The organism is Pseudomonas sp. HAR-UPW-AIA-41 (assembly GCF_002304225.1).
Taxonomy (GTDB): domain Bacteria; phylum Pseudomonadota; class Gammaproteobacteria; order Pseudomonadales; family Pseudomonadaceae; genus Aquipseudomonas.
Genome location: NZ_NSLB01000012.1, coordinates 1 through 55,558 on the forward strand (window position 1 = coordinate 1; position 55,558 = coordinate 55,558).

Sequence of the window (55,558 nt, forward strand, 5' to 3'; positions counted from 1 at the left end):
CCGGCGACCAGTCAGCCGCGGTGCAGATCAAGCCGGTGCGCGCAGAGCCGCCAGTGGCGCCAGTCAGTGAGGCGCAGGAGGTGGCTGAGCCTGCTCCGGTAAAACCGCCCGTGCCGCGTTTCGCCCTGCAGCTGTACCGCGCCGGTAATTGCCTGCTGCTGGTCGAGTTGCCGACCGGCGAACCTTTCCAGAGCCGCGACCCGGCCTACCTGCTGCTCAAGGATCTGCTGCGCGCCGCCGGCTTGCCGGATGCGCCGCAGCTGCTCGGTGAGCCGGTGCGCTGGCCGTTGCTGGCGCGTGGCAATCTCGATCAGGGACCGCAGGCCGCCCGCGAGTTCGTTCAGGGCTATGTCATGGCCCGTGTTGAGGAGCAGGAGCAAGCTCCGGCCAGCATCTGGCTGATCGGTTTGCCGGCGTTGCGTTTTGCCGGCGAAGCCGAAGCCGACAGCTATGAGCATGAGCTGTCCATCGACGGCATCGGTTCGGCCTGGGCCCTGCCGGGTCTGGAGCTGCTGATGGATGAACCCGAGCGCAAGGCCCCGCTGTGGCGCGCCATGTGTCGGGTACGCCGTCGTTGGGAGACGTCATGAGCCAGGTTACTTTCCGTCCCATGGTCGAGGCGGACCTCGATGCCGTGGTGGCCATCGAGCAGGCCGCCTTCAGCCATCCGTGGACGCGCAAGCTGTTTCAGGAAGGGCTCTCCAGCTACCAGTGCTGGGTGATGTGCGCCGATGGCGTGCAGATCGGCCATGGCGTGATCCAGCTGATCCTCGACGAGGCGCACCTGCTCAATATCACCGTCCGCCCACAGAGTCAGGGGCAGGGCTATGGCCTGCAATTGCTCGAACACCTGATGGCCGAGGCTGGCCGACAGGGTGGCCGCGAGTGTTTCCTCGAAGTGCGCGCCAGCAACCAGTCGGCCTACCGCCTGTACGAGCGCTTCGGCTTCAACGAGATCGGCCGGCGCCGTGATTACTACCCGGCGGCCAACGGCCGTGAAGATGCGCTGGTCATGGCCTGCACGCTTTTGGACTGAGCCGTGACTGCCTGTCGGGCTGTCCTGTTTAGTCGGTGAATTTGACCATTCCGGCCTTTGTTGTGTTTGTGGTACTTCCGTACGATGTGCCCCATAACAACAAACAGGAGTGGGCATGGAAACGCTTGATGTCGTGGTGGTCGGCGCCGGCATTTCTGGGCTGACAGCGGCCTGGCGCCTGCAGCAGGCCGGGTGCAGTGTGCGGGTACTGGAAGCCAATGCTCGGGTCGGCGGGCGTACGCTCAATCATCAGTTCGCCGCCGGTGATGTGGTGGAGGTCGGCGGCCAGTGGGTCGGCTCGACCCAGGACCGCGTGCTGGCGCTGCTCCGTGAGTTGGCTCTGCCGACCTTTCCGCTGTGGAACCGGGGCAACAACCTCACCCTGTTCGGCGGCAAGCTCAAACCCTATCGCGGTACCATTCCACGCTTTGCTCCCCATGTGCTGCTGGACGTGCTGCAGGCGCAATTGCGCTTTGAACGGCTGTCCCGGCAGATTCCCCTGGAAGACCCGGCGCGGCATCCGCGAGCCAGCGACTGGGACCGCATGACGTTCGCCGAATGGATTCGGCGCACGCTGAAAACCGCCCATGGGCGCAAGGTCTTCGAGCTGATGGCCGGGGCCGTGTTTGCTGCCAGTCCCCATGAGTTTTCCCTGCTGCATGCGCTGTTCTACGTGAAGAGCGGGACCGACTTCGACACCATCCTCGCGGTCGAGGGCGGAGCCCAGCAGGACCGCATCGTCGGTGGTTCACAGCTGATCAGCCTGCGTCTGGCCGAGCGTCTGGGCGATGCCGTGCGCTGCGGGCAGGCGGTCCGTCGTGTGCTGCAGGACGATCAAGGCGTGCAGCTGTTCACCGATACCGACAGCTTCCGTGCGCGCCGGGTGATCTTCGCCATCCCGCCGACGATGCTGCTGCGCCTGCAGATCGAACCGCTGCTGCCAGGCTGGCGCGATCAGCTCTTGCAGCGCCAGCCACAGGGCTGCGTGATCAAGTGCATGGCGCTCTACGAGCGGCCGTTCTGGCGCGAGCAGGGGCTTTCCGGGCAGGCTACCAGCGAGCACGGCCCGGTGCGCCTGACCTTCGACAACAGCTTGCCGGATTCGCCCCACGGCATCCTGATGGGCTTTATCGAAGGCGAGGAAGCCCGCCATTGGGCGGCCTGCACCGAGGCCGAGCGACGCGCCGTGGTGCTGGACTGCTTTGCCCGCTACTTCGGCGAACAGGCGCTGGCGCCGCGCGAGTACGTTGACAAGTGCTGGGCCGATGAGCCCTATGCCCGCGGTTGTTACGCCGCACTCTTTGCGCCGGGAGTGTGGACTGGCGGTGCGGCGCGTTTGCGCGAGCCGGTTGGGCGTCTGCATTTTGCCGGCACAGAGACCGCCACACGCTGGATGGGCTACTTCGATGGGGCCATCGAAGCGGCCGAGCGGGCGGTGGCTGAGGTACTCAGGGGCTGAGAAGCTGAGGGAGTAACGCGAATGTGCGACACCCTGGTGCTGCGTCAGGATGGCGTGAGCTGGCTGGCCAAGAACAGTGACAGAGAGCCGGCCGAGCCGCAGTTGTGGCGCTATTACCCGGCGGTTTCCGGCGATAGGGCGCGGAGGGTGCGGACGACCTATCTGGATATCCCGCAGCGTGCGGCGCGCCATGCCGTACTGCTCAGTCAGCCCAGCTGGATGTGGGGCGGCGAGATGGGCGTCAACCAGCATGGGGTAGCCATCGGCAACGAAGCGGTTTTTACCAAACTCACCCGCCGGCACGGCGAGGCACTGCTGGGCATGGATCTGCTGCGCCTGGGGCTCGAGCGCGGCGCCAGTGCCCGTGAGGCGCTGGCGGTGATCACCGAGCATCTGGAACGCTTTGGTCAGGCAGGCGCAGCGGGTTACCGCAACAAGCAGTTTCGCTACGACTCCAGTTTTCTCATTGCCGATCCACAGGAGTGCTGGGTACTGGAGACCGCCGGGCAGCTGTGGGCCGCCAAGCGTGTGGAGCGCTGGGCGATTTCCAATGCACTGACTCTGGGGCATGAGTACGATCTGTTTAGCACCGATCTGCCGCAGCAGGCCAGGGCCGCCGGTTGCTGGGATGGTCGGGGCGACTTTCATTTCGCCCGTGCCTTCGATACCCGTCTGCTGCCGTGGGTCGGCGGTGCCCACCGGCGCCGGGCGTGCAATCAGGCCTGGCTCGGGCGTGCCGACGGCGTGGGCTGGCGCGATCTGTTCGCAGTCTTGCGTGAGCACGGTGCGGCGGGCGATCACTGGTCACGGCACAACAACCGTCAGGTGTGCATGCATGCCGGCAGTTTCTGGCGGCCCTCGCAGACCACGGGCAGCCTGGTGGCACGCCTGGGGGAGGCGCCGCAGCTGGCGGTGACGGCAACCTCGGCGCCCTGTCTTGGTCTTTTCCAGCCACTGGATTTTGCATCGGCGGCGGGCAGCGCTCTGATCGCGCGGGAGAATGCGCCGGTCGAGGATGGCCTGTGGTGGCGCTTCGAGGCGGTACACCGGCGGGCGCTGGCTGATTCCGGGTTTCGTCAGGCATTGCGCCGATCACGCGATGAGGTGGAGGCGGCGTTGTGGTCCGGTGCTTTTGCCGCGCTGGATCCGCAGTATGCGCACGCCTGGCATGCCCGTTGGGGCGGCGAAGCGCAGGCCGTGGGGCTTAAGCAGTCACGCTGGTGGCGGCGCAACGCCGGGTTGTGACCTCTGCTCGGTCACGGCCTGTCCAACAGGGCGGGCTACTGCGGCCATGTCCGGCCGCAGATCAGGCTCGGCAGGCCTTGTATGCCCCTGTAAACTGCCGGTCCGGTCTGGCAGGACGAGGCCGGGGCACGGCTAGGGCCATCCGACGGAGGAAGCATGAGCGATCTGCAGCAACTGTTTGACAACAACGCCCGCTGGGCGGAGGCGATCAAGGAAGAGGATCCGTCGTTCTTTGAAAAACTGGCCAAGCAACAGCTGCCCGAGTACCTGTGGATCGGCTGCTCAGATGCACGGGTGCCGGCCAACGAGATTGTCGGCCTGTTGCCGGGCGATCTGTTCGTGCACCGCAATGTGGCTAACGTGGTGCTGCACACCGACCTCAATTGCCTCTCGGTGATCCAGTACGCGGTGGATGTGCTCAAGGTCAAACACATTCTTGTGACCGGTCACTATGGCTGTGGTGGCGTGCGGGCGGCCATGCAGGACACCCAGTTCGGCCTGATCGATGGCTGGCTGCGCACCATCCGTGATCTCTATTACGAGCAGCGCGAACACATCTCCCAGTTCGAGACCGAGGAAGAACGCGTTGATCGCCTGTGCGAGCTCAACGTGATCCATCAGGTGGCCAACGTCAGCCATACCACCATCGTGCAGAACGCCTGGCACCGCGGGCAGGACCTGTCGGTGCATGGCTGTATCTACGGCATCAAGGACGGCCGTTGGAAGAACCTCAATGTCACCGTCAGCAGTCTTGATCAGTTGCCGCCGCAGTATCGTCTGCGCCCCCTCGGACAATCCTGATGCTGTCCCGGGCCACGCTGGCCTGGCTCGGGCTGGCGTTGGCCAGCCTGATCTGGGCGGGTAATGCGCTGGTGGCGCGGGCCTTCTCCGGCACCATTCCGCCGCTGAGCCTGGCCTTCTGGCGCTGGGCCATCGCCCTGATGATCATTCTGCCGCTGGTCGCGCGCCCTCTGTGGCAGGCACGCCACATCCTGCAGCGTGCGGGCTGGCGACTGTGGGTCGCCGCCTTGCTGGCCATCAGCCTGTACAACTGTTTTCTCTATACGGCGGCGCTCAGTACGCCGGCGATCAATATCACCCTGGTCAGTACCTGCCTGCCGCTGGCGACCTTTATCGGCGCGGGTGTGCTGCTCGGGGAGTGGCCTTCCCGGCGCGCCTGGCTTGGCCTGATTGTCGCCATGCTGGGGCTGCTTTATCTGATCGCCAAGGGACAGCTCGGGCTGTTGCTGGGGCTGGATTTTGCCCAGGGCGACCTGCTGATGCTGCTGGCCACGCTCGACTGGGCGCTGTACTCACTGCTGTTACGGCGCTGGCAGGGCTATTTCCAGCTGCCGCCACTGGTGCTGCTGGGGGCGCTGGTGCTGCTGGGTACCCTGATGCTGACGCCGCTGTATGCCTGGGATCTTTACCGGGGGGCGACCTTCGAGCTCAATCTGCCCAATGCACTGGCCATTCTCTACACCGCCGCTCTGGCCTCTGTGCTTGCTTATCACCTGTGGAATCTGGGTGTGGTTGAGCTGGGGGCGGCGCGTACGGCCATGAGCAATTACCTGATGCCGGTATTTACCGCGCTGCTCGGCTGGTGGCTGCTGGATGAATCGCTGCAGCTTTATCACTGGGTCGGCGGTGGCCTGATTCTGGCCGGGCTGCTGCTGGCGGGGCGGGTGCAGGAGCAAACGACATGAGTTACTCGTTGTGCGTCATGGCGGGTGATGGCATCGGCCGCGAAGTGGTGCCGCCAGCCGTCGAGGTGCTGGAGAAACTGCTGCCCGGCTTGCGGGTGGTGGAGGCCGAGGCCGGCTGGGAGTGCTTTCAGAAACGCGGCGTTTCGGTGCCTGAAGCCAGCCTCGACTGCATGCGTGACTGCGGTGCCGGGCTCTTTGGCGCCGTCTCGTCGCCCAGTCGCAAGGTGGAAGGATATCGCAGCGCCATTCTCACCCTGCGTCAGCAATTGGGGCTGCACGTCAATCTGCGCCCGGTGCGCAGCTGGCCGCTGGTGTCTCCAAAAAGTGGGGTTGATCTGCTGATCCTGCGCGAGAACAGCGAGGGGTTGTACAGCGGTCGCGAGCATTGGGAATCCGAAGGTGTGGCCATCGCCGAGCGGGTCATCAGCCGCGCCGCCAGCTCGCGTCTGGCCGAGTGTGCGGCCGCAGTGGCTCAGCAGCGTCAGGCGCGACGAATCACTCTGGTCCACAAGGCCAACGTGCTGCCGCTGACCTGCGGGCTGTTCCGTGACAGCTGCCGTGAGGTGCTGCAGGCCGCAGGCCTTGGTGAGCGGGTGGATGAGCGCCTGGTCGATGTGGCAGCGCTGCAGCTGGTGCAGCAGCCGGAGGCGTTCGACCTGATCGTCACCAGCAACCTGTTCGGCGACATCCTCTCCGATCTGGCCTGCCACTGGGGCGGCGGCCTTGGTCTGGCGCCTTCGCTCAACTGGGGCAGTGGTCTAGCATTGGCCGAACCCGTACACGGCAGCGCACCGGACATTGCCGGAAGCGGCCGCGCCAACCCCCTGGCCGCGATACTGAGCGTGGGGCTACTGCTGCGCCATCACTGGCAGCAGCCTGAGCTGGCGGCTCGCCTGGAGAGTGCTGTCGAGGGTTTTCTGCAGGAGGAGGGCGGTATCGACTATGGCCGGGAGACTACCCGGCAGATCGCCCAAGGCGTGTTGCAGCGCCTGTAAATGCGAGGCAAAGAAAAAGGGGTTCAGCTTGCGCTGAACCCCTTTTCAATATGGTAGCAACGAGTGGACTTGAACCACCGACCCCAGCATTATGAATGCCGTGCTCTAACCAACTGAGCTACGTTGCCATCGATGGCGCGCATTTTCCTCGCATCGGTTTTTAGTGTCAACCCCGTCTGCGAAAAAATATGCGCGCTTTCAAACGCTTAGACGTTGAAGCGGAAGTGCATCACGTCGCCATCCTTGACGATGTATTCCTTGCCTTCCAGGCGCCATTTGCCGGCTTCCTTGGCGCCGGCTTCGCCCTTGTACTGGATGAAGTCGTCGTAGGCGATGACTTCGGCGCGGATAAAGCCTTTCTCGAAGTCGGTGTGGATGACTGCTGCAGCCTGAGGGGCGGTGGCGCCGACGCGCACGGTCCAGGCGCGGACTTCCTTGACCCCGGCGGTGAAGTAGGTCTGCAGATTGAGCAGCTGGTAGCCGGCGCGGATCACGCGGTTCAGGCCCGGCTCTTCAAGGCCGAGGGCTTCGAGGAACATGTCCTTTTCCTCGCCGTCGTCGAGTTCGGCGATTTCCGCTTCGATCTTGTTGCACACCGGCACGACAATGGCGCCTTCTTCCTCGGCGATGGCCTTGACCACGTCGAGGTGCGGGTTGTTCTCGAAGCCGTCTTCGGCCACGTTGGCGATGTACATCACCGGCTTGCTGGTGAGCAGGTGGAAGCCGCGGATGATCAGCTTCTCTTCGTTGCTCATGTTCTTCATCAGGCTGCGCGCCGGCTTGCCTTCGGTGAAGTGGGGGATCAGTTTTTCGAGGATGGCTTTCTGCGCGAGAGCTTCCTTGTCGCCGCCCTTGGCGTTGCGGCTGACCTTCTGCAGTTGCTTCTCGCAGCTGTCGAGGTCGGCGAAGATCAGTTCCAGGTCGATGATCTCGATGTCGCGCTTGGGGTCGACGCTGTTGGACACGTGAATCACGTTTTCGTCTTCGAAGCAGCGCACGACATGCGCAATCGCGTCCGTCTCGCGGATGTTGGCGAGGAATTTGTTACCCAGGCCTTCACCTTTGGAGGCGCCTGCTACCAGGCCGGCGATGTCGACGAACTCCATGGTGGTGGGGATCACGCGCTCGGGCTTGACGATGGCGGCCAGGGTATCCAGGCGCGAGTCGGGCATCGGCACAATGCCGCTGTTCGGCTCGATGGTGCAGAACGGGAAGTTCTCGGCGGCAATGCCGGACTTGGTCAGGGCGTTGAACAGGGTGGACTTGCCGACGTTAGGCAGGCCGACGATGCCGCAGTTGAATCCCATGGTGTGTCCCTCGCGCGCGCTGGCGGTAAAGAATCAGGAGGTGGCCTTCTGGCTGTGCAGGGTCTGCATCGCTTTGGTCATGTTGCCTGCGAGCACATCCGGCAGTACGCCGAGGGCGAAATCGATGCTGGTATCCAGCAGGTCCTGTTCGCTGCGCGGAGCGCGGCCGAGGACGTAGCCGGAAACCTGGCTGCTGTGCCCGGGGTGGCCGATGCCAAGCCGCAGGCGATGGAAATTGTTCTGGTTGCCGAGCTGGGCAATGATGTCGCGCAGCCCGTTGTGCCCGCCGTGTCCGCCGCCCTGTTTGAGCTTGGCGACGCCCGGAGGCATGTCGAGTTCGTCGTGGGCCACCAGAATGGCGTCCGGAGCGATCCGGAAGAAGTTCGCCAGTGCCGCCACGGCCTGGCCGCTGCGGTTCATGTAGGTGGTGGGGATCAGCAGACGAACATCGCGGCCCTGATGGCTGAACTTGCCGGTCAGGCCGAAATACTTTTTGTCGGCGCTCAGTGCGGCGCCCATCTGGGCAGCTACGCGCTCAACAAAAAGGGCTCCTGCGTTATGCCGGGTCTGGTCGTATTCCGGGCCCGGATTACCCAGGCCGACGATCAGTTGAATGGCAGTCACGACAGGAGCCCTCTTCTAGAAAGCAGGGGCCGGAGTGATTACTCGGCGCCTTCTTCCTTCACGCGGGAAGCGTGGATGTTGGCAACTGCCAGGTCGTTGCCGTGGGCCAGGGCCACCAGCTCAACACCCTTCGGCAGGGTCAGGTCGGACAGGTGAACGATCTGGCCGACTTCAACCTTGGCCATGTCGACGTTGATGAATTCCGGCAGGTCTTGCGGCTGGCAGGAAACTTCAACTTCAACGATGGTGTGGGACACTTCGCCGCCTTGCTGCTTCACGCCAACCGAGGAGTCCTGGTTGATGAAGTGCAGCGGAACGTGGGCGGTCAGCTTCTGGCCGGCAACCACGCGGATGAAGTCAGCGTGCATTACATAGCCTTTGGCCGGGTGACGCTGCAGAGCCTTGATCAGAACGGTTTCGGTAGCACCGGCAACGTTCAGGGCGATCACGTGGCTGAAGGCAGCCTCGTTTTCCAGCAGCTTGGCTACTTCTTTGGCCAGCAGGCTGATGGAAGCCGGCTCTTTGTCGCCGCCGTAAACTACGGCCGGGACCATTGCAGCGTTACGACGCAGGCGGCGGCTCGCACCTTTCCCCAGGTCGGAACGCACTTCAGCATTCAGGGCAAACTCAGTCATTTCACTTCTCCAAATATCCAGCCACTTGCGGTGCTTGCGACCAGCGCTCGCAGTGGTCAGGCAAAAAAGCCCCGCAGCTGCGGGGCCATGTTCGTCAGGCCTGTTCCTTAGCGGAACATGGCACTGATCGATTCTTCGTTGCTGATGCGGCGGACCGCTTCAGCCACAACCGCCGACATATCCAGTTGGCGGATGCGCGGGCAGGCTTGTGCCGCGGCGGACAGCGGGATGGTGTTGGTCACCACCAGTGCGTCCAGCACGGAGTTTTCAATGTTCTCGATGGCGCGGCCGGACAGAACCGGGTGGGTCGCGTAGGCATACACCTGTGCGGCACCATGCTCCTTCAGAGCCTTGGCGGCGTGGCACAGGGTACCGGCGGTGTCGACCATGTCGTCGACCAGCACGCAGGTACGGCCCTGAACGTCACCGATGATGTGCATCACTTCGGAGTGGTTGGCCTTCTCGCGGCGCTTGTCGATGATCGCCAGGTCAACACCGAGGGACTTGGCCACGGCGCGGGCGCGCACAACGCCACCGATGTCCGGGGAGACAATCATCAGGTTCTCAAAGCGCTGGCTTTCGATATCGTCGATCAGTACCGGCGAGCCGTAGATGTTGTCCACGGGAATATCGAAGAAGCCCTGAATCTGGTCGGCGTGCAGGTCGACGGTCAGTACGCGGTCGATGCCGACCACGGTCAGCATGTCGGCTACGACCTTGGCGCTGATGGCTACCCGAGCCGAGCGCGGACGGCGATCCTGACGGGCATAGCCGAAGTAGGGGATGACCGCGGTGATACGCGTCGCCGAGGAGCGGCGGAAGGCGTCGGCCATTACCACCAGTTCCATCAGGTTGTCGTTGGTCGGCGCACAGGTCGGCTGGATGATGAAGACGTCCTTGCCGCGCACGTTCTCGTTGATTTCAGCGCTGACTTCGCCATCGGAGAACTTGCCTACGGAGCAGTCGCCCAGGGGAATGTGCAGCTGACGCACGATGCGGCGCGCGAGATCGGGGTTAGCATTCCCCGTGAAGACCATCATCTTGGACACGGACGGTACCTGCCGGCTAAGGGTGGGCCTAATAAACAAAAGCTGTTCAAAAAGGCCGCTAATGCAGATTTTTGAACAGCTTCCTGGAATATGGCAGGGGCGGCTGGATTCGAACCAACGCATGGCAGGATCAAAACCTGCTGCCTTACCGCTTGGCGACGCCCCTGTGTCGTACAACCTGAACACAGCAAACAACTTCTTTATGCCAGTTCCTTGAGCCTGTGGTGCAGCATCGAAATGTTGCGACCCTGAGCGACAAAGCTTGGCAGAGTGGCTGGAAGTTGGCGGGCGACTTTATCAGCATCGTCCCGGTTTGGGAAGCTCCCAAACACACAAGCTCCAGTTCCGGTGAGCCTTGCTGGAACAAATTTGTTCAACAAGATCAGCGCGTTACGGACTTCCGGGTAGCGCGCTTCAACCACCGGTTGGCAGTCGTTATGACCACCCCCCTCAAGAAGGCTGCGAACTTTAATGGGCGGCGTATTGCGTGTCAACTCGGGCGCGGAGAAAACTTCTGCTGTGCTGACAAAGACTTGCGGAACGGCCACGAGGAACCAGGGTTCGCTCAACTCGACCGCTTGCAGCTGTTCACCGACACCTTCGGCGAAGGCCGCGCGCCCGCGTACGAACACCGGCACGTCGGCGCCCAGACGCAGGCCGAGGGCCGCGAGGTGGTCTTCATCCAGCCTCGTCTGCCACAGGTGGTTGAGGCCGAGCAGGGTGGTCGCAGCGTCCGAGCTGCCGCCGCCGATGCCGCCGCCCATGGGCAGGCGCTTGTCCAGCCAGATATCGGCGCCCAGTGCGGTGCCGCTTTCCTGTTGCAGGAGGCGGGCGGCGCGGACGATCAGGTTGCTGTCGTGTGGCACGCCGTCGATCGGCGTGCGCAGGTGGATTTCACCGTCTTCACGCAGGGCAAAGCCCAGCTCGTCACCGTGGTCGAGAAACTGAAACAGGGTCTGCAGCTCGTGATAGCCGTCGGCGCGGCGTCCGGTGATGTGCAGGAACAGGTTGAGCTTGGCCGGGGCCGGCAGGGTAAGAGTGGCGTGCTGCATGGAACTCATTGACCGAGGTGGCGTGGTTGCCAGTCCTTGATGACCAGTGTGACCTGCAGGTTGTGCCCCTGCAGTTTCAGACGCTGCGGCAGTGCGTAACCGTTCTGCTCGGTGTAGGCGAGGTAGTCGATCTGCCAGCCGTCCTGCTGCAGCTGCCCAAGCTGGCTGTTGCCGTTGAGGCTGAGTTGGCTCTTGCTGTCCGGGGCGGGCAGGCCGCGCACCCACCAGAGCAGGTGGGAAACCGGCAGGCGCCAGCCCAGCTGGGCTTCCAGCAGCGCTTCGGGGGAGTCGGAGTGATAGCGGCCCTGGTTGGCCACTTCCAGTACGGTATCGCCCGGGTGGCCGGTCAGGCGGGCGGCGCCTCGGCCCAGCGGGCCGGACAGGCGGATATCGAAGTAGTCCTGGCGTTGCAGCCAGAACAGCGTGCCGCTACCGGAATCCTGCGGGGCGCGGATGCCGACCTTGCCGCTGATCTGCCAGCCGTCGATCTGTGCGACCTGCTGGCGGTGTTGCTGCCAGAGCGCCGGGTTGCCCTGACCCTGGGTGAGGCTTTCCTTTGGCAGCAGTCCGGCGCAGCCGGCGAGCAGGGTTGTGAGGGCGAGGGCGGCGAGTCGAAGGCAGCGCATCAGGGTTGCTCGCTGCCGGTGAGGCGTTTGAGGGTGCTGCGCAGAATCGGGCTGTCCGGCTCTTCTTCGTAGGCTTTCTGCCAGACCTCGCGGGCTTCATCCTGTTTGCCCTGAGTCCAGAGAACCTCGCCGAAGTGCGCCGCCACTTCATGGTCGGGATAGCGCTCGAAGGCCTGGCGCAGGAGTGTCTCGGCTTCGTCCAGGCGGCCCTGGCGGAAGTTGATCCAGCCCAGGCTGTCGAGGATAGCCGGGTCTTCCGGGTTGAGCTGGTAGGCCTGCTCGATCAGGCTGCGGGCTTCATCCAGGCGGCTGGTGCGGTCGGCCAGGGTGTAGCCGAGGGCGTTGAGGGCCATGGCGTTGGACGGCTCGCGCTCGATGATGAAGCGCAGGTCGCGCTCCAGCTGGTCGAGGTCGCCGCGCTTCTCGGCCACCATGGCACGGGTATACAGAAGATTCAGGTCGTCGGGGTATTCCGCCAGTGCCTGCTCCATGAGTTGCCAGGCCGGCTCGATCTGCTGAGCCTTGCTCAGGGCTTCGGCTTCGATCAGGTACAGCTGGATCGCGTAGTCCGGCTGCTTTTCACGTGCCTTGGCCAGCGCCTTGCGCGCTTCGGGCAGGCGCTCGGCCTCGATCAGGAGTTCGCTGTGGCGCAACTGGGCGGGCAGGTAGTCCTTGCCCGGGCCGACCAGGTGGTATTCGATCAGTGCGCTTTCCGGTTGCTCCAGTGCCTCGTACACGCGGCCAAGGTTGAAATGCGCGGCATCGACGTGGGCTTCGCGCTCGATCAGCTCCTGCAGATAGGCCTGGGCTTCGTTCCATGCCTCGGCTTCCATGCAGATCAGCGCGAGAGAAAAGCGCAGGTCATCGTCATCGGGGAACTGCTGGACCAGGGTGGAGAACTCGGCCTTGGCCTCCTCCAGCTGACCCAGCTCCACCAGAAGGCGGGCATAGGCCAGGCGCAGGCGCTTGTCGTCGGGTGCCTGCTCAAGGCCCTGGCGCAGCGGCTTGAGGGCTTCGTCGCCGCGCTCGAGGCTCTGCAGAATGCGTGTGCGCAGCAGCAGCGGGGCGACCTTCTGTTCGCTGTCCGGCAGCTCGTCGAGCAGCTCCAGAGCCTGCTCCGACTTGCCGTCCTGCTGCAGCAGCACGGCTTCGCCGAAAATCAGCTGGGCATTGTCCGGGTGTTTCTTCAGCAGGCGTTCGAAGCTTTGCTGCAGGCCGGCGCGGGTGTCGGCGTCGGTTTCCGCAGCGGAGAGGGCGAGGAAGTCGAAATGAGTATCGCCGTCGGCCAGCAGCGTCTTCTCCATATAGCGGATCGAGTCGTCGTAGCGGCCGGCGCGGGCCAGCTGGATGGCGGCGGCGCGTTGGGCGTCGAGGTTGTCCGGGGCGTTGCTGGCCCAGATCATGGCGCTGTCGAGGGCGGCCTGTTCGGCGCCGAGGTATTCGGCGATGCGGTAGGCCCGCTCGGCCACGCCCGGGTCCTGGGTGGCATTGGCCTGCTGCACATAGTTGCCCAGGGCGATATCGAAGCGGTTGCGCTGGCCGGCGAGTTCCGCCGTGAGCAGCGAATACAGGGCTTCCTCGCTGAACGAGCGATAGACCTTGGGCTTGGCCGGCGCGGCCTGGACGGGTTCGGCGATCTCAGGCGCTGGGCTGGGCTGCTTGGCCAGCATCTGGCAGCCGCTCAGCAATACCGAGGCGGCCAGCAACACTAGGGGTCTGTTCATAGTGGAAAAGAGTGCTCTCCTGCAGATGCGGCATGATGACACAAGCCACAGGGCAAGCCCACGGCCCGATGCCTATCGGCAGATGGGTGAGGCAGGAGGGGGAGGGGTGGTTGTCCGGCAGGCGGTGAAGTAGGACAATGCCCGGCTTAATTTGTCTGCAGCGACTTTGCATGGCCTTTCTCGCCCTCGGTATCAACCACAAGACTGCCTCGGTGGCGGTGCGCGAACGCGTGGCTTTCACCCCGGAGCAGATGGTGGAGGCACTGCAGCAGCTGTGCCGGCTGACACCCAGCAGCGAAGCCGCGATTCTTTCGACCTGCAACCGTAGCGAGCTGTATCTGCAGCTCGACGAGATGGATGTGCAGTCGGTGCTGGCCTGGCTGGCCGGCTACCACGGGCTGCCCCTGAGCGACCTGCAGGCCTGTGCTTACGTTCACGAGAACGAGCAGGCGGTGCGCCACATGATGCGCGTGGCCTGCGGGCTGGACTCGATGATCCTCGGTGAGCCGCAGATCCTCGGTCAGCTCAAGTCTGCCTATGCCGTGGCGCGCGAAGCCGGCACCGTCGGGCCGCTGCTGGGGCGTCTGTTTCAGGCCACCTTCAGCACCGCCAAGAGCGTGCGTACCGACACCGCCATCGGCGAGAACCCGGTTTCCGTGGCCTTCGCGGCGGTCAGCCTGGCCAAGCAGATCTTCGCCGATCTGCACCGCAGTCAGGCGCTGCTGATTGGCGCCGGCGAGACCATCACCCTGGTTGCCCGTCACCTGCACGAGCAGGGCATCAAACGCATCGTCGTCGCCAACCGCACGCTGGAGCGCGCCAGTTCGCTGGCCGAGCAGTTCGGTGCGCACGCCATTCTGCTGGCCGATATCCCCGATGAGCTGATCAACAGCGACATCGTCATCAGTTCCACCGCCAGCCAGTTACCGATTCTCGGCAAGGGCGCGGTGGAGCGGGCGCTGAAGAAGCGCCGGCACAAGCCGATTTTCATGGTCGATATCGCCGTGCCGCGGGACATCGAGCCCGAGGTCGGCGAGCTGGATGACGTCTACCTGTATTCGGTTGATGACCTGCACGAAGTCATCGAGGAAAACCTCAAGAGCCGTCAGGGTGCGGCGCGGGCGGCCGAGGAAATGGTCGCCGTGGGTGCGGAAGAGTTCATGGCACGCCTGCGCGAGCTGGCGGCCGTGGACGTACTCAGGGCCTACCGCCAGCAGGCCGAAAGCCTGCGCGACGACGAGCTGCAGAAGGCGCAGCGGCAACTGGCCAATGGCGCCCCGGCCGACGAGGTGCTGGCACAGCTGGCCCGTGGCCTGACCAATAAGCTGCTGCATGCGCCCAGCGTGCAACTGAAGAAACTTTCCGCCGAGGGCCGCCTGGATGCGCTGGCCCTGGCCCAGGAACTTTTTGCCCTCGACGAGGGTGAGCGCAAATCATGAAAGCTTCACTGCTGAACAAACTGGCCACCCTGCAGGATCGTTTCGAGGAGCTCACCGCGCTGCTCGGTGATGCCGAAGTGATCAGCAACCAGCCGCAGTTCCGCGCCTATTCCAAGGAGTACGCCGAGGTCGAGCCGGTGGTGCAGGCCTATCGCCAGTTGTGCAAGGTGCAGGAAGACCTGGACGGCGCCCAGGCGCTGCTCAAGGACAGCGACCCTGACCTGCGCGAAATGGCCGAAGAGGAAGTGGCTTCGGCCAGAAACAGCCTGGCCGAGCTGGAAGACAGCCTGCAGCGCATGCTGTTGCCCAGGGACCCCAACGACGGCCGCAACGTCTATCTGGAAATCCGCGCCGGCACCGGCGGCGACGAGGCGGCGATCTTCTCCGGCGACCTGTTCCGCATGTATTCGCGCTATGCCGAGCGTCAGGGCTGGCGGGTCGAGATCCTCTCGGCCAGCGAGGGCGAACACGGTGGCTATAAGGAAGTGATCAGCCGGGTGGAAGGCGACAACGTTTACGCCAAGCTGAAATTCGAGTCCGGTGCCCACCGGGTGCAGCGTGTGCCGGAGACCGAATCCCAGGGCCGCATCCATACCTCGGCCTGCACCGTGGCAGTATTGCCCGAGCCGGACGAGCAGGCGGCCATCGATATCAATCCGGCCGATCTGCGCGTGGATACCTACCGCAGCTCCGGCGCCGGTGGTCAGCACGTCAACACCACCGACTCGGCCATCCGCATCACCCACATTCCCACCGGCACGGTGGTGGAATGTCAGGAAGAGCGCTCGCAGCACAAGAACCGCGCCAAGGCCATGGCCTGGCTGGCGGCCAAGCTCAAGGACCAGCAGGAAGCCGCCGCGCACAAGGAAATCTCCGACACGCGCAAGCTGCTGGTGGGCTCGGGCGACCGCTCCGAACGCATCCGTACCTACAACTTCCCTCAGGGCCGGGTCACCGATCACCGTATCAACCTGACCCTGTACTCGCTCAATGAAGTGATTGCTGGCGGCGTCGAGCAGGTCATCGAACCCTTGCTGCAGGAATACCAGGCCGACCAGCTGGCGGCACTGGGAGACTGACATGGCCCGAGTGGATGCGTTGCTGGCGGCGGCTGACTTGCCCGATTCGCCGAGTGCGCGTCTGGATGCCGAGCTGTTGCTGGCCCATGTGCTGGGCAAGCCGCGCAGCTACCTGCGAACCTGGCCCGAACATGAGCCGAGCGCCGAACAGGTCGCAGCCTTCCAGGCGCTGCTGGCGCGTCGTCGCCAGGGCGAACCGGTGGCCTACCTGTTGGGGCGGCAGGGTTTCTGGAGTCTGCAACTGATCGTTGCGCCGCACACCCTGATTCCCCGCCCCGATACCGAACTGCTGGTGGAGACTGCTCTGCAGCTATTGCCGGCCGCGCCTCTGACGGCGCTGGATCTGGGCACTGGCACCGGTGCGATTGCCCTGGCGCTTGCCAGCGAGCGCCCGGCCTGGCGTCTGACCGGCGTCGATCGTATTGATGAGGCGGTGGCGCTGGCCGAGCGCAACCGCGCGGCGCTGCAACTGGACAATGCCAGCTTCCAGCCCAGCCACTGGTTCAGCGCCCTCGGTGGGCAGCGCTTTGCCCTGATCGTCAGCAACCCGCCCTATATCCGCAGCGATGACCAGCACCTGAGCCAGGGCGATGTGCGCTTCGAACCAGCCAGCGCGCTGGTGGCAGGCCGCGACGGCCTGACAGACTTGCGCGAGATCATCGCGCAGGCGCCGGATCATCTGGAACATGGCGGCTGGCTGCTGCTGGAACATGGCTATGACCAGGCCGCAGCCGTGCGCGAGCTGTTGCTGGCGCGGGGCTTTGCTCAGGTGGAAAGCCGCCGTGATCTGGGTGGGCACGAGCGAATTTCACTGGGGAGCTGGCAGGCATGAGCATGGACCTGACGGATGACGATCTGCTGCGCTACAGCCGGCAGATTCTCCTGGCGCAGATCGATATCGCCGGGCAGCTGCGCCTCACGCAGAGCCGTGTGCTGATCGTCGGCCTCGGCGGGCTGGGCTCGCCGGTGGCCCTGTATCTGGCCGCGGCCGGTGTGGGCGAACTGCACCTGGCCGATTTCGATCAGGTCGATCTGAGCAACCTGCAGCGCCAGATTGCTCACGACAGCCACAGCATCGGGCAGCCCAAGGTCGAATCGGCGGCGGCGCGTCTGCGTGCGATCAATCCAACTATCTGCCTGCAGTTGTATGCCCAGGGGCTGGATGCCGACTCCTTGCCCGCCGCGGTGGCAACGGTCGATCTGGTGCTGGACTGCTCGGATAATTTCTCCACCCGCGAGGCGGTCAATGCCGCGTGCGTGGCGGCCGGCAAGCCGCTTGTCTCGGGCGCCGCGATTCGCCTGGAAGGGCAGCTGGCGGTATTCGATCCGCGTCGCGCAGAGAGCCCCTGCTACCACTGCCTGTACGGGCATGGCAGTGAGGCCGAACTGACCTGCAGCGAGGCCGGTGTGGTCGGGCCGCTGGTGGGGGTGGTGGGCAGCCTGCAGGCGCTTGAGGCGCTCAAGCTGCTGGCCGGTTTTGGTGAGCCGCTGGTGGGCCGTCTGCTGCTGATTGATGCCTTTACCAGCCAGTTCCGCGAGCTGCGGGTCAAGCGTGACCCAGGCTGCACGGTGTGCGGAGTCGGGCATGGCCAATAGCGCACCGATCGGCGTATTCGACTCCGGTGTCGGCGGGCTTTCAGTGCTGCGCGAGATTCACGCGCAACTGCCCCACGAGGCACTGCTCTACGTCGCCGACAGCGGCCATGTGCCCTATGGCGAGAAGAGCGCTGAATTCATTCGCGAGCGCAGCCAGCGCATCGCCGAGTTTCTCCTCGGTCAGGGCGCCAAGGCGCTGGTGCTGGCCTGCAACACCGCGACGGTGGCGGCGGTGGCGGATTTGCGCGAGCGTTATCCGGACTTGCCCATTGTCGGCATGGAGCCGGCGGTCAAGCCGGCGGCGGCGGCCACCCGTTCCGGTGTGGTCGGTGTGCTGGCCACCACCGGCACCCTGAAAAGCGCCAGGTTCGCAGCTCTGCTCGATCGTTTTGCCAGTGATGTTCGGGTGGTGACCCAGCCCTGTCCGGGGCTGGTGGAGTGCGTCGAGGCGGGCGATCTCGACAGTCCGTCTGTGCGCCAGTTGCTGCAGGGCTATGTGGCGCCGCTGCTGGCCGCCGGATGCGACACCCTGATTCTTGGCTGCACCCATTACCCCTTTCTGCGGCCGCTGCTGCGAGAACTGGTGCCTGCCGATGTGGCCCTGATCGATACCGGCGCGGCGGTGGCCCGCCAGCTGCAGCGCCTGCTTGAACAAGACGATGCGCTGGCCGCTCAGCCGACCAGTCACCCGGCTCAGTTCTGGAGCAGCGGCGCTCCGGCCCAGCTGGAGCAGATCCTGCCCCTGTTGTGGGGCAGTTCAGCCGTGGTGCGAGCCCTGCCGGAGTAGGCAGGTATTGCAAGGCGGCAATAGTTTCTATAATTATTTCAGATTGTTGCGAATAACCTTCAGGCAATAAGGAAAGTTGAATGAAAGCACTGACTTCGCTGGCCGCCGTGGCGGTTCTGGTTCTGGGCAACGCGCTGAGTGCGCAGGCCGCCGATGTGACAGCGGCCATTGGCCAGAGTGGCGACTCCACCATGGTCTATCGCCTGGGCAGCCAGTGGGACTGGGACAGCGCCTGGATGCAGAGCGACAGCGGGCGTCTGACCGGCTACTGGGATCTGGGCTACACCTACTGGGATGGTGATGAAACCGCCAGCAACCACAGCGTTTCCTTCTCGCCGGTGTTCGTCTACGAATTCGCCGGAGAGACGGTAAAACCCTACGTCGAAGCCGGTATCGGCGTGGCCCTGTTCTCCAGCACCGAGCTGGAAGATAACGATCTGAGCTCTTCCTTCCAGTTCGAAGACCGTCTGGGGGCAGGCGTGCGCTTCTCCGGTCAGGAAATTGGCGTGCGCGCCATCCACTACTCCAATGCCGGTCTCAAGCAGCCCAACGATGGCGCTGAGGCGTACACCCTGCATTACCGCAGCCGCTTCTGATTGAAACGTGGCAAAAGAAACCGGGCCAAGGCCCGGTTTTTTATTGCCTGCGGTCAGCGGTAGATGCTGTCCATGCCACGACGTTCGTCCTGGCATTCCGGCGAGCCGGTGGCGAATTCGCGACAGACCAGCGGGCGCACTTCGTAGATGGTGCAGCGCATGGTGTCGCGGTCCAGTGCCGCACACCAGCCGTCATCCAGACGCAGCATGGTTTCGCCGCCCCAGTCGTCGGTGCTGATGAAGCGCTCGGGCACGCCGGTGTCGGTCAGCAGCATGACTTCCAGCTGGCAGCAACAGGCCGCGCAGGTGCTACAGCTGATGCTGGGATCGATGGGCAGGTTGGTCAGGGGGATCTGGTTCATGCCGCCAGTGTACGGGAGAAGGGCAGCGTCGGCGCGACGACTTGCCGGACGGCCTGACGAATCAGGCTTTCTTCACCCACGTGCTGGCTAGTCAACCTTTACCGGGGTGGCTGAACGGATGCCGGCAGGTGGCGTTGCCAGACGACTGGCCAGTGCATGCAGCACGGGTAGCCATACTGCCCAGAGCAGACCGAGCAGCAACAGGCTGGGCGCGGTGCCCAGTGGCAGGCCGACTCCGGCCAGTTTCGCGCCGGCGTAGTAGGAGAGCGGGCCGCTGGTAGCGCCCAGCAGGCTGGCCAGCCACCAGGGGCGGGCGGTCCAGGCCAGGCTGTGGCGCAGGGTTGTGGCGAGCAGGGCCCAGAGCAGTGCCAGCCAGGCCGGCAGCAGCCAACTGTCGCCGGCAAAATCGAACAGGCCGAGGTTGAGCAGCAGGCTGTCGAGCAGGCTGCCCAGCAGGGTGACGATCAGCACCAGGCGCAGGTCGCTCTGACGCTCGTGACTGAGCCACAGCTGCGCAGCCAGGCAGGCCAGCCCGCCCAGCAGCCACCAGGGCTGACTGGCGGCGAGGATGCAGGCCAGCCAGCCGAGCTGGAACAGCAGTGCATTGCCCAGCAGTTGCCAGCGCATGCTCAGACGCTCAGGTTGCCCAGCAGCGGCGCCGGGCGTGCCTGCGGTTTGGCCAGCAGCAGCTGGGCGGTGCCGATGGTGCGTTCGAGGAAGCCGCCCTCGCAGTAGCACAGGTAGAACTCCCACAGGCGGTAGAAGTGCTCGTCATAACCAAGTTGCTGCAGGTTCTGCCGGGCTTCCTTGAGATTGTCGTGCCAGTGGCGCAGGGTGCGGGCGTAGTGCAGGCCGAAGTCTTCCAGATGATGCAGGTTCATGTCGGTCTGGCGGCTCACGATATCGAGCATCTTGTGCACCGAGGGCAGGGCGCCGCCGGGGAAGATGTAGCGCTGGATGAAGTCCACCGAGCGCCTGGCCTGCTCGTAGCGCTGGTCACGGATGGTGATGGCCTGCAGCAGCATCAGGCCGTCGTCCTTGAGCAGGCGGCTGCACTTGTCGAAATAGGTGGGCAGAAAGCGATGGCCCACCGCTTCGATCATCTCGATCGACACCAGCTTGTCGTACTGGCCGGTGAGGTCGCGGTAGTCGCAGAGCAGAAGGGTGATGCGGTCCTGCAGACCCTGTTCGCGGATGCGCTGCTCGGTGTAGGCATACTGCTCGCGTGACAGGGTGGTGGTGGTTACCCGGCAGCCATAGTGGGTGGCCGCGTAAAGCGCCATGCTGCCCCAGCCCGTGCCGATTTCCAGCAGATGATCCTCGGGCTTGAGCGCCAGCTTCTGGCAGATGCGTTCCAGTTTGTGCAGCTGGGCGTGCTCCAGGCTGGCACCGTCATGGGGGAACATGGCCGCCGAGTACATCATGGTCGGGTCGAGAAACTGCTCGAACAGCTGGTTGCCCAGGTCGTAGTGGGCGGCGATGTTCTTCTGCGAGCCGCGCCGGGTATTGCGGTTGAGCCAGTGCAGGCCCTTGAGCAGCGGGCGGCCAAGCAGGGCCAGGCCACGTTCCATGCCGTCGAGTACGTCCAGGTTGCTGACGAATACGCGTACCACGGCGGTCAGGTCCGGCGTGCGCCAGTAACCGTGGATATAGGCTTCGCCGGCGCCGATCGAGCCATTGCCGGCCACCAGGCCCCAGAGTGCCGGGTCGGTCACCTCGATTTCGCCGTGCAGGCTGCTGTGCGGGTCGCCGAAGACCCGGGTTTCGCCCTGGTCGATCAGGCGCAGCTGGCCGTGGCGCAGTTGCTGCAGCTGGCGCAGCACGGCACTGCGCAGCAGCTCGGCGGCGATGCCGCGGCTGGCCAGTAGAGACGATTTGGCAGTCAGGCTAGAGCTTTTCATCGGCGGTGTCCTTGCGCAGAGGCACGGCCACGCGTTGCGTGCCCAGTGCCGGTTGATGAGTGAACAGCGGGATACGTTTGAGCAGCAGGCGCAGGGCTTCCCAGTAGATGGCCAGCACGGTCTTGGCGGTCATCCAGGGAAAGCTCAGCAGGTGGCGGTGCAGGGTGGCGCGGCTGAGCGGCTGACGGCTCAGGCTGAGGGTGGCGTCGAACAGCTTGCTGCTGCCCTGCCAGTCCTCCATGTGAATGCCCAGCCTGGCGGCAGCCGGGCTGAAGGTCATGTGGTACTCCAGATCGCGCGGCAGAAAGGGCGAGACATGAAACGCCTTGGCCACGGCGACATGCTGATGGCCATCGCCCTCGGCCGGCAGCACATAGTGATAGCGCTCCAGCCAGGGGGTGTTGCTGACTTCGCAGAGAATGGCCTGCAGACGCTCTTCGCGGTCGAAGCAGTAGAAGAAGCTGGCCGGGTTGAACGCCAGGCCCCAGCTGCGGGGCTGGGTCAGCAGGCGCACCGGTCCGTCGATCAGACGGCCAAGGGCCTGACTGACCTGCTGCTGCACCGCGCGCTTGAGTGACTGGCCGGCGCGGGTCTGCTCTGGCAGGAAGTCCGTCTCGCGGAAGGCGAAGGGTGCCAGTCGGGCGCGACCGGCCAGTGGCGAGAGGCCGAGCACGGCATCCTGCTCGTCCAGATCGAGGTAGAGCAGGCCGATGCGGTATTCGAAGGCATGGGCGCGCGGGGCGAAGCGGCGGTGGCGCACTTCGCCCTGATACAGCGCACTGTGCCGTACGCCGCTCACAGACTGACTCCGAAGTGCCGGGCCACGCGCAGGGCGCTGACCACACCGTCCTCGTGGAAGCCGTTGGCCCAGTAGGCACCGCAGAAATAGCTGTGCTGCCGGCCCTGAAGCTCCTCCCCGCGCAGCTGGGCGGCGCTGGCCGCCAGGCTGTACTGCGGGTGCGCATAGCTGAAACGGGCGAGGATCTTGTCCGGGTCGATGGCGTCGGTCTGGTTGAGGCTGACGCAGAAGGTATGTTCGGACTCGATGCCCTGCAGGATGTTCATGTTGTAGGTGACCGCCGCCGGTTGCCGGGTCGGTCCGCCCAGGCGGTAGTTCCAGCTGGCCCAGGCCAGACGCCGCTTGGGCAGCATGCGGGTATCGGTGTGCAGTACCACGTCATTGTCGGCATAGCGCAGGGCACCGAGGATTTCCGCCTCGCTGACGCTGGGTTCGGCCAGCAGTTGCAGGGCCTGATCGCTGTGGCAGGCAAAGATCACCGCATCGAAACGCTCGCGGCCGGCCGGGCTCTCCAGGGTCACGCCCAGCTCGTCGCGTTCGACCCGGCTGACCGGGCAGTTGAGGCGGATGCGTTCGGCAAAGCCCTTGGTGAGCGGGGCCACGTAGGCGCTGGAGCCGCCCTCGATGACATACCACTGCGGGCGGTTGCTGACCGACAGCAGGCCGTGATTCTTGAAGAAGCGCACGAAGAACTGCAGGGGGAAACCGAGCATGTCGGCCAGCGACATGGACCAGATCGCCGCACCCATCGGCACGATGTAGTGCTCGATGAAGCGCTGGCCGTAGCCGTTCTGGCTGAGGTACTGGCCGAGGGTGATGTCGGCGGCGATGCGGCCCTGCTCCAGATCGCTCAGGGTTTCCTTGTTGAAGCGCAGGATATCGCGAATCATCCCCCAGAATCGTGGCGACAGCAGGTTGCTGCGCTGGGCGAACAGGCTGTTGAGGTCATGCCCGTTGTATTCCACGTCCGTGTCAGGGTCGCTGACGGCAAAGCTCATTTCCGTCGGCTTGAAGCCCACGCCCAGTTGCTGCAGCAGCTGGATGAAGTTGGGGTAGGTCCAGTCGTTGAACACGATGAAGCCGGTATCCACCGCGTACTCGCGGCCATCCAGACGCACCGGCACCGTGTGGGTGTGGCCGCCGATCCAGTCCTGCGCTTCGAATACGGTGATCTCGTGTTCCCGCTGCAGCAGGTAGGCCGAGGTCAGGCCGGCAATGCCGCTGCCGATGATGGCGATTTTCATGGCTGTACATCCTTGTCTGAAACCGACCTGGGTGAAGTTGGCTGGCTGGAGTTCGGTCGGGCCAGGCGTTTGCCGATGGCCAGTTGCAGGCGTCTGGGCAGGTGGGCGAGCAGCAGCAGACCGGCGATGAAGGGCGTGGGGAACGCAATCTCCACCGGCCGTGCGGGCAGGCGCCGGGCGATATGGCTGGCGGCCTTGCTCACCGGCCAGCGCAGGGGCATGGGGAAGTCGTTCTGCGCCGTCAGCGGGGTGTCGACGAAGCCGGGGCTGATCAGAGTGACGTCGATGCCTTCGTGGGCCAGGTCGATGCGCAGGCTGTCCATCAGGTAGCGCAGGCCGGCCTTGGAGGCACCATAGGCTTCGGCACGCGGCAGGGGGAAATAGGTCACCGAGCTGCCCACCGCCACCAGCTGCGGCCTGAGGCCTGCGCGCAGCAGCGGCAGGGCGGCTTCGATGCAGTAGGCGGCCGAGAGCAGGTTGGCGCGCAGCACGCGCTCGACCATGGTGGCCTGAAAGTCGGCAGCCTCGACATACTCACAGGTGCCGGCATTGAGGATGGCCATGTCCAGCGCGCCCCAGTGCAGGCGGATACGCTCGCCGATGGCCTCGACCTGGGTGGCGTCACCCAGATCGCCGGGCGCCAGTAGCACCTGTCCGGGGAAACGGTCGCTCAGCAGTTGCAGCGGTCCGCTGCGCCGGGCGCTCAGGGCCAGATGATGGCCGGCGCTCAGCAGTTCTTCGGCCAGCGCGAAGCCGATGCCGCTGCTGGCACCGGTCAGCCAGATCCGCTGGCTGCCGGGGTTGGGGCGGGGTGCGTTCATACCAGTCTCCGTTTCAGCCAGCGGATCGCGCTGCCCAGCAATGGCAGGTGCTCGTAGAGCAGGTTGCCGGCGTCGAAGTAGTCGCGGTGGCGGTAGACCTTGCCGTCGCTCCACTGCAGGTGGCTGCAGCCATCGACCCGGATCAGCCCGCCGCCGGCCAGACGTGGATGGCGGTAGCTCATGGTCCAGCGCAGGTAGCCGCTGTTGTCGCCGGTCTGGTCGAAGGCATGGAAGTCGAAGCGCAGCTCGCGCACGTTGGCGTACAGCTCGCTGAAGTACTGACGCACGTTGGCCAGGCCGCTGATCTGGTGCAGCGGGTCGTGGAACACCACGTCGCGGCTGTACAGCTCGTCCAGTCGGTGCAGGTTATCGGCGCCCAGTGCGGCAAAGTGCCGGGCAAAGTCACGCAGGAACTCAGACATGGGCGGGCTCCAGATTCTTGAAGGCGGCCAGTGCGCGTTCGCGGCTCTTGCTCAGGTCGACCATGGGCCGCGGGTAGCCGGCCACGCCGAACAGCCCGCCGAGGGCGTCGGGGTTGTGAATATCGCGCTTGTTCAGGCTGGCCAGTTCCGGCAGCCAGTGGCGCAGGAAGCGGCCGTCCGGGTCGAACTTGGCCGACTGGCTGAGCGGATTGAAGATGCGGAAGTAGGGCGCGGCATCGGTGCCGGTTGAGGCACTCCATTGCCAGCCGCCGTTGTTGGCCGCCAGATCACCGTCGATCAGGTGGCGCATGAACCAGCGCTCGCCTTCGCGCCAGTCGATCAGCAGATTTTTGGTGAGGAACATGGCCACGATCATGCGCAGGCGGTTGTGCATCCAGCCGGTCTCGCGCAGCTGGCGCATGGCGGCGTCGATGATCGGCAGGCCCGTGAGGCCTTCCTGCCAGGCGGCCAGCTCCTCCGGGGCATGGCGCCAGGCGAGGGCTTCGGTTTCGCGGCGGAAGGCGCGGCCCATGGAAACCCGCGGGTAACCCACCAGAATGTGCTTGTAGAACTCACGCCAGAGCAGTTCGCTGATCCAGCACACGGCGCCGGGATTGCCACTGGCGAACTCGCCACGGTTGATGGTCAGGGCCGCATGCAGACACTGGCGCGGCGAGATGACGCCGGCGGCCAGGTACGCCGAGAGCTGACTGGTGCCGGGAGTGGCGGGGAAGTCGCGCTGCTGGTCGTACCACTCCAGCTGTTCATCGGCAAACCGCTGCAGGCGCTGCTGGGCCTCGTCTTCGCCGGCCGGCCAGAGCTGGCGCAGGGCCTCGCCGGGAGGGGCGAAACCGGCCACCTCGCGGGGGATGGGGTCGCTGGAAATCGGCAGCGGTGCCTGCGCGGCCGGCAGTGGCCGGCAGGCGGGCAGGGCGGTGGCCAGGCGCTGGTAGCAGACCTTGCGGAACTGACTGAACACCTGAAAGTAGCCGCCGCTCTGGGTCAGTACGCTGCCCGGGGCGAAGAACAACTGGTCGAGGTGGCTGTGCAGGGCCACGCCATGCTGGGCCAGATGCTCGCGGCAGGCCAGGTCGCGGCGGCTTTCGTGTATGCCGTATTCCTCGTTCAGGTGCACGGCGCGGATCTGCAGGCTCTGGCAAATGTCGCCGAGCAGCGCCGGCACCTGTTGCCAGGTGTCGGCATGACGCACCAGCAGCGGCACGTTCAGACGCGCCAGTTGCTGTTGCAGGGCGCTCAGATTGCGCAGCCAGAAGTCCACCTTGCAGGCGGCGTCATCGTGGGCCAGCCACTGCTGCGGAGTTATCAGGTACAGCGCCACGGTCGGTCCGGCGGCCATGGCCGCGCACAGGGCCGTGTTGTCGTGGGCGCGCAGGTCGCTGCGCAGCCAGAGCAGTTGGGTCATTGCGCGGCTCCGGGCAAAAGCTGGTGTTCCTGCAGGCTGTGCAGGGCGTTGAGGGGGGTGACGGCCAGGCTCAGGCCGGGCATGTCGTGCAATTCATCGTGGTGGATGCGCGCCGCCGGGCCTGCCAGCAGCAACGGAATGGCGCTGGTGCTGGCCAGCCGGGGTAACTGCTTGCGCAGCACGTTGTTGTCCAGGCTCTGACTGGAGTAAAGCAGCACGGCGCGTGGCTTGAGTTGTTCCAGCGCCAGGCTCAGTTCGCCCAGCGGCACGGGCCAGTCGAACACCTCCACCGGGCAGTCGGCGCTGGAGGCCAGCCAGGCGCTCAGCCACAGCCCGGCCTCCAGCGGCAGGCTGGAGAGATTCAGCAGCAGCAGCGGCGCGCCGCCCTGCTGACGGTTGTTGTGATACAGACGCGCGCCCAGCTTGCTGCGCAGCCACGAGTGGAAGAACACCCACTCCAGCTGACTGCCGAACTGCCCCTGCCAGCGCTGTTCCAGCTCAGCCAGCAGCGGTAGCAGCAGTTGCTCGCAGAGGGTGCGCGGCGGGTAGAGGGCCAGGTTGCGGTTGAACAGATCGTCCAGCTGTCGCTCCGACAGCTGCAGCACGGCCTGCAGCAGTTGCTGGCGTTGCTCGCTCCACTGGCTGGCCTGTGGCTGCGGAGCCGCGCTGCGGCTGCTGAGCAGTTCGTTGACCTGGCTGACCGCGACGCCGCGGTTGAGCCAGGTGAGGATGGCCTGGATGCGCGCCACGTGTTCGCTGTTGTACAGACGATGCCCCTTGGCCGTGCGGCCGGGCACGATCAGGCCGTAGCGGCGCTCCCAGGCACGCAGGGTCACGGCGTTGACGCCGGTCTGGCGGGCGACGTCGCGGATTGGCAGCCAGCCCTGCTCGAGGGCTGTCTGGTAGTCATCCGGCAACGGGTGGGCTTCAGATGGCATTGCGCAGACTCAGCTCTTCCGGGTGGGGCTGCAGGTAAGCCTGGTTGGCTACATACGAATGCGGGTGGCGGCGGAAGTGATGCTTGAGCAGCGTAATGGGCACGACCAGCGGGATGATGCCCTTGCGGTACTGGCCGATCAGTTGCTGCATTTCGGCCTTTTCCTCGCGGCTCAGGGCCGTCTTCAGGTAGCCGGATAGGTGCAGCAGCACATTGGAATGGGTACGCCGGGTGGCGGTCTTCTTCAGGGCGGCCATCAGCAGACTGAAATAGCGCGGGCCGATCTCCTCGGCGCTGTGCTGGCCGATGCTGCCGAGCAGGCGCCCCAGTTCGCGGTACTGCTGCGGATGGGTGGCCATCAGCTGGTACTTGTAGCGCGAGTGGAAGTCGATGATGCCCTTGCGGGTCAGACCGGCCTTGCACAGCTGCTGCCAGGCGGCATAGGCATAGACGCGGGTGAGGAAGTTCTCGCGCAGCACCGGATCGTTCAGGCGGCCGTCTTCCTCTACCGGCAGGTCGGGGCGCGCCTGCATGAAGGCGCTGGCGTAGATGCCGCTGCCGCCGCCGTCGGCCGGGTAGCCGTTGGCCTGATAGACCTTGACCCGCTCGACGCCGCAGGACGGCGACTTCTGCATGAAGATGTAGCCGCAGATATCGTCGTGCTCGGCCGCCATGCGCCGGCCATAGTCGGCCAGCGGTTCGGTCACATCCAGTTCGCGGCGCACCGTGCCCAGCGCACGCGGCTGCTGCGGGTCGCCGACCAGACGGATCGGCTCGCGGGGGATACCCAGACCGATGGCCACCTCCGGGCACAGCGGCACGAAGTCGAAGTGCTGCGCTAGGGTATGGCTGCACAGTCGCGACTCCTTGTGGCCGCCGTTGTAGCGGACTTCCCTGCCGAGCAGGCAGGCGCTGATGGCGATACGGATCTTGGGCGAGTGCGCGGTGGTCATGGTGGCAACCTCGATGATCTTGTACATGAAGGTTTTTCTGTACAACTTGAGTTCATCATAGGTCTGTCATTGTACAAGTCAATGCTTTTGTACAACTGTTTGTATCGATATGTGCCTGGAGCCATGACCCATGGCAAGGCAATCGCGATTAGCGCCGCCCGGGACTTGGCAGACGTGGCGCCGGGCCGTACATAGAAGGTCAGTGTTGTTGCCGAGCCTTTGTCATGCCTGCCTCTCCGCCAAAATCCAGTGAGACCCCGCCGGCGCCGCTCAAGCTGCGCCGGGTGGCCATCGATACCTACCGCGAGAACGTTGCCTATCTGCACCGTGACTGCGCTGTTTACCGCGCAGAGGGGTTTCAGGCGTTGTCCAAGGTTGAGGTGCGCGCCAACGGCCGGCGCATCCTGGCCAGCCTCAATGTGGTAGACGATGGCTGCATCGTCGCCACCGACGAGCTGGGGCTGTCCGAGGACGCCTTTGCCCTTCTGGGCGTGGCCGATGGCCATCCGGCGAGCATTTCCCAGGCCGAGCCGTCGGCTTCGATTCCGGCCCTGCACCGCAAGATTGCCGGCGAGCGCCTGAGCCGCGAGGACTTTCGCGGCATCGTGCGCGACATCGCCGAGCACCGTTACTCGAAGATCGAGCTCACGGCCTTCGTGGTGGCCTGCAATCAGGGCGAGCTGGACCGCGAGGAGGTGTATTTCCTCAGTGATGCCATGGCGGCCGTCGGTCGCCGGCTGGACTGGCATGAGCACCCGGTGGTGGACAAGCACTGCATCGGCGGGATTCCCGGCAACCGCACCTCGATGCTGGTGGTGCCGATCGCCGCCGCCCACGGCATGCTCTGCCCCAAGACCAGCTCGCGGGCCATCACCTCGCCGGCCGGTACCGCCGACACCATGGAGGTGCTGGCCAATGTCGAGATTCCCTTTGCCCGCCTGGAGGAGATAGTTCGGGAGCACCGTGGCTGTCTGGCCTGGGGCGGCACCAGCGATCTGTCACCGGCCGACGATGTGCTGATCTCGGTGGAACGGCCGCTGTCGATCGACTCGCCGGGGCAGATGGTGGCCTCCATCCTGTCCAAGAAGGTGGCTGCCGGTTCCACCCACTTGCTGCTGGATATCCCGGTGGGGCCGACCGCCAAGGTGCGCTCGATGCCCGAGGCGCAGCGCCTGCGCAAACTGTTCGAGTTCGTCTCCGGGCGCATGGGCCTGGCCATCGACGTGCTGATCAGCGATGGCCGGCAGCCGGTGGGCAATGGTATCGGCCCGGTGCTGGAAGCGCGCGATGTGCTGCAGGTGCTGCAGAACGATCCGGCGGCACCTCAGGACCTGCGGCAGAAGTCGTTGCGCCTGGCCGGACGCATGCTCGAATTCGACCCGGATGTGCGCGGTGGCGATGGCTATGCGATTGCCCGCGACATCCTCGATTCCGGCCGTGCCCTGGCCAAGATGCACGCCATCATGCAGGCCCAGGGCCTGCGCAGTTTCGACTGGCGGCAACCGCCGCTGGCGCCGTTGTCCTTTGAAGTCTGTGCGCCGCAGGACGGCGTGGTGACCGGTATCGACAACCTGCAGCTAGCGCGTATCGCCCGTCTGGCTGGTGCGCCGAAGGTGCAGGGCGCCGGTGTCGATCAGCTGCACAAGCTGGGTGCCGGCGTCAGTCAGGGCCAGCCGCTGTACCGTGTGTATGCCGCTTACGCCGCTGATCTTGAATTTGCCCGGCAGGCCTGCCTGCGCAGCAACGGGTTTACCCTGGGCCGCGCCGAGGAGCTGGCTCCGCTGTTTGTGGAGTGCTGATGAACACCCAAGTCTGGTATTTCGCCGATGAGCGCGAGCCGGCCCTGCGTCTGGCCGAAGCGCTGGCCGTGAGTGCGGCCTGCATCGAGCGCCATCGTTTCCCGGATGACGAGCTGCGCCTGCGTCTGCCGCTGGCCGAGGGGCAGTCCCTGCCGGCCCAGGTGGTGCTGTACCGCAGCCTGGACCGGCCCAACGACAAGCTGGTCGAGCTGCTGCTGGTTTCGGCCGAGGCGCGCCGGCTGGGCGTGCAGCGCCTGCTGCTGGTGGCGCCGTATCTGGCCTATATGCGCCAGGACATTGCCTTCAACCCCGGCGAAGTGGTCAGTCAGACCATCATCGGCCCGTTCATCGCCGCGCATTACGATGGCCTGATCACCGTCGATCCGCATCTGCACCGCATCGAGCGTCTGCAGCAGGCGGTGCCGCTGGGCGAGGCGGCGCTGACCCTGTCCGGTGCGCCGATGCTGGCGCGGCTGATCGCCGGGCGCCGCGAACGGCCATTGCTGATCGGTCCGGATGCCGAGTCGCGGCAGTGGATTGAGTCTGCGGCGACTGTGCATGGGTTCGATTACGGGGTATGCAACAAGATTCGCTCGGGCGACCGGGAGGTTCAGATCCAACTGCCGGAGCTGGACTTCGGCGGGCGTCAGGTGGTGCTGCTGGACGATGTGGCTAGTTCTGGGCGGACCCTGGCCGGCGCCGCTAGGCTGCTGCTGGCCGCCGGTGCCGCCTCGGTGGATGTGGCGGTGACCCATGCGCTGTTTGCCGGTGATGCGCTAGAGGTGATCAGGGCTGCCGGCGTGGGCGAGGTGTGGAGCACCGACTGCATTGCCCACTCTAGCAATGCCATCGCCATGGCGCCGGTATTGGCCGAAGCAGTACAAACCCTGCTGCACTGATCCGGCCCGCGACGGAAATTCAGGTTCGGAAACTGCCCACCAGCTGTTTGAGTCGGCTGGTTTGCGTATCGAGGTCGGCACAGGCCTCAAGGGTTGCGTGCAGGTTGCTTACACCCTGCTGGTTGAGGTTGTTGATCTCGACGATGTCCATGTTCAGTGAGTCGATCACGGCCGTCTGTTCTTCTGTGGCGGTGGCGACCGATTGATTCATGCCATCAATCTCACCAATACGCAGGGTCACGCTGCCCAGTCGTTCGCCCGCGCGGTTGGCGATCTGCACGCTGTCTTCGCTGTAGCGCTGGCTGTCGGTCATGGTGCCGACCGCTTCACGCGCACCGACCTGCAGTTCCTCGATCATCTTCTGGATTTCCTGGGCCGACTCCTGTGTGCGGTGGGCCAGGTTGCGCACTTCGTCGGCGACCACCGCAAAGCCGCGCCCGGCTTCACCGGCTCGGGCGGCCTCGATGGCTGCGTTGAGCGCGAGCAGATTGGTCTGTTCGGAAATGCCTTTGATCACTTCGAGGATTTGACCGATGTTAACCGTCTTGCTGTTGAGCGTTTCGATGTTGCTGCACGAGGCGCGGATCTTGTTCGACAGGTCGTTCATCGCCGTGATGGTCTGTTCCACCACATGCCGGCCTTCCTCGGCCTGATGGCGTGCGTCGGAGGCCTGGTGTGAGGCGTCGGCGGCGTTGCGGGCGATTTCCTGAGCCGCAGCACCCAGCTGGTTGATCGCTGCAGCCACGCTGTTGGTGCGGCTGGCCTGCTCGTCGGAGTTGCTCATCGAGGAGTTGGAGGCGTCGAGTACACGCTTGGCTACGTCGCTAACCTGCGTGGTCGCTGAAGCCACTTCGCTGATCGAAGCATGTATACGCTCGACGAAGCGGTTGAAGGAGCTGGCCAGAGAGCCGAATTCGTCATTGCTCAATACATGCAATCTACGGGTCAGGTCGCCTTCACCTTCGGCGATGTTCTGCATGGCGCGGCTTAGGCTGTTTAGCGGTTTCATCAGGATGCGGATGAGCATGCCAAGCAGGCCGATGATCACTGCTACGGCAATCAGCGTGGCAATCAAGGCCGAAGCCCGGAAGCGGTCGAGCATGGCGTAGGCTTTGTCTTTGTCGATGGACAGGCCGACATACCACTTGACGGTCGGTAGACCCTGAACGGGGGTAAAGGTGACGATGCGTAGGCTGTCACCCTCCGAAGCTTCGTTGAAGCCACTTTCAATGCGCGGGGTGTCCTTGGGGAACAGATTGTCGAGCTTTTGCATCACCCGCTCTTGATCCGGGTGAACCAGGATGGTGCCGTCGGCACTGACCAGAAAGGCGTAGCCGGTGCCATCAAAGTCCAGTGCATTGATGGTCTGCACCAGTGTTTGCAAGCTCAGATCGCCCCCTACGACGCCGGTACCTCTGACAGGACTGGCGATGGTGATGATCAACTGCTTGGTTGAGGCATCTACATAAGGCTCGGTCAGGGTGGTCGAGCCGGCTTGCTCGGCGTCTTTGTACCAGGGGCGTGTGCGAGGGTCGTAGCCATCAGGCAGTTCGTCTTCCGGACGCATCGTCATCTTGCCGTCTTCAGCACCCAGGTAGGTGTACATGAAGGTCGAGGTCAGCGCCGGTTGCTCCAGCAGCTTCTCAAGACGCTCTGCGCTGCTATCACTGGCGATGGACTGCGCCACGCTCTCGATCAGCAGAATGCGTCCGGATAACCAACTCTGAATGTTGCTGGCAGTGGTGGTGCCCATGTCCTTGAGGTAGCTTTCGAGGTCATCACGGATCACTTGTCGCTGCAAGCTGTCGTTGTACAGCGAGAACAGGGCGAAAGTGCTGATCACGATGGCCGAAGCGGCCAGCAGGATCTTGTGACTGAACTTCAGGTTCTGGAACATGGCTGCTGATCCCTTATGTGGCTAGAGGCGCAGGCTTTTGAGGCGAGCCCATGTGGGGCATGCGCAGAGTGTCGGTTCAAATTGAGTAAAGCTTTATCTCGAGGGATGGCAAATGAGAGCGAATGATCAACTGCTACTGGGTGCGATGAGTGACGGGCAGCCGCTGGGCCAGTTGTTACGCCTGGCCAACCGACATGGTCTGGTGGCCGGCGCTACTGGCACGGGCAAGACGGTGACCCTGCAGCGGCTGGCAGAAGCTTTCAGCGATGCCGGTGTGGCGGTGTTTGCCGCCGACATCAAGGGGGATCTGTGCGGGCTCGCGGCTGCCGGCAATCCTCAGGGCAAGATCGCCGAGCGCATTGCCGGCATGCCCTGGCTGGGGCATCAGCCCAAGGCCTATCCGGTGACCTTGTGGGACGTTGCCGGCCAGTCCGGCCATCCGCTGCGCACCACGCTGAGTGAAATGGGCCCGCTGCTGCTGGGCGCTCTGCTGGAACTGACCGACAGCCAGCAGGCGGCACTCTATGCCGCGTTCAAGGTGGCCGACCGGGAAGGTCTGCTGCTGCTCGATCTGAAGGACCTCAAGGCGCTGCTCAATCACCTCAAGGAACATCCGGAGCTGCTGGGTGAGGACAGTGCGCTGTTCACCAGTACCTCGTCGCAGGCACTGCTGCGTCGTCTGGCGACCTTAGAGCAGCAGGGCGCGGAGGCCCTGTTTGGTGAGCCGGCGCTGCAGCTGGAAGATATCCTGCGCCCAGGCGCCGATGGCCGTGGTGCCATTCACCTGCTCGATGCCAGTCGCCTGGTGCACGAGGCTCCCAAGGTGTATGCCACGTTCCTGCTCTGGCTGCTGGCCGAGCTGTTCGAGCAGTTGCCCGAGCGGGGCGATGCCGACAAGCCCTTGCTGGCATTGTTCTTCGATGAGGCGCACCTGCTCTTTGCCGATACGCCCAAGGCGTTGCAGGAACGGCTGGAGCAGGTGGTACGGCTGATCCGCTCGAAAGGCGTCGGCGTGTTCTTCGTGACCCAGTCGCCGGCCGACCTGCCGGATGCCGTGCTGGCTCAGCTTGGCCTGCGTATCCAGCATGGTTTGCGGGCCTTTACCGCGAAGGAGCAGAAGGCTCTGCGCGCGGTGGCCGATGGTTTTCGCCCCAATCCGGCCTTCGACAGCCTGACGGTGCTCACCGAACTGGGCATTGGTGAGGCCTTGGTAGGCACCCTGGAAGAAAAGGGCACGCCCGCCATGGTGCAGCGCGTGGCGATTGCGCCGCCGCAGTCGCGCATCGGTCCGCTGAGCGAAGCCGAACGCCAGGCATTGCTGCGCCAGTCGGCCTTGCAGGGCCGCTATGAAAAAGCCATTGACCGAGAGTCGGCCTACGAGCTTTTGACCGCCCGCGCACAGCAGGGCGAGGAGCAACAGCCCCAGGCTGCCGGTGCAGGCAGTGATCTGGGCGCCATGGCCGGTGAGCTGTTGGGCGGTTTTGCCGGGCAGGTCATGAAAACTGCCATGCGTCAGGCAGCCAACCAGCTCGGCCGGCAACTGGTGCGCGGCGTGTTGGGCTCTCTGCTGGGCGGCAAGCGGCGTTAGCAGCGTGAGGCCAGGTCAGTCCAGCGGATTGGCCTTGGCCTGCTGTTCCTTCCTGATCTTTTCCAGTTCCCGCTCGAACGCATGGTCGAGGAGGTTGGGGCGTTTGCGCCAGGGCTTCTTCTCAGGATCCGGCTGAGCGGCGTAGGTGATCACTTCACCGCCGTATACATCCTTGTAACGTTGGGCCTGACGCTCCAGTTCGGCGCGTAGTTGCTCTTTCGTCACAATCACTTCCAGATAGTTGGTCATGCATGAGGTCAGAAAGACCTGCTGCGGCACAGTTTAGCCTGTCCTGGTGACAGCTCCATTAAGGGGCAGAAGACAGGGTGCGCAGTCATGCAGGGCTCTAGTATGGCGCCGTTGCCCCTGCTCAGCCAAGCGGTTGGGGCTATTCAGCCTGGTGATAGGGCAGCGGGGCCTTTGCCGGAATGATGAGTGGAGTAGGAAAAAAGCAATTTTTGCGTCTGAAAAAGCGTCATTAATGGTATTGTTCGCGCCGGAAAATCCACGCCTCGGTTCACAAGACCAGATCCTTGCGTGATTGGCCTGTTGCAACGCTGCCCAAATGATCGTCAATCCGCTAGCTGAGCCAGAAGGCGCGCCTTCTCCCGCTCATGACTCAGCGCTGGCGACACAGGTAGTGCCGGCAGGTCGGTGTGGTAGTGCCGCCTGGCTTGCGCGCAGAAACTCCGAAACTGCGCCGGCCCGGGTTGCATTTGATAACGCGCAGACACGCGCTAGGCCTCGGCCGTCGATTACCTGCGGCAGATCATGATTTTGGAGAAGCGTTAAGATGGCGCATGACGTGAACGAAGCAGTAGATGTGGTGCTGGTTGGGGCCGGCATCATGAGCGCAACACTCGGCGCTCTGCTCAAGGAGCTCGATCCCGGCATCAAGCTGGAGCTGGTCGAGCTGCTGGAATCCGGGGCTATTGAAAGCTCCAACCCGTGGAACAACGCGGGTACCGGCCACGCCGGTCTGTGTGAGCTGAACTACACCCCGGAAACCGCCAATGGCTCGATTGACACCAAGAAAGCCATCAACATCAACTGCATGTTCGAAGTGTCCAAGCAACTCTGGGCGCACCTGACCGAGCAGGGTACCTTCGGTTCTCCAAAAACCTTCATCAATCCCGTTCCGCACCTGTCTTATGTCAGTGGCGACTCGGGCGTGGCCTACCTGAAAAAGCGTTTCGAAGCCCTGCGCGGCCACCACTGCTTCGAGTCCATGGACTACAGCGAAGACAAGGCCACCCTGAACGACTGGATGCCGCTGATGATGCCAGGCCGCAAGGCCGACGAGCGTCTCGCCGCTACTCGTGTCGAGGGCGGTACCGACGTCAACTTTGGCGCGCTGACCAATCAGCTGCTCGATCACCTCAAGACCAAGCCGGGTGTGTCCATCCGCTATGCCCAGAAAGTCTGCGGCCTCAAGCGCCAGGGCAAAGGCTGGAACGTCACCGTCAAGGACCTGAAAACCGGCAATACCCGTGAGGTGAGTGCCGGTTTCGTCTTCCTCGGCGCCGGTGGCGGTGCACTGCCGCTGCTGCAGATGTCCGGCATTGAAGAGGGCAAGGGCTACGGCGGCTTCCCGGTCAGTGGCCAGTGGCTGCGTTGCGACAACCCCGAAGTGGTCGCCAAGCACCATGCCAAGGTCTACAGCCAGGCCGAAGTCGGCTCGCCGCCCATGTCCGTTCCGCACCTGGATGCGCGCATGGTCGATGGCAAGAAGTCCCTGCTGTTCGGACCCTATGCCGGCTTCACCACCAAGTTCCTGAAGAACGGCTCGTTCCTCGACCTGCCGCTGTCGGTGCGTCCGGGCAACCTGCTGCCGATGCTGGCCGTGGCCCGCGACAACATGGACCTGACCCGCTACCTGATCAAGGAAGTGATGCAGTCCATGGAGCAGCGCCTGGAAGCCCTGCGCAAGTTCTACCCGGAAGCCAAGGCCGAAGACTGGAGCCTGGAAGTGGCTGGCCAGCGCGTACAGATCATCAAGAAGGACCCGAAAACCGGCGGCAAGCTGGAATTCGGTACCGAGATCGTCGCCGCTGCCGATGGCAGCATCGCCGCTCTGCTGGGTGCCTCGCCGGGTGCCTCGGTGTCCGTATCGGCCATGCTCGATCTGATCGAGCGCTGCTTCGCCGACAAGATCAAGTCCGAAGAGTGGAGCTCGCGCCTGAAGACCATCTTCAAGGCCGATGCCAAGGCTCTGGAAAACGATCCGGCGCTGTACCGCGAAGTCAGTACTGCATCGAACAAGGTGCTGCAGCTGGCGTAAGGCTGTCGATTCGAAAGAACCGCCCTACGGGGCGGTTTTTTTATGGCTTGATGATGAAGACTGGCGTTTGGGTTGGCTGTTGTAGGGGAGAGTCCTACTCCGCTGATGCTGCACGACACCCCAGATTGGCTGCTGACACTATGCAGGGCAGGTAGGGCTGCGTAATGCGTGCGTAAGTGCCATCGGCCACGACTGTTGCCAGTACCGCGTTGAATTGCTCAACAAACTCAGGCTGCAGCGATTTTCGGCTGAACGCGACGACTGCTGGTTCTTCTGATACCACAAGCTGGCTGCGGATAATCTGCCGCGTCAAACCCAGTTGCTGTAACTCCAGCAGGCCAGTCACCTCGTCGGCAATCAAACCATCCAGACGGCCCGCACTTAGCATTTGCCACGCGCCACGGCGATCAGTCACTGGAACAGTGCGAGCCCTGAAGTCTGAATGCTTGATCAGCTCAGCATATTCACTGCTGTAGATCACGCCGATCTGGATACCCAGCCGAAAGTTGCTGTGGCTGATATGACTGAGTGAATCAAACGCAAAGCGTCTGGATGCCTCCCGGTTCATGAACAGCACATTGGGAGAGCGGTGGATCGGAGCGGAGAAATAGGCAAAGGTTTCTCGCTCAGGTGTAATCAGAGCGCCTGGCAGAATATCCAGACTGCCATTTTCCAGATTCCGCAGACCCCGCGCCCATGGCAGCTCGATGAAGCGGGGTTTACAGTCCATGCGTCTGAGAACCTCACGAAGCAGGTCTGAGGTTGCTCCACGCACATGCATGTTGGAATCAGGCATGTCATAGGGCGGATCGTTTGCCCAGCGCACGGTCTTTTCACAGGCCCAGCTCAATGCAGGAGCGCTAATAAGTAACAACAGGCACAGCAGTGTTCGTGACTGAGGCATTGGCGTCTCTGTGTGGAGGGGCCGTTCTCGAAATGATGTCCATGCGTCTCGCGACTTAACACAGTCTAGCCACAGTGCTCAGCCTGGAAAGGGTTTCAATTAATCTGGCTAGGGACGGATATCCGGCGCTGGTGTTATCGGTACGCCCTGCGCGAGCGCGGCTTGCTGCTGACGAGCAAGGGCGCGTTGGAATGCCGGTCTGTCCTGCAGGCGATCCCAGTAGACTCGTATGTTCGGCGTGAACTGCTCGGCCAGACCCAGGTGCTCCGCCAGCAGCAATGCATAGCCAACCGCAATGTCGGCGGCGGTGAAACGCATGGCGCAGAGATAGTCGGCCTCGGTCAGAGCATTCTCGACCGCGCGCAAACGGGCCAGGAACCAGCGCTCATAGTCGTTGGCTACCTGCGGCTGTAGCCGCTCTCCCGTCTCGAAGTGGCGGTAGCGCAGCACCAGCGTCTGCGGAAAGGTCAGTGTGGCATCGCTCATGTGCAGCCAGTTCAGATAGGCCCCGAAATGCGCATCGCTGGCTGCGACATCCAGTACTCCCGGGCTGTGCCGGGCGGCGAGGTACTGGCAAATGGCTGCCGACTCAGTCATGTGCACGTGGCCTTCCACCAGCAGCGGCACGGTGCCCAATGGGTTTTCTTCCAGATAGTGGCGAGCCAAGGCTCTGGGAGGAAAAGGCCACATGCGCAGTTCATAGGGCAAGCCGAGTTCTTCGAGCAGCCAGAGTGACCGGAAGGATCTGGCGCTGACGCAATGATGCAGGGTGATCATGGTTCGCTCTTCGTGGGGAAGCTGGCGAACAGGTTATGGTGCTTGAGGGGCGACAGCCAGAGGTCACTCGCAAAGACCTTAACTGTGCTGATGGACTTGCCAGCGTCTTCTCGATGCTGGTTCCGAGTGCGCTGGCATCGGAAACGAAAAAGCCCTGCATGGGCAGGGCTTGGTCTGAGAGTTCTGGAGCGGGCGAAGGGAATCGAACCCTCGTCATGAGCTTGGGAAGCTCAGGTAATGCCATTATACGACGCCCGCTTGGACGGCCGTCTTTGTACCAGAATCGGCCTTGGCCTGGAAGCAGGCTGCTGAAATTCCTGAGGTTCTCAGAACGCGGCGACTTCTTCAGTGCTCAGAGCCCGGTAGTGCCCCGGCGGCAGGTCGCCCAGGTCCAGAGGACCGATGCGCTCGCGGTGCAGGCCGATGACCTTGTTCTGGAAGTGGCCGAACATGCGCTTGACCTGATGGTAGCGGCCCTCGTGCAGGGTCAGGCGGGCGCTGTGGCTGCCGAGGATTTCCAGCTCCGCCGGCAACGTGGTGAGATCTTCATAGGCGAAATACAGGCCTCGGGCGAACACCTCGATGTACTCGGTGCTGATCGGTTGTTCGGTCAGTACCCGGTAGACCTTGGGCTGCTTGCTGCCCGGCAGGGTCAGACGCCTGGTCCACAGGCCGTCGTTGCTGATCAGCAACAGGCCGCTGGTGTTGAGGTCCAGGCGGCCGGCCAGGTGCAGGTCATCCTTGTCCGGCTCGTCGAGCAGGTCGAGCACCGTGCGGTGTTCGGGATGGCGGGTGGCGCTGACCACGCCTACCGGCTTGTGCAGCATGAAGTAGCGTGCCGCCTTGCCGGCCTGCAGCAGCTCATCATCCAGCTGCACCCGGCTGAATTCGCGTACCTCGGCCTGGGCGTCGCGGCACGCCTGCCCATCCAGATAAATCCGGCCCTGACTGATCAGCTGGCGGGCGTCCTGACGGTTGAAGCGCGGCAGGTTGCTGAGGAAACGATCAAGACGCATCGACAGCCTGACTGGCCAGTTGTGCGCAGGCCGGGCACAGGCAGGCCTGCTGACGTGCCTCGGCGGGAATGCGTGCCAGGGCATCGGCACTGATCGGTGTGCTGAAACACCAGCAGGGCAGCGTGGCGGTGGCGGGGTTGGCCAGTGTGCACTGGTTGGCCGCCCCGCACAGCGGGCAGCGCTGCGGGTCGACGGGCGTGTCAGTCATGCCGGGGCTCCAGCTGCACATCCTGCACCCAGGGCTCGAGGCGCTGGCCGAAGGCCAGCTCCACCTGATAGCGGGCACGGTGTTGTTCGGGCTGGGCATATTCGGCGCGCAGGGCGTTGCGGCTGGCCAGCGGCAGGTACAGATCGCCCACGCGCAGTTCGCTGATATGGCCGCGCACGTACCAGCGTTTGTCCTGCTGGTTGAGGCTGGCGCTGATGCGGGCCGGCACGATGGCATAGCGCTGGCGGTCGGGATAACGCTGGCGCAGGCTGGCGCGGTCGAGACCTGCGGCCACCGCATAGAGGCGACTGTCCTGCTCGCGGGCGTTTTGCAGTTGCCGCTCAAGGTCCTTGATGTGTTCGGCGCCGGCTTTTCTGCTGCGGGCCTCGGCCAGCTCGGCGGTGGCACGCGCCAGCTCGCGTTGGTAGGTTGGGCCGTCGAATTCCAGCACCACCAGCGCATTGCGTTCCTGCAGGCGCCAGCGGGCATAGTGTTCCTGACCGTCTTCGGGCAACTCATCGAACCCCAGCTCCAGCAGGGCATTGCGCTGCAGCCAGTCGGGGCCGCGCCAGTCGTTGGCACGGCGCCGTTCCTGCTGCCAGTCAAGGCGCAGGGCCAGGTTGGAGTTTTCCTGTGGGCCGAATTCGCGCCAGGCGAATGGCAGTTCCCGTTCGGACAGGCGCAGCTGGCTGTCCGGCGTGCCGCTGCGGTTCCAGGCCACGCCAGCCAGGCTCAGGGCATTGCTGATCACGATCAGGCCGGCGGCGGCCAGCAGCAGGCGGGTCGGCTTCATGGCTGCACCTCCACGGCGAGGCTGCGACGCAGGCGACGCATCACCAGCAGAACCAGAATGGCCAGCAGACCGAGGAGGAAGAAGAACAGGTACTTGGGCAGGTAGTCCCACCACCAGTCGAACACCTTGCAGAACAGGGCAATGACGAACAGCAGCGTGCCGCCGTTGATCAGCTCGGCCTGCTGGCGGCGAATGCCGATGTAGATGGCCAGCGCCGGGACGGCGAAGCCGAGCAACTGGTAGATGCCTTCAATCAGATCCGGGTCCAGGCGCAGGTAGCTGCCTTCCCCCCAGTAGCCGAGGATCAGCATCGGCAGCAGCAGGCAGACTAGACCGAGCATGCGGTACAGCGCCGCAAAGCCGGCGAAGCGGCGCTGCACGGCCAGTTCGGCGCTGGCCAGCATGAGCAGGGCCGGTAGCAGGAAGTTTTCCGGGCGTTCGACGCAGGCCAGCCAGTCGAGGCCGTCCCAGCTGTGCAGGCGGCTGGCGCAGAAGGCCGTGGCACTGAGCAGACCGAGCCCGAGCAGCAGGCGCAACTCGCAGGCATAGGCCAGCAGCAGGGCCAGCGCGGCCCAGGCCAGCAGGGCCTGATCGGTGGGCGTGATATTGAAGATCTGCCCCAGCATGACCAGATTGAGAACGAAGGCGGTAAAGGTCAGCAGCGCCGCCAGCTTGCTGAAGTAGCCGCTGTCATCCAGACGTTGCAGGGCGGCTGTCAGCAGCAGGCCAAGCAGTGGCGCGGCGATCAGGATGGCGACCTGGCTGGTGCTGCCGAACAGCCCCCAGAACCGGTAGAACAGAAAGAACAGGCTGGCGGCCAGGGCCAGGGCGCCGAGCAGCGAGGCGATACGCATGCCCAGCGAGAGCTGGTGCGCCTGGCGGCTGTGGTCGATGTCGAAGCGGCTGGCCAGTTCGCCGAGCAGGCGCTGGTGGTAGCTCTGCACCCGGGCCTGCTGATCGGCCGCCAGTTGCAGCACGCCTTCGCGCTGCAGGCAGTCCAGCTCGGCGCGGAACTGGGCAATGCGGTCGCTTCGCTGCTGGGCCTGCGCGCGGTTGTCGATGGTCATGTTGACGTCCCGGTTGTCAGGTGTTGTCAGGCACTGGCGCCCGGTTCGCTGGCGATCTGGTTGCGGCCGCTCTGCTTGGCCCGGTACAGCGCCCGGTCGGCGCGGGCGATCAGCGCGTCCAGGCCTTCGCCGCCGGTGAGGTTGGTTAGGCCGATGCTGATGGTGACCTTGAGCGCCTTGTCCTCCCAGAAGAAGTGCTGCTTCTCCAGCTGGACGCGCAGTTTTTCTGCCAGTTGCCGGGCGGTATCCAGAGGCGTGTTCTTGAACAGCACGATGAACTCTTCACCGCCCCAGCGGCAGACGATATCCGAACGGCGCAGGGATGCCCGCAGCTGGTTGGCAAAGCCCTTGAGCACCACATCACCGGCCAGATGGCCGTGGGTGTCGTTGAGGGTCTTGAAGTGGTCGAGGTCGATGACGATGGCGCTCAAGGGTTGCTGCTCGCGGCGGGCTTCCTCAAGGGCCTGCCCGGCGAGCATCTCGAAGCCGCGGCGGTTGGGCAGTTCGGTGAGCTGGTCGGTGGCCGCAAGGCGTTCGATGCGCAGCTGGTAGCGGCGGATCAGCAGGCTGAACAGGGTCATCACGATGGCGGTCACCAGCAGGCACATCAGTATGCTGAGCCACAGCGATTGGCGGATTTCGGCGGTCTGCCCTCCGTCATGCTTGGTGACGAACAGGTAGTTCTTCAGCTCGGGGATGTAGCGCACATTGACGAAGTAGCGATTGTCCTCGAACTCGTATTCATAGCTGCCGTCCTGCAGCTTGGGCATCTGCGCGAGCAGGCCGTCGAGGCCATCGATATCGGCAATCGCCTTGCCGGCCCGGTTGCCGAAGGGGCCGCCGGCTTCACCGGTGAGGCTGATCACGCCTTTCGGGTTGACCAGATACACAGTGCGGTCAAAGCGCTTCTGGTAGGTGTCGATCAGCTTGACCACGCTTTCCACGGACAGGCCGACACCGGTAACGCCGAGAAAGTGCTGGGCCTCGTCGAGCACCCGGTAGTTGATGAAGATGGCCATGCTGTCCTGGTTGGCCATGTCGATGTCGACATTGATCTCGTAGGGCTCTTTCAGCTCGCGGACACGGAAGTACCAGGCATCACGGGGCTCATCCTGGGCCACCTGCTTGAGGATGCCGCGGCTCTGGAAGTAGGTACGGGTCTTTTCCGAAACGAAGAAGCTGGTGAAGGCGTTGTGGCGGTTCTGTACCTCGCGCAGATAGCGGGTGATCTGCCCGACGTCCTGCTCACCGTGCTTGATCCAGTCGTGCAGGAAGGTGTCGTTGGCCATCATCGAGGCGATCAGCACCGGGCGCACCAGGTCGCGCTGGATTTCCGAGTAGACGTTGTCCGAGGTCAGCGGCAGTTCGGTGCTGAGGATGCTGCTGCGTACCGCTTTCAGCGAGGTGTAGTAACTGAAGAGGGTGGTGGTGAGGAATCCGCCCAGCAGCAGAAACAGCAACAGCAGGCGCAGTGGCCCGAGGGTCCGGTGGCGGCGACTGGTCAGCGGCATGCAGAGCGCTCCAAGGCTCGATAGACATGCCCTAGTGTGGCAGAGGCCGGCGCCGCCAGCGAGTGCGGCGCCGTGCCGCGTGTTTCAGCGGCTGGCCAGCCAGGCGCGCCAGCCGCCAAAGGCGGTGATGTCGCTGGCGCCTGCGAGCCCGTAGCCCTCGCAGATAAAGCCGGTTTCCCAGCTGCCATCGGCCAGTTGCACCTTGCCCAGCCCCAGGGGCGCCGGGATGCCGGTGAGGAAGGAGCCCAGTTCGCTGCTCGGCAGCTCCCAGACTTCCACGGCAATAGCCGCGCCGCCCTCGGCGACCCGTACCATCCCGGGGCGCTGCACCGGTCCCCCGGCCAGGGCGTACAGTCGGTAGTCTGGCGAGCTCTGCGTGGCCTCAAGCAGACGGCCGCCGCGCTGCCTGAGCTGCCAGTTCAGCGGCAGGCCATCCAGGTGCGCGCCGCACACCACCACGCGGGCGCGGTCGTGGCGGGCGAGGGTGGCCGGGGCAGGCGATTCCAGTGTGCGTTCACCGGAAAGCAGCAGGCCATGCTGGCGCTGCAGGGCATCGGCCAGACCCAGCAGGTACTGATCGGTGAAGGCGCGGCCGAACAGGATCACGCCCCAGGGCAGACCGTTGGCCATAAAGCCCGCGGGGACAGCCACTGCCGCGTAGTCGAGCATGTTCATGAAGTTGGTGTAGTAGCCCAGGTCCGAATTGCGCCTGACCGGTTCGGCGTGAAGCTCGTCCAGCGTCACCGGGCGCGGGTAGGCCGGTGTCAGTACACAGTCCAGATCGGCGAGGATGCGGTCGCAGATCGCCTTGAGTGCCTGCAGGCGGTACTGGGCGCGGAACGCCCCGACGGCCGTGGTGCCCGGCGCTTTTTCCAGCACGGCCCTGATCACCGGCAGCACGGCGTCCGGCTGCTCTTCGATCAGCTTGCCGGCGACGCTGTAGCGCTCGGCCACCCAGGGGCCCTCATAGAGCAGGCGCGCGGCTTCGAGGAAGGGCGCGAAGTCGATTTCCACCGCTTCGCCGCCGAGGGCTTTCAGCTGTTCGATGGCCTGCGCGAACAGTGCCGGGCTTTCCGGGCAGCCGAGGAACTCCAGCTGTGCCGGCACGCCGAAACGGAAGCCGGCGCGCGGCTTACCGAAGGCGCTGGCATCGTTCCACAGCGGGTTGGCCCGGCTGTATTCGTCGCGCGCATCCAGCCTGGCGGTCAGCGCCAGCAGCTGGCTGGCCTCAAGGGCGGTGGCGCTGAAGTAGGTCACGCAGTCCAGCGTGCGGCAGGCTGGCACCACGCCGGCGGTGGAAATCAGCCCCTTGCTGGCCTTGAGCCCGACCAGATTGTTCAGCGCCGCCGGCACCCGGCCGCTGCCCGCGGTGTCGGTGCCCAAGGCAAAGCTGGCCACGCCCAGCGCCACGGCCAGGGACGAGCCCGCGCTGGAACCGCCGGACGGATAGTCCGGATGTACGCTGTTGCGGCACTCACCGTAGGGCGAACGGGTGCCGTTCAGGCCGGTGGCGAACTGGTCGAGGTTGGTCTTGCCCAGCGGCACGGCGCCGAGGGCGATCAGTTGCTGGACGACGGTCGCGCTCTCTCCGGGGACATAGGCGAAGGCCGGGCAGGCGGCGGTGGTCGGGATGCCGGCCAGGTCGATATTGTCCTTGATGGCGAAGGGCACGCCGTACAGCGGCAGCTCGGCCGGCGATTTGCCGTCCAGCGCCGCCAGGTAGGGCTCCAGCTCTTCCGGGCTGAGCAGGTGGATAAACAGCTTGAACTCGGGATTCAGCGCGGCGGCCTGTTCGCGCAGATCGCCGATCAGCTGGCGCGGGCTCAGGCTGCCGCTGGTGTAGGCGGCTTTCAGGGCGCCGAGGCGCAAATCATGGGCAAAGGCGGGCATCAGGCTTCCTCCAGAACAACAACACGCTGACCGGCGCGCACCGGAGAGCCGGGCTGCACGCGAACTTCACGCACCACGCCGTCGCGCGGGGCAGTGAGGGGTATTTCCATCTTCATCGACTCGAGGATCACCAGCACATCGCCGGCTTTCACCGTGCTGCCGGCCTCCACCTGCACCTGCCAGAGGTTGCCGGCGATGTGGCTGTCGATGCCATGCTGGCCGGCGCCGAGCGGGGCGTCCTCGCCCACATCCGGGCCGACGTCCTCGACCTCGAAATGCGCCTGGCCGGAGTCGATCCAGCGCTGGCGTTCGGCGGCAAACGCCGCCCGCTGCTGGGTGCGGAAGGCGTCGATGCCCGCGGCTTCCGCGGAGAGGAAGTCCTGATAGTCGGCCAGGGCCAGTTCGCTGTCCTCGATGCGCAGATCAAAGCGGCCGAGCGGGAAGTCGCGGCGGATCTGCAGCAGTTCGGAGGCACTCACCGGGTAGAAGCGGATCTGGTCGAAAAAGCGCAGCAGCCAGGGCTTGCCGTGGAAGGCGCTGACTTCGCGGTAGCGGTTCCACATCTGCAGGGTGCGGCCGACGAACTGGTAGCCACCGGGGCCCTCCATGCCGTACACGCACATGTAGGCGCCGCCGATGCCCACCGAGTTCTCGGCGGTCCAGGTGCGTGCCGGGTTGTACTTGGTGGTCACCAGGCGGTGGCGCGGGTCCAGCGGGGTGGCTACCGGTGCGCCGAGGTAGACATCGCCCAGCCCCATCACCAGGTAGCTGGCGTCGAATACGGTCTTGTAGACCTCATCAAGGTTGGGCAGATCGTTGATGCGGCGGATAAATTCCAGGTTGCTCGGGCACCAGGGCGCGTCCTTGCGCACCGTGGTCATGTATTTCTCGATGGCCAACTGGCAGGCCGGGTCGTCCCAGGACAGCGGCAGGTGGACGATGCGCGACGGCACGCGCAGGTCCGTGGCGTTGCACACCGCATCCCACTCGCCGATCACCGCCGCCAGCAGGCGCGCCAGCGACAGGGTTTCCGGCTGGTAATGCACCTGCAGCGAGCGGATGCCAGGGGTCAGGTCGATCACGCCCTCCAGCTGCTTGGCTTCCAGCGCCTGCATCAGCGCATGCCCACGGAAGCGCAGGACCAGGTCCAGTTCCGGCTGGCCGATTTCCAGCAGCAGGTGGGTGTCGCCGGACAGACGGGCGACCAGACGCTTGTCGAGGCTGCCGATATCCAGCACCACGGGCGGCTCCAGCGGAATCGGCTGCCAGTCGACGGGCACGGCCTGCAGCCCGGCCACTTCCGCCTGGCGGGCCTTGGCCAGCGCACGGGCGGTGTCGATGTTCACCGGCACGAAGCGCACCTTGTCGCCGGCCTTGAGCTGGCCCAACTGCCACAGGTCGGCCTCGATGATGGTCACCGGGCAGACGAAGCCGCCCAGGCTCGGACCGTCCGGGCCGAGGATCACCGGCATATCGCCGGTGAAGTCCACCGTGCCGATGGCATACGGATTGTCGTGAATGTTGGAGGGGTGCAGGCCGGCTTCGCCGCCGCTGTCGCGTACCCACTCCGGTTTCGGGCCGATCAAGCGCACGCCGGTGCGGCTGGAGTTGAAGTGCACCTCCCAGTCGGTGGCGAGGAAGGTGTCGATATAGGCCGGGGTGAAGTATTCCGGCGCGCCGTGCGGGCCGTAGATCACCCGCAGCTCGCGCACGGCGGGCAGTTCGCTGCACAGCGCGGCGGGCAGTTGCACGCCGTTGCTCGTATCGCCGAGAGGTGGAAGGTGCAGCACATCGCCGGCACGCAGGGCGCGGCCGCCGTGGCCGCCGAACTGGCCGAGGGTAAAGGTGCTTTTGCTGCCCAGGTATTCCGGTACCTGCAGGCCGCCGCGCAGGGTGAGATAGGAGCGCGCGCCTGAACCTGCGATGGTGCCGAGGCTCAGGGTGCTGCCAGCCCTGATCAGCAGGGCGGTGTTCATGGGTTGCGCCACACCGTCCAGCGTCAGCGGGATTTCCGCGCCGGTCACCGCCACCACCGCCTCGGTGTTGAAGCGCAGTAGAGGGCCGCTCATGGTGATTTCCAATCCGGCGGCGCCTTCGTCATTGCCCAGCAGGCGGTTGCCCAGGCGCAGGGCGCGGTCGTCCATCGGCCCGGACGGCGGTACGCCGACGGCCCAGTAGCCGAGGCGGCCGGGGAAGTCCTGCACGGTGGTCTGGGTGCCGGCGGACAGTACTTCGAAGGTGCTGGCGCGGTAGGTCAGACCTTCCAGGCAGCGGGTCCAGGGATTGCCTTCGGCGAAGGGCACGTCACTGATGATCTGGCGCAGGTACTGGCGGTTGGTCTCCACGCCGTACAGCAGGCTATCGGCCAGGGCCTGGCTGAGGGCGGCGCTGGCTTCTTCGCGAGTCGGTGCCCAGGTGATGAGCTTGGCGATCATCGGGTCGAAGTAGGGCGGAATCTCGCAGCCGGCTTCGACCCAGGTGTCGATGCGCAGGGCCTTGCCATCGGCTTCGGGGAAGCTGACGGCGGTGAGCAGGCCGGGGCAGGGCTGGAAGTCGCGGCCCGGATCTTCGGCATACAGGCGCGCCTGGATGGCGTGACCGCTGGGTTCAAGGCCTTTACCCAGTTCGCTGAGCGGCGGCAGATCGCCGGCCGCCAGCTCGATCATCCAGCGCACCAGGTCGACCCCCCACACCTGTTCGGTGACGCCGTGCTCGACCTGCAGGCGGGTGTTCACTTCGAGGAAGTAGAAGCGCTCGGCCTCGCTGTCGTAGACGAACTCCACGGTGCCGGCGCTGCGGTAGCTGACCGCCTTGGCCAGCTTGATCGCCGCCGCACAGAGTGCCTCGGCCATGCCGGCCGGCAGGTTGGGCGCCGGGGTTTCTTCCAGCACCTTCTGGTTACGCCGCTGCACCGAGCAGTCGCGTACGCCGAGGGCGAGGACTTCGCCGCGCCCATCGCCAAATACCTGCACTTCCAGATGGCGGGCGCGCTGGATGTACTTCTCGATGAACACGCCGCTGTCGCTGAAGTTGTTCTGCCCCAGGCGCTTGACCGCCTCGAAGGCATCCGAGAGTTCTTCCGCGCTGCGGCACACGCGCATGCCGATGCCGCCACCGCCGGCGGTGCTCTTCAGCATCACCGGGTAGCCGACTTCCTCACCGGCCTTGAGCGCGGCGTCGAGATTTTCCAGCAGCTCGGTGCCTTCCAGCATCGGCACACCATGTTGCTTGGCCAGGGCGCGGGCGGTGTGCTTGAGGCCGAAAACGCGCAGCTGTTCGGGCGTCGGGCCGACGAAGGCAATGCCGGCGGCCTCGCAGGCCTCGGCGAAGGCGGCGTTTTCGGAGAGGAAGCCGTAGCCGGGGTGAATGGCTTTGGCGCCGCTGCGCCTGGCGATCTCCAGAATCTTGTCGACCACCAGATAGGTAGTGGCGGCCGGGCCTTCGCCCAGGCTATGGGCCTCGTCGGCCTGCTGCAGATGCAGGCTGGCGACGTCGGCTTCGGAGTAAACGGCCACGCCCTTGACGTCGAGCTGGCGCAGGGTGCGCAGGATGCGGCAGGCGATGGCGCCGCGGTTGGCGATCAGAAGTTTGTCGAACATTCGAGGAGCCCTCGAAGGAGGCGGGTCGTCCCGCCGGTATTCGGTTCGCCTCGCGGTCGTCCGCGAGGGCAGGTCAGTTCGGGCGTGGCGTGGAGTCGGCGGGTGCCGGCTGGCGTTGTCCCAGGCGGAACAGCCACAGGCGCAGGCCGCTCAGTCCCATACCAGCACCTCGGCCGGGGTCGGGTTGTAGGCGTTGCAGGGGTTGTTCAGTTGCGGGCAGTTGGAGATCAGCACGATCACGTCCATGTGCGCCTTGAGCTCCACGTACTTGCCCGGCGCCGAGAGGCCGTCCTCGAAGGTCAGGCCGCCTTCCGGGGTGACCGGCACGTTCATGAAGAAGTTGATGTTGGCGCCCAGATCGCGCTTGCTCAGCCGGCCGTCGTGCAGCGCGCCGCGCAGGAAGTTGTCGCGGCAGCTGTGCATGTAGCGCTTTTCCAGGGCATAGCGGACGGTGTTGCTCTCCTGAGCGCAGGCGCGCCGAGGGTGTCGTGGCGGCCGCAGGTGTCGGCGGTGATGGTCAGCAGCGGGTTGCCGAGGTTGGACCAGAGCACGGTGCCGGTGGTCAGGTACACGCTGTTCTGTTTGCGCAGGGTGCGCTGCGGGTCGTAACGCTCGCGCGGGTTCTTTGCGCTGAAGAACAGGGTATCGACGGCCTGGTTGCCTTCCAGGTCGAGCAGGCGCAGGGTCTGCCCGGCCCTGACCTCGAACAGGTAGGGCTCGCCGGCCGGGATCACATGGCGGAACACGGCGGCTTCGGGGTGCAGGGTGCTTTCGATCAGGCTCATGGCGCCGCTCCTTACAGGTAAAGCCGTTCAGTGTTGTGGAAGCCGCGGCCGTTTTCCGGACGCGAGGTGCGGCAGAGCACGCTGATGCCATCGCTCTGCACCTGCTGCCAGCTGAGCTGCACCGGCTTGGGTGCGTACTGCGGATTCGGGTCCATCGGGTGCTGCAGGGCGGTAAGCACCACCAGGGTGTCCATCGGCGCATACAGCTCGATGTAGTCGCCGGCTTTGGAATTGCCGGCTTCGAAGTGGAAGCAGCCGTCGCGATCGACCGTGATCTTGCTGAACAGGTTGAGGTTCATCAGCAGGTCCGCGATGCCAAGGTCCCACTTGCCCAGTTCCACCAGCAGGTTGTCCATCCCGTTGCGGAAGAAGCCGTTGCGCAGTTCCTGATAGCGGCCCTGGCCGTACTTCTCGGTCACTTCTGCCGCGTTCAGCAGGCCGCCCATGCTGTCATGCCAGCCGCAGGTGTCGGCGGTTATGGCGGCGAGGATTCTGCCCATATCCGAGTACAGGCAATGGCCGGCGGTGAGCCTGGCGGTGTGCTGGCACTTGAGGGTGTCCGGCAGGTTGAGGCGCTCGCTTTTCTCGTGGGCATTGAGCAGCAGCAGGCTGACGTTGGCGCCACCTTCGATATCGGTGAGGCGCAGCAGCTGGCCGCGCTTGAGGACGAAGGAGGTGTGGCCGCCACCAGGCACGAGTTCCTCGTACAGCGTGGGGCGCAGGGTTAGTGCAGCGGTCATGGGATGCTCCTTACAGGGCCGGTTGCAGGTCGCCGGTGATGTGCGCCGGCAACGCCGCGACGGCGGCGCGCTGGGCGCGGCGGTCGCTGTTCAGGGGGATGTCGTAGGTGATGCGCGCGCCGAAGGCGTTCGGCGCATGCGGATCGATGCGGGTCTTGTCGAACACCAGCAGGCGGGTGCCGAGGCTGAAGCCTTCACTCAGATCGTGAGTGACCATAAAGACGGTCAGCCCGGTCTCGTGCCACAGTTCCAGCAGCAGGGCGTGCATGTCCTTGCGGATGCCCGGGTCCAGTGCGCCGAAAGGTTCGTCCAGCAGCAGCACGCGCGGCTTCATGATCAGCGCCTGGGCGATGGCCAGACGTTGCTGCATGCCGCCGGAAAGCTGGCTGGGGTACTTGTCCAGGGCATGGCCGAGGCCGACCTTGCGCAGAATGGCTTCGGCCTGCGCGCGGGCGTCGCGCTTGGCGGCACCGAACAGCCTGCCGAGCAGTGGCGAGCGTGGCAGCTCCAGACCGATGGCGACGTTGTCCAGCACGGAGAGGTGCGGAAACACCGAGTAGCGCTGGAACACCACGCCGCGGCTGGCGTCCGGCTCGCCGGGCAGGGCTTGGCCGGCCAGCAGGATTTCACCCTTGCTCGGCCGCTCCTGGCCCAGCAGCAAGCGCAGGAAGGTCGACTTGCCGCAGCCGGAGGCACCGACCAGCGTGCAGAACTCGCCTTCGTTGATCGACAGGTTCAGGCGCTCCAGCACGACCTGGTCACCGTACTCCTGCCAGACATTCTTGACTTCGATAAAGGCGCCTACTGCGCGTGTTGCTGGCTGTGTCGCGCGGTGCGCGCAATCCTCATGGACTCTGTGTCCACTCCGGTTGCTGTGCTCCGGGCTTCTTGCCAGCGACTCGCTCGCTACGGCGCCGCTCTCTGTACGCTTCATGCCTTGGCTCCTTCATACCAGGGAAAGCACAGGCGGGTGAGCTGGCGCAGCCCCAGGTCCATCAGCCAGGCGAGCAGGGTGATCCACACTACGTACGGCAGGATCACGTCCATCGCCATGTAACGGCGTACCAGAAAGATGCGGTAACCCAGACCGTCGGTACTGGCGATGGCTTCGGCGGCGATCAGGAACAGCCAGGCCGAACCGAGCACCAGACGCAGGGCAATCAGCAGGCGCGGCAGCAGTTGCGGCAGCACCACACGCAGGATCAGCGTCCAGGTGCTGGCGCCGAGGGTCTGCGACTTGATCAGGATTTCCGCCGGGATCTCACGGGCCCGCTGCTCCAGATCACGGGCCAGCACCGGGGTGATGCCGATGACGATCAGCATCACCTTGGACAGTTCTCCCAGGCCAAAGACGATAAACAGGATCGGCAGTATCGCCAGCGGCGGCACCATCGACAGCACGGTGAGCAGCGGCGACAGCGGCGCGCGGAAGAGCGGCAGGATGCCGGCGGCTATCCCCATGCACAGCCCCGCCAGGGCCGCGATGCCGATGCCCAGGCCGAGACGCGACAGGCTGGCGGCGCTGTCCTGCCAGAACAGGTATTCGCCGCTGCGCTTGTCCTCGGTGAAGGCCAGGCGGTCGATGGCGCTGAGCATCTGGCTGGCACTGGGCAGCAGCTTGTCGTTGGGGTTGTCCGTCAGCCGCGCCGCCGAGCCCGTGAAGTAGGCAAACAGCAGCAGGGCGAAGGGCAACAGGATCAGCAGCAGGCGACCGCCGCGGTCCGGGTGTCGGTTGATCAGGCGCATGGATTGTCTCTGTATGAAGGTGGCGCGTAGGTTGGTGCTGAGGTACGAAGCCCAACGTTGTGCAGGAGTTGGGCTTCGCGGGCTCAACCCAACCTACGGCTTTACCAGGCGCTTACAGCTTGCCGTCGGCCGCCATCTGCATATAGCTCGGGTCGAAGCGCAGCTTGATGTTGCCCTTGTCGCCGGTGGTGATGCCTTTGGCGAACGCCATGCCGATGGCTTCGGCGCTTTGCGCACCTTCGCCGAGCAGCCCGTGGCTGAAGGAGAACTCCGCCACCTTGGTCATGGTTGCCGGCAGTTTCGGGCTGTTGGCGAAGGACAGCGCATCCTTGGCGAAGTAGAACATCTGGGTGGCTGCTAGCTGCGCGTCGTAGCCGGCCAGGTCGGTACCGGAGGCTTTGGCCATATGTTCACGTGCAGCCTTGCCGGCTGCGGTTTTCGCACTCATGGTGGCCATGATTTCGTACCAGGCGCCGGTCAGAGCTTTGCCCAGAGCCGGGTTGTCCTTGAGGGTGTTGCTGTTGACCACCATCAGGTCGATGATTTCACCGGGGATCTGGCTGGAGTCGAATACCTTGGTCACGCCCGGTGTGGCTTCGATTTCGGCCAGCAGCGGGTTCCAGGTAGCTACGGCTGTTACGTCATCGGTGGCGAAGGCAGCCACCATGTCGGCATCGGAGGTGTTGACCACCTTGAGGTCTTTTTCGCTAAGACCTGCCTTCTCCAGGCCGCGAGCGAGCAGGTAGTGGGATACAGAAAGTTCCACCAGATTGACGTTCTGGCCTTTGAGATCGGCCAGGGTCTTGTTCTCGCCCTTGATCACGATGCCGTCGTTGCCGTTGGAGAAGTCACCGATGATCAGCGCAGTGCTGTCTACGCCGCCGGCGGCCGGGATGGTCAGGGCGTCCATGTTGGTCATGGTGCAGCCGTCGAACTGGCCGGCGCTGTACTGGTTGATCGACTCGACGTAGTCATTGAGCTGCACGACATCGATATTGATGTCGTACTTCTTCGCCCATTTGTCGACGATGCCTTGGGTGGCACCATATTCCCACGGCATCCAGCCGGCGTAGATGGTCCAGCAGACGCTGAAATGATCTTTCTTCTCGGCGAGTGCCGGCTGGGCGAGCAGGGCGCCGAGGCCGGCGGCGAAGAGCGAAGCGAGCAGGGATTTGCGCATGGTGAACCTCCAGTTCGATGGAATACGGGCAGGAGCAGCGCGGCACATCGCTGGCGAACCAGGTGGCGCGTTCTCCCGGGCTTTTGTCCCGCCGTGTAACCCCGAACGAGGTCGCCAACTCTCGGACCAGTCACCCGTCCCTGTTCGGTGGACGGGCCGGAACCCTAGTCAGCCATTGCTGATTGTGTGCCGCTGCCGGAGCAGGGCTGCTACTGCATGAGTTGTCTTTAGCGAACATCGTGCCAGTGTGGGTTTTGTTGTGTGGCGCGGTGTTGGTGAGGTGCTTATGAGGGATTGGCGCACCTGGCTGGTGCGCCTTTTGGGTGGAGGGCTGCCTTGTGGTGCGCCGCCCTGACTGCTTCAGAGTGACTTGTCCGTGGCCATCTGCAGATAGGTTGGGTCGAAGCGCAGTAGTACCTTATCGCGATTTCCGATCACCCGATTCTCGCTGAAGCTGATGCCGACGTGTTCCAGTCCCTTGCCATCACTGCCAAGCAGTTGGTGGGCATCGGCAAATCCAGCCACACGCTGCATCAGTTCCGGCATCTTGCTGCTGGTAGCAAAAGCCAGTGCATAGCGAGGGGCGTAGAACGAGCGCAGGGTGTCCAGTTGCTCGTCGAAATCCTCTGCCGTGGTACCTGCGGCTGCGGCCATCTTGGCTCGGGCAGCCGCGCCTTCGGGGGTCGGCAGGCCCATCAGTCGCTGTGTTTCAAACCAGGCACCGGTCAGTGCCTTGCCTAGTTCGGGGTAGCTGGCAAGAACCTTACTATTGACCACCATCAGGTCAACGATTTCGCCGGGAATGTAGTGAGAGCTGAATACCTGATCGACCTCGGCCTGACGTTTGATGTCCGCCAGCAGCGGGTTCCAGGTGATCACGGCGTCGCCCTGGCCGCTGACGAAGGCTTTGACGATGTCCTTGTCGGAGATGTTCTGGATTTTTACGTCATCTTCTTTGAGCAGGGCCCATTCCAGGGCACGGCTGAGCAGATAGTGCGATACCGAGTTCTCCACCAACAGGATGGTTTTGCCCTTTAGATCGCGAAGGGTGCGGTTGGCGCCGCGGATCAGGATGCCGTCGGCACCGTCCGAGAAGTCGCCGACAATCAGCGCAGTGCTGTCGACTCCGGCCGCCACCGGAATAGTCAGTGCGTCCATATTGGTCATGGCGCAGCCGTCGTATTCGCCGCTGGTGTAGCGCTCGATGGAGTTGACGTAATCCGGTACTTCATCGACCTGGATATCGATGCCGTATTTGTCGCCCCATTTCTTCACGATGCCTTCGCTGGCGGCATAGCCCCAGGGCATCCAGCCGGCGAAGATCGACCAGCAAACCTTGAATGAGGGTTTCTCCGCGGCGAAGGCGGTGGGAGCAAAAGACAATAGTCCGCCAAGCAGGCAGGCAATCAGGTTGTGGGCGCGCATGGCAGACCTCCATTCATCAGTGATCAGGAACACAGGTACCGGGCCGCCGTTGGCCGGTGTTCTCCCGGGCTTTTATCCCGCCGTGTAACCTCGATGGAGGTCGCCGACTCTCGGACCAGCCACCTGCCGGGTGAGGCAGGCCGGAACCCTAGTCGGCTATTGCGATCATCCTGTCAGACAATCTTTTCCCTGTTTAATCAGTGATTTGCGAGGATCGTGCCAAGACCCCTTTATGCCATGGAAGTGTGATACGCATGGCGTCTGCCACTGGCCGGTTGCACTGCGATGGGGAGGCGGGCGGGTGGGAGCGCTGTTGTGGTGCGCTCAGGCCTTGAGCCAGCGCTGACGCAGCTGGCTGCTGCAGATGTCCACCAGCAGGACCAGGGACAGCATGGCCAGGATCACCGTGGCGGCCTGGGCTTCCTGGAACAGGCTGAGGCTGACGTAGAGCATCTGCCCCAGACCACCGGCGCCGACAAAACCCAGCACGCTGGCCATGCGGATGTTGTTCTCCCAGCGGTACAGGCTGTAGGCCAGCAACTGCGGCAGCACACCGGGCAGGGTGCCGTAGAGGAAGGCGGTCAGGCGTGAGCCGCCGGCCAGGCGAATGGCTTCGGCCGGTTCCGCCGGGGTGTTCTCCAGTGCTTCGGCAAACAGCCGGCCAAGCACGCCGGCGGTGTGCAGGGCCAGCGCCAGGGTGCCGGCATTGGGGCCGAGGCCGGCGGCCAGCACCATGAGGGCGGCCCACACCAGCTCGGGGACCGCGCGCAGGGCGTTGAGCAGCAGGCGGGCCAGGGCTTCGGCGACATGACCGAAACGACCGGCTGCCGGCAGGGCAATCAGCAGGCCGGCGAGGGCGGCGAGCAGAGTGCCGAGGGCCGACATAGCCAGGGTTTCCAGAGCGCCGCGCAGGATGCTTTGGAGATAGGCGCCGGACAGGTCCGGTTGCAGAAAGCGCACGGCGTACTGACCCATCTGCCCCAGGCTTTGCGCACTGAACAGGCCGGCCAGATCCAGTTGCAGATAGGCAAAGGCAGCAATCACTCCGGTCATGACGGCCAGCAGCAGGCCCAGGTCGAGCAGGCGCTTCATTGCCGCCTCCCGCGCAGCAGGCGGCTGAGGGCATCGGCCAGCAGAACCAGGGCGAGGAAGGTCAGCAGCAGGCTGGCCACTTCGTTGCCGGCGAACATGCGCATCGACAGGTCCATCTGCTGGCCCAGACCGCCGGCGCCGACGAAGCCCATCACCACCGAGGCGCGGATGGCGCATTCCCAGCGGTACACGGTGTACGACAGCAGCTCACCGGCGGCATTGGGCAGCGTGCCGTAGCAGAAGGCCGCCAGGCGCCCGCTGCCGGCCAGCAGCAGAGCGCGGGTGGGTTTCTGGTCCACCGACTCGAAAATTTCCGCATAGACCTTGCCCAGCATGCCGCTGTAGGTGATGGCGATGGCCAGTACCCCGGCGGTGGGGCCGAGGCCGACGGCACGAACGAACAGCAGCGCCCAGACAATCTCCGGCACGCTGCGCAGAACGATCAGCAGGCCGCGTACCGGCCAGCGCAGGGCCTGGGCCCAGGGCGCCGGACGACCGCCACGCGGCAGGGCCGACAGCGACAGGGTGCGACTGGCCAGCAGCG

Annotated in this window: 52 protein-coding genes, 3 tRNA genes, 1 pseudogene and 2 riboswitches; of the genes and pseudogenes, 17 read left to right on the forward strand and 39 right to left on the reverse strand. The window is 64.5% G+C overall.

Features of this window, described 5'->3' with window-relative positions:
- The 7 genes from CK486_RS16095 to CK486_RS16125 form a co-directional block, all read left to right on the forward strand.
- Positions 1 to 590, forward strand: a 590-nt coding sequence (locus tag CK486_RS16095; RefSeq protein WP_256574449.1) for an energy transducer TonB, incomplete at its 5' end; no start/stop codon positions are given.
- The gene (gene rimI, locus CK486_RS16100) at positions 587 to 1,036 is read left to right on the forward strand and encodes a ribosomal protein S18-alanine N-acetyltransferase (protein WP_095941332.1); all 450 of its coding nucleotides are present in this window, start codon (positions 587 to 589) and stop codon (positions 1,034 to 1,036) included. The genes CK486_RS16095 and rimI, both read left to right, overlap by 4 nt.
- A 115-nt stretch (positions 1,037 to 1,151) precedes the next feature.
- Complete coding sequence (locus tag CK486_RS16105) at positions 1,152 to 2,495, forward strand: flavin monoamine oxidase family protein (RefSeq protein ID WP_095941333.1); 1,344 nt, start codon at positions 1,152 to 1,154, stop codon at positions 2,493 to 2,495.
- A 21-nt stretch (positions 2,496 to 2,516) separates the two neighbouring features.
- The gene (locus CK486_RS16110; protein WP_141248921.1) at positions 2,517 to 3,740 is read left to right on the forward strand and encodes a C69 family dipeptidase; all 1,224 of its coding nucleotides are present in this window, start codon (positions 2,517 to 2,519) and stop codon (positions 3,738 to 3,740) included.
- Between the two features lie 156 nt (positions 3,741 to 3,896).
- Complete coding sequence (gene can, locus CK486_RS16115; protein ID WP_095941334.1) at positions 3,897 to 4,541, forward strand: carbonate dehydratase; 645 nt, start codon at positions 3,897 to 3,899, stop codon at positions 4,539 to 4,541.
- The gene (locus CK486_RS16120) at positions 4,541 to 5,446 is read left to right on the forward strand and encodes a DMT family transporter (protein WP_095941335.1); all 906 of its coding nucleotides are present in this window, start codon (positions 4,541 to 4,543) and stop codon (positions 5,444 to 5,446) included. The genes can and CK486_RS16120 overlap by 1 nt, the downstream gene beginning before the upstream one ends.
- Entirely contained in the window at positions 5,443 to 6,441 is a 999-nt protein-coding gene (locus tag CK486_RS16125; protein ID WP_095941336.1) for an isocitrate/isopropylmalate dehydrogenase family protein, read from the forward strand. The genes CK486_RS16120 and CK486_RS16125 overlap by 4 nt, the downstream gene beginning before the upstream one ends.
- Before the next feature lie 51 nt (positions 6,442 to 6,492).
- On the opposite strand, the gene CK486_RS16130 is transcribed toward CK486_RS16125, so the two are convergent.
- From CK486_RS16130 to CK486_RS16170, 9 genes are all read right to left on the reverse strand, one after another.
- A tRNA-Met gene (locus tag CK486_RS16130) sits at positions 6,493 to 6,569 on the reverse strand.
- Positions 6,570 to 6,647: 78 nt separating this feature from the next.
- Positions 6,648 to 7,748 carry a redox-regulated ATPase YchF gene (gene ychF, locus CK486_RS16135; protein ID WP_095941337.1) on the reverse strand — a complete coding sequence of 367 codons (1,101 nt, stop codon included), beginning with the start codon at positions 7,746 to 7,748 and terminating at the stop codon, positions 6,648 to 6,650.
- A gap of 33 nt (positions 7,749 to 7,781) precedes the next feature.
- Positions 7,782 to 8,372 carry an aminoacyl-tRNA hydrolase gene (gene pth, locus CK486_RS16140; RefSeq protein WP_095941338.1) on the reverse strand — a complete coding sequence of 197 codons (591 nt, stop codon included), beginning with the start codon at positions 8,370 to 8,372 and terminating at the stop codon, positions 7,782 to 7,784.
- Between the two features lie 38 nt (positions 8,373 to 8,410).
- Positions 8,411 to 9,007 (reverse strand): 50S ribosomal protein L25/general stress protein Ctc, encoded by a 597-nt coding sequence (locus tag CK486_RS16145; protein WP_095941339.1) that lies wholly within the window; start codon positions 9,005 to 9,007, stop codon positions 8,411 to 8,413.
- A 107-nt stretch (positions 9,008 to 9,114) separates the two neighbouring features.
- Positions 9,115 to 10,056: a ribose-phosphate pyrophosphokinase gene (locus CK486_RS16150; RefSeq protein ID WP_095941340.1), complete on the reverse strand. Its 942-nt coding sequence runs from the start codon at positions 10,054 to 10,056 to the stop codon at positions 9,115 to 9,117.
- 91 nt (positions 10,057 to 10,147) lie between these two features.
- A tRNA-Gln gene (locus CK486_RS16155) sits at positions 10,148 to 10,222 on the reverse strand.
- A gap of 34 nt (positions 10,223 to 10,256) precedes the next feature.
- Positions 10,257 to 11,108 carry a 4-(cytidine 5'-diphospho)-2-C-methyl-D-erythritol kinase gene (gene ispE, locus CK486_RS16160; protein WP_095941341.1) on the reverse strand — a complete coding sequence of 284 codons (852 nt, stop codon included), beginning with the start codon at positions 11,106 to 11,108 and terminating at the stop codon, positions 10,257 to 10,259.
- Positions 11,109 to 11,113: 5 nt separating this feature from the next.
- Complete coding sequence (lolB, locus tag CK486_RS16165; RefSeq protein ID WP_095941342.1) at positions 11,114 to 11,734, reverse strand: lipoprotein insertase outer membrane protein LolB; 621 nt, start codon at positions 11,732 to 11,734, stop codon at positions 11,114 to 11,116.
- Positions 11,734 to 13,458, reverse strand: a complete 1,725-nt coding sequence (locus CK486_RS16170; RefSeq protein WP_095941343.1) for a tetratricopeptide repeat protein — start codon at positions 13,456 to 13,458, stop codon at positions 11,734 to 11,736. The genes lolB and CK486_RS16170 overlap by 1 nt, the downstream gene beginning before the upstream one ends.
- A 170-nt stretch (positions 13,459 to 13,628) precedes the next feature.
- Between CK486_RS16170 and hemA the strand changes: the two genes are divergently transcribed.
- The 6 genes from hemA (at position 13,629) to CK486_RS16200 (ending at position 18,955) form a co-directional block, all read left to right on the forward strand.
- Positions 13,629 to 14,897: a glutamyl-tRNA reductase gene (gene hemA / locus CK486_RS16175; protein ID WP_095941344.1), complete on the forward strand. Its 1,269-nt coding sequence runs from the start codon at positions 13,629 to 13,631 to the stop codon at positions 14,895 to 14,897.
- Positions 14,894 to 15,976: a peptide chain release factor 1 gene (gene prfA, locus CK486_RS16180; protein ID WP_095941345.1), complete on the forward strand. Its 1,083-nt coding sequence runs from the start codon at positions 14,894 to 14,896 to the stop codon at positions 15,974 to 15,976. Before hemA ends, prfA begins: the two co-directional genes overlap by 4 nt.
- Position 15,977: 1 nt before the next feature.
- Positions 15,978 to 16,808, forward strand: a complete 831-nt coding sequence (gene prmC, locus CK486_RS16185) for a peptide chain release factor N(5)-glutamine methyltransferase (protein WP_095941346.1) — start codon at positions 15,978 to 15,980, stop codon at positions 16,806 to 16,808.
- Between the two features lie 2 nt (positions 16,809 to 16,810).
- Positions 16,811 to 17,572: a molybdopterin-synthase adenylyltransferase MoeB gene (locus CK486_RS16190; protein WP_256574452.1), complete on the forward strand. Its 762-nt coding sequence runs from the start codon at positions 16,811 to 16,813 to the stop codon at positions 17,570 to 17,572.
- A complete protein-coding gene (gene murI, locus CK486_RS16195) occupies positions 17,562 to 18,359 on the forward strand; it encodes a glutamate racemase (RefSeq protein WP_095941348.1) in 798 nt (265 codons plus the stop codon). Before CK486_RS16190 ends, murI begins: the two co-directional genes overlap by 11 nt.
- 80 nt (positions 18,360 to 18,439) lie before the next feature.
- On the forward strand, positions 18,440 to 18,955 hold the full coding sequence (locus CK486_RS16200) for an acyloxyacyl hydrolase (RefSeq protein ID WP_095941349.1): 516 nt from the start codon (positions 18,440 to 18,442) through the stop codon (positions 18,953 to 18,955).
- A 53-nt stretch (positions 18,956 to 19,008) separates the two neighbouring features.
- Here the strand turns inward: CK486_RS16200 and CK486_RS16205 are convergent, their stop codons facing one another.
- The 10 genes from CK486_RS16205 to CK486_RS16250 all read right to left on the reverse strand — a co-directional run bounded on the left by CK486_RS16205 (position 19,009) and on the right by CK486_RS16250 (position 27,844).
- On the reverse strand, positions 19,009 to 19,317 hold the full coding sequence (locus CK486_RS16205; protein WP_095941350.1) for a YkgJ family cysteine cluster protein: 309 nt from the start codon (positions 19,315 to 19,317) through the stop codon (positions 19,009 to 19,011).
- Between the two features lie 87 nt (positions 19,318 to 19,404).
- Positions 19,405 to 19,944, reverse strand: coding sequence for a DUF2878 domain-containing protein (locus tag CK486_RS16210; RefSeq protein ID WP_095941351.1), 540 nt, complete (start codon positions 19,942 to 19,944; stop codon positions 19,405 to 19,407).
- A 2-nt stretch (positions 19,945 to 19,946) separates the two neighbouring features.
- Complete coding sequence (locus CK486_RS16215; RefSeq protein WP_095941352.1) at positions 19,947 to 21,218, reverse strand: cyclopropane-fatty-acyl-phospholipid synthase family protein; 1,272 nt, start codon at positions 21,216 to 21,218, stop codon at positions 19,947 to 19,949.
- Positions 21,205 to 22,017: a DUF1365 domain-containing protein gene (locus CK486_RS16220; protein ID WP_095941353.1), complete on the reverse strand. Its 813-nt coding sequence runs from the start codon at positions 22,015 to 22,017 to the stop codon at positions 21,205 to 21,207. The genes CK486_RS16215 and CK486_RS16220 overlap by 14 nt, the downstream gene beginning before the upstream one ends.
- Positions 22,014 to 23,261: an NAD(P)/FAD-dependent oxidoreductase gene (locus CK486_RS16225; protein WP_095941354.1), complete on the reverse strand. Its 1,248-nt coding sequence runs from the start codon at positions 23,259 to 23,261 to the stop codon at positions 22,014 to 22,016. Before CK486_RS16225 ends, CK486_RS16220 begins: the two co-directional genes overlap by 4 nt.
- Positions 23,258 to 24,082, reverse strand: a complete 825-nt coding sequence (locus tag CK486_RS16230) for an SDR family oxidoreductase (protein ID WP_095941355.1) — start codon at positions 24,080 to 24,082, stop codon at positions 23,258 to 23,260. The genes CK486_RS16225 and CK486_RS16230 overlap by 4 nt, the downstream gene beginning before the upstream one ends.
- On the reverse strand, positions 24,079 to 24,504 hold the full coding sequence (locus CK486_RS16235; RefSeq protein ID WP_095941356.1) for a nuclear transport factor 2 family protein: 426 nt from the start codon (positions 24,502 to 24,504) through the stop codon (positions 24,079 to 24,081). Before CK486_RS16235 ends, CK486_RS16230 begins: the two co-directional genes overlap by 4 nt.
- The gene (phrB, locus tag CK486_RS16240; RefSeq protein WP_095941357.1) at positions 24,497 to 25,927 is read right to left on the reverse strand and encodes a deoxyribodipyrimidine photo-lyase; all 1,431 of its coding nucleotides are present in this window, start codon (positions 25,925 to 25,927) and stop codon (positions 24,497 to 24,499) included. The genes CK486_RS16235 and phrB overlap by 8 nt, the downstream gene beginning before the upstream one ends.
- Positions 25,924 to 26,865 carry a MerR family transcriptional regulator gene (locus tag CK486_RS16245; protein ID WP_095941358.1) on the reverse strand — a complete coding sequence of 314 codons (942 nt, stop codon included), beginning with the start codon at positions 26,863 to 26,865 and terminating at the stop codon, positions 25,924 to 25,926. The genes phrB and CK486_RS16245 overlap by 4 nt, the downstream gene beginning before the upstream one ends.
- Positions 26,855 to 27,844 (reverse strand): DUF523 and DUF1722 domain-containing protein, encoded by a 990-nt coding sequence (locus CK486_RS16250; protein ID WP_256574451.1) that lies wholly within the window; start codon positions 27,842 to 27,844, stop codon positions 26,855 to 26,857. Before CK486_RS16250 ends, CK486_RS16245 begins: the two co-directional genes overlap by 11 nt.
- A 197-nt stretch (positions 27,845 to 28,041) precedes the next feature.
- Here CK486_RS16250 and CK486_RS16255 point away from each other — a divergent pair, with 197 nt between their 5' ends.
- Entirely contained in the window at positions 28,042 to 29,616 is a 1,575-nt protein-coding gene (locus CK486_RS16255; RefSeq protein ID WP_095941359.1) for a thymidine phosphorylase family protein, read from the forward strand.
- Positions 29,616 to 30,515: a ribose-phosphate diphosphokinase gene (locus CK486_RS16260; protein WP_095941360.1), complete on the forward strand. Its 900-nt coding sequence runs from the start codon at positions 29,616 to 29,618 to the stop codon at positions 30,513 to 30,515. The genes CK486_RS16255 and CK486_RS16260 overlap by 1 nt, the downstream gene beginning before the upstream one ends.
- A 19-nt stretch (positions 30,516 to 30,534) precedes the next feature.
- Here the strand turns inward: CK486_RS16260 and CK486_RS16265 are convergent, their stop codons facing one another.
- Positions 30,535 to 32,412: a methyl-accepting chemotaxis protein gene (locus CK486_RS16265; RefSeq protein WP_095941361.1), complete on the reverse strand. Its 1,878-nt coding sequence runs from the start codon at positions 32,410 to 32,412 to the stop codon at positions 30,535 to 30,537.
- A gap of 112 nt (positions 32,413 to 32,524) precedes the next feature.
- Here CK486_RS16265 and CK486_RS16270 point away from each other — a divergent pair, with 112 nt between their 5' ends.
- Positions 32,525 to 34,000, forward strand: a complete 1,476-nt coding sequence (locus CK486_RS16270) for a helicase HerA-like domain-containing protein (protein WP_095941362.1) — start codon at positions 32,525 to 32,527, stop codon at positions 33,998 to 34,000.
- A 15-nt stretch (positions 34,001 to 34,015) separates the two neighbouring features.
- Here CK486_RS16270 and CK486_RS16275 read toward each other — a convergent pair whose 3' ends face one another.
- Positions 34,016 to 34,225: a hypothetical protein gene (locus tag CK486_RS16275; RefSeq protein WP_095941380.1), complete on the reverse strand. Its 210-nt coding sequence runs from the start codon at positions 34,223 to 34,225 to the stop codon at positions 34,016 to 34,018.
- A gap of 568 nt (positions 34,226 to 34,793) precedes the next feature.
- Between CK486_RS16275 and mqo the strand changes: the two genes are divergently transcribed.
- Complete coding sequence (gene mqo, locus CK486_RS16280; RefSeq protein WP_095941363.1) at positions 34,794 to 36,281, forward strand: malate dehydrogenase (quinone); 1,488 nt, start codon at positions 34,794 to 34,796, stop codon at positions 36,279 to 36,281.
- A 94-nt stretch (positions 36,282 to 36,375) separates the two neighbouring features.
- On the opposite strand, the gene CK486_RS16285 is transcribed toward mqo, so the two are convergent.
- From CK486_RS16285 to CK486_RS16370, 18 genes and pseudogenes are all read right to left on the reverse strand, one after another.
- A complete protein-coding gene (locus tag CK486_RS16285) occupies positions 36,376 to 37,185 on the reverse strand; it encodes an ABC transporter substrate-binding protein (RefSeq protein ID WP_095941364.1) in 810 nt (269 codons plus the stop codon).
- Between the two features lie 108 nt (positions 37,186 to 37,293).
- On the reverse strand, positions 37,294 to 37,962 hold the full coding sequence (locus tag CK486_RS16290) for a glutathione S-transferase family protein (protein ID WP_095941365.1): 669 nt from the start codon (positions 37,960 to 37,962) through the stop codon (positions 37,294 to 37,296).
- Between the two features lie 184 nt (positions 37,963 to 38,146).
- Positions 38,147 to 38,220, reverse strand: a tRNA-Gly gene (locus CK486_RS16295).
- 68 nt (positions 38,221 to 38,288) lie between these two features.
- Complete coding sequence (locus tag CK486_RS16300; RefSeq protein ID WP_095941366.1) at positions 38,289 to 38,978, reverse strand: pseudouridine synthase; 690 nt, start codon at positions 38,976 to 38,978, stop codon at positions 38,289 to 38,291.
- Entirely contained in the window at positions 38,968 to 39,186 is a 219-nt protein-coding gene (locus CK486_RS16305; protein ID WP_095941367.1) for a cysteine-rich CWC family protein, read from the reverse strand. The genes CK486_RS16300 and CK486_RS16305 overlap by 11 nt, the downstream gene beginning before the upstream one ends.
- The gene (locus CK486_RS16310) at positions 39,179 to 39,979 is read right to left on the reverse strand and encodes a DUF4824 family protein (RefSeq protein WP_095941368.1); all 801 of its coding nucleotides are present in this window, start codon (positions 39,977 to 39,979) and stop codon (positions 39,179 to 39,181) included. Before CK486_RS16310 ends, CK486_RS16305 begins: the two co-directional genes overlap by 8 nt.
- Positions 39,976 to 41,046: a DUF2157 domain-containing protein gene (locus CK486_RS16315; RefSeq protein ID WP_095941369.1), complete on the reverse strand. Its 1,071-nt coding sequence runs from the start codon at positions 41,044 to 41,046 to the stop codon at positions 39,976 to 39,978. Before CK486_RS16315 ends, CK486_RS16310 begins: the two co-directional genes overlap by 4 nt.
- Before the next feature lie 26 nt (positions 41,047 to 41,072).
- Positions 41,073 to 42,557 (reverse strand): sensor domain-containing diguanylate cyclase, encoded by a 1,485-nt coding sequence (locus CK486_RS16320; protein WP_095941370.1) that lies wholly within the window; start codon positions 42,555 to 42,557, stop codon positions 41,073 to 41,075.
- Between the two features lie 84 nt (positions 42,558 to 42,641).
- Entirely contained in the window at positions 42,642 to 44,447 is a 1,806-nt protein-coding gene (gene atzF, locus CK486_RS16325; RefSeq protein ID WP_095941371.1) for an allophanate hydrolase, read from the reverse strand.
- Complete coding sequence (gene uca / locus CK486_RS16330) at positions 44,447 to 48,046, reverse strand: urea carboxylase (RefSeq protein WP_095941372.1); 3,600 nt, start codon at positions 48,044 to 48,046, stop codon at positions 44,447 to 44,449. Before uca ends, atzF begins: the two co-directional genes overlap by 1 nt.
- Positions 48,047 to 48,196: 150 nt before the next feature.
- Positions 48,197 to 48,831, reverse strand: a pseudogene (locus CK486_RS16335) (urea amidolyase associated protein UAAP2).
- 11 nt (positions 48,832 to 48,842) lie between these two features.
- Positions 48,843 to 49,571, reverse strand: a complete 729-nt coding sequence (locus CK486_RS16340; protein ID WP_095941373.1) for an urea amidolyase associated protein UAAP1 — start codon at positions 49,569 to 49,571, stop codon at positions 48,843 to 48,845.
- A gap of 10 nt (positions 49,572 to 49,581) precedes the next feature.
- Complete coding sequence (locus CK486_RS16345; protein WP_095941374.1) at positions 49,582 to 50,505, reverse strand: ABC transporter ATP-binding protein; 924 nt, start codon at positions 50,503 to 50,505, stop codon at positions 49,582 to 49,584.
- Positions 50,502 to 51,317 carry an ABC transporter permease gene (locus CK486_RS16350; RefSeq protein WP_095941375.1) on the reverse strand — a complete coding sequence of 272 codons (816 nt, stop codon included), beginning with the start codon at positions 51,315 to 51,317 and terminating at the stop codon, positions 50,502 to 50,504. Before CK486_RS16350 ends, CK486_RS16345 begins: the two co-directional genes overlap by 4 nt.
- A gap of 112 nt (positions 51,318 to 51,429) precedes the next feature.
- A complete protein-coding gene (locus CK486_RS16355) occupies positions 51,430 to 52,497 on the reverse strand; it encodes a putative urea ABC transporter substrate-binding protein (protein WP_095941376.1) in 1,068 nt (355 codons plus the stop codon).
- Between the two features lie 70 nt (positions 52,498 to 52,567).
- Positions 52,568 to 52,676, reverse strand: a riboswitch (guanidine-I (ykkC/yxkD leader).
- Positions 52,677 to 52,857: 181 nt separating this feature from the next.
- The gene (locus tag CK486_RS16360; protein ID WP_095941377.1) at positions 52,858 to 53,922 is read right to left on the reverse strand and encodes a putative urea ABC transporter substrate-binding protein; all 1,065 of its coding nucleotides are present in this window, start codon (positions 53,920 to 53,922) and stop codon (positions 52,858 to 52,860) included.
- Between the two features lie 59 nt (positions 53,923 to 53,981).
- Positions 53,982 to 54,085: riboswitch (guanidine-I (ykkC/yxkD leader) on the reverse strand.
- A 161-nt stretch (positions 54,086 to 54,246) separates the two neighbouring features.
- A complete protein-coding gene (gene phnE / locus CK486_RS16365) occupies positions 54,247 to 55,014 on the reverse strand; it encodes a phosphonate ABC transporter, permease protein PhnE (protein ID WP_095941378.1) in 768 nt (255 codons plus the stop codon).
- The coding region (locus CK486_RS16370; protein WP_141248922.1) for an ABC transporter permease at positions 55,011 to 55,558 on the reverse strand (548 nt) is incomplete at its 5' end. The genes phnE and CK486_RS16370, both read right to left, overlap by 4 nt.

Coding starts and splice junctions, on each gene's coding strand:
- CK486_RS16270 (WP_095941362.1), top strand. CDS start 32,525: ATGAGAGCGAATGATCAACTGCTACTGGGTGCGATGAGTGACGGGCAG.
- mqo (WP_095941363.1), top strand. CDS start 34,794: ATGGCGCATGACGTGAACGAAGCAGTAGATGTGGTGCTGGTTGGGGCC.
- CK486_RS16290 (WP_095941365.1), bottom strand. CDS start 37,962: ATGATCACCCTGCATCATTGCGTCAGCGCCAGATCCTTCCGGTCACTC.
- ychF (WP_095941337.1), bottom strand. CDS start 7,748: ATGGGATTCAACTGCGGCATCGTCGGCCTGCCTAACGTCGGCAAGTCC.
- CK486_RS16340 (WP_095941373.1), bottom strand. CDS start 49,571: ATGACCGCTGCACTAACCCTGCGCCCCACGCTGTACGAGGAACTCGTG.
- CK486_RS16300 (WP_095941366.1), bottom strand. CDS start 38,978: ATGCGTCTTGATCGTTTCCTCAGCAACCTGCCGCGCTTCAACCGTCAG.
- CK486_RS16190 (WP_256574452.1), top strand. CDS start 16,811: ATGGACCTGACGGATGACGATCTGCTGCGCTACAGCCGGCAGATTCTC.
- CK486_RS16250 (WP_256574451.1), bottom strand. CDS start 27,844: ATGTACAAGATCATCGAGGTTGCCACCATGACCACCGCGCACTCGCCC.
- CK486_RS16265 (WP_095941361.1), bottom strand. CDS start 32,412: ATGTTCCAGAACCTGAAGTTCAGTCACAAGATCCTGCTGGCCGCTTCG.
- CK486_RS16145 (WP_095941339.1), bottom strand. CDS start 9,007: ATGACTGAGTTTGCCCTGAATGCTGAAGTGCGTTCCGACCTGGGGAAA.
- CK486_RS16285 (WP_095941364.1), bottom strand. CDS start 37,185: ATGCCTCAGTCACGAACACTGCTGTGCCTGTTGTTACTTATTAGCGCT.
- prfA (WP_095941345.1), top strand. CDS start 14,894: ATGAAAGCTTCACTGCTGAACAAACTGGCCACCCTGCAGGATCGTTTC.
- phrB (WP_095941357.1), bottom strand. CDS start 25,927: ATGACCCAACTGCTCTGGCTGCGCAGCGACCTGCGCGCCCACGACAAC.
- CK486_RS16320 (WP_095941370.1), bottom strand. CDS start 42,557: ATGCCGCTGACCAGTCGCCGCCACCGGACCCTCGGGCCACTGCGCCTG.
- CK486_RS16110 (WP_141248921.1), top strand. CDS start 2,517: ATGTGCGACACCCTGGTGCTGCGTCAGGATGGCGTGAGCTGGCTGGCC.
- ispE (WP_095941341.1), bottom strand. CDS start 11,108: ATGCAGCACGCCACTCTTACCCTGCCGGCCCCGGCCAAGCTCAACCTG.
- uca (WP_095941372.1), bottom strand. CDS start 48,046: ATGTTCGACAAACTTCTGATCGCCAACCGCGGCGCCATCGCCTGCCGC.
- murI (WP_095941348.1), top strand. CDS start 17,562: ATGGCCAATAGCGCACCGATCGGCGTATTCGACTCCGGTGTCGGCGGG.
- CK486_RS16310 (WP_095941368.1), bottom strand. CDS start 39,979: ATGAAGCCGACCCGCCTGCTGCTGGCCGCCGCCGGCCTGATCGTGATC.
- CK486_RS16105 (WP_095941333.1), top strand. CDS start 1,152: ATGGAAACGCTTGATGTCGTGGTGGTCGGCGCCGGCATTTCTGGGCTG.
- CK486_RS16205 (WP_095941350.1), bottom strand. CDS start 19,317: ATGAACCAGATCCCCCTGACCAACCTGCCCATCGATCCCAGCATCAGC.
- rimI (WP_095941332.1), top strand. CDS start 587: ATGAGCCAGGTTACTTTCCGTCCCATGGTCGAGGCGGACCTCGATGCC.
- CK486_RS16120 (WP_095941335.1), top strand. CDS start 4,541: ATGCTGTCCCGGGCCACGCTGGCCTGGCTCGGGCTGGCGTTGGCCAGC.
- CK486_RS16255 (WP_095941359.1), top strand. CDS start 28,042: ATGCCTGCCTCTCCGCCAAAATCCAGTGAGACCCCGCCGGCGCCGCTC.
- CK486_RS16350 (WP_095941375.1), bottom strand. CDS start 51,317: ATGCGCCTGATCAACCGACACCCGGACCGCGGCGGTCGCCTGCTGCTG.
- CK486_RS16235 (WP_095941356.1), bottom strand. CDS start 24,504: ATGTCTGAGTTCCTGCGTGACTTTGCCCGGCACTTTGCCGCACTGGGC.
- lolB (WP_095941342.1), bottom strand. CDS start 11,734: ATGCGCTGCCTTCGACTCGCCGCCCTCGCCCTCACAACCCTGCTCGCC.
- CK486_RS16225 (WP_095941354.1), bottom strand. CDS start 23,261: ATGAAAATCGCCATCATCGGCAGCGGCATTGCCGGCCTGACCTCGGCC.
- can (WP_095941334.1), top strand. CDS start 3,897: ATGAGCGATCTGCAGCAACTGTTTGACAACAACGCCCGCTGGGCGGAG.
- CK486_RS16230 (WP_095941355.1), bottom strand. CDS start 24,082: ATGAACGCACCCCGCCCCAACCCCGGCAGCCAGCGGATCTGGCTGACC.
- CK486_RS16215 (WP_095941352.1), bottom strand. CDS start 21,218: ATGAAAAGCTCTAGCCTGACTGCCAAATCGTCTCTACTGGCCAGCCGC.
- CK486_RS16355 (WP_095941376.1), bottom strand. CDS start 52,497: ATGCGCAAATCCCTGCTCGCTTCGCTCTTCGCCGCCGGCCTCGGCGCC.
- prmC (WP_095941346.1), top strand. CDS start 15,978: ATGGCCCGAGTGGATGCGTTGCTGGCGGCGGCTGACTTGCCCGATTCG.
- CK486_RS16360 (WP_095941377.1), bottom strand. CDS start 53,922: ATGCGCGCCCACAACCTGATTGCCTGCCTGCTTGGCGGACTATTGTCT.
- phnE (WP_095941378.1), bottom strand. CDS start 55,014: ATGAAGCGCCTGCTCGACCTGGGCCTGCTGCTGGCCGTCATGACCGGA.
- CK486_RS16125 (WP_095941336.1), top strand. CDS start 5,443: ATGAGTTACTCGTTGTGCGTCATGGCGGGTGATGGCATCGGCCGCGAA.
- CK486_RS16305 (WP_095941367.1), bottom strand. CDS start 39,186: ATGACTGACACGCCCGTCGACCCGCAGCGCTGCCCGCTGTGCGGGGCG.
- CK486_RS16315 (WP_095941369.1), bottom strand. CDS start 41,046: ATGACCATCGACAACCGCGCGCAGGCCCAGCAGCGAAGCGACCGCATT.
- CK486_RS16345 (WP_095941374.1), bottom strand. CDS start 50,505: ATGAAGCGTACAGAGAGCGGCGCCGTAGCGAGCGAGTCGCTGGCAAGA.
- CK486_RS16200 (WP_095941349.1), top strand. CDS start 18,440: ATGAAAGCACTGACTTCGCTGGCCGCCGTGGCGGTTCTGGTTCTGGGC.
- CK486_RS16210 (WP_095941351.1), bottom strand. CDS start 19,944: ATGCGCTGGCAACTGCTGGGCAATGCACTGCTGTTCCAGCTCGGCTGG.
- atzF (WP_095941371.1), bottom strand. CDS start 44,447: ATGCCCGCCTTTGCCCATGATTTGCGCCTCGGCGCCCTGAAAGCCGCC.
- CK486_RS16260 (WP_095941360.1), top strand. CDS start 29,616: ATGAACACCCAAGTCTGGTATTTCGCCGATGAGCGCGAGCCGGCCCTG.
- CK486_RS16245 (WP_095941358.1), bottom strand. CDS start 26,865: ATGCCATCTGAAGCCCACCCGTTGCCGGATGACTACCAGACAGCCCTC.
- hemA (WP_095941344.1), top strand. CDS start 13,629: ATGGCCTTTCTCGCCCTCGGTATCAACCACAAGACTGCCTCGGTGGCG.
- CK486_RS16170 (WP_095941343.1), bottom strand. CDS start 13,458: ATGAACAGACCCCTAGTGTTGCTGGCCGCCTCGGTATTGCTGAGCGGC.